Source organism: Pseudomonas sp. TAA207 (assembly GCF_001529285.1).
Taxonomy (GTDB): Bacteria; Pseudomonadota; Gammaproteobacteria; order Pseudomonadales; family Pseudomonadaceae; genus Aquipseudomonas; species Aquipseudomonas weihenstephanensis.
On record NZ_LLWJ01000062.1, the window covers coordinates 1 to 57,671 of the forward strand.

The 57,671-nt window shown below is 57.7% G+C and carries 46 protein-coding genes; 29 read left to right on the forward strand and 17 right to left on the reverse strand.

All coding sequences use genetic code 11. The features are described 5' to 3' along the window. On the forward strand, positions 1-89 hold an 89-nt coding region (locus AP059_RS22685), incomplete at its 5' end, for a hypothetical protein (protein ID WP_223817906.1). Between the two features lie 43 nt (positions 90-132). Next, a complete protein-coding gene (locus tag AP059_RS08335; protein WP_059762807.1) occupies positions 133-582 on the forward strand; it encodes a DUF1289 domain-containing protein in 450 nt (149 codons plus the stop codon). Between the two features lie 155 nt (positions 583-737). On the opposite strand, the gene AP059_RS08340 is transcribed toward AP059_RS08335, so the two are convergent. The 4 genes from AP059_RS08340 to hcnA all read right to left on the reverse strand — a co-directional run bounded on the left by AP059_RS08340 (position 738) and on the right by hcnA (position 6,993). After that, complete coding sequence (locus tag AP059_RS08340; RefSeq protein WP_256209760.1) at positions 738-3,662, reverse strand: hypothetical protein; 2,925 nt, start codon at positions 3,660-3,662, stop codon at positions 738-740. A gap of 361 nt (positions 3,663-4,023) precedes the next feature. Continuing rightward, positions 4,024-5,280 carry a cyanide-forming glycine dehydrogenase subunit HcnC gene (gene hcnC, locus AP059_RS08345; RefSeq protein ID WP_059762808.1) on the reverse strand — a complete coding sequence of 419 codons (1,257 nt, stop codon included), beginning with the start codon at positions 5,278-5,280 and terminating at the stop codon, positions 4,024-4,026. Between the two features lies 1 nt (position 5,281). Further along, entirely contained in the window at positions 5,282-6,679 is a 1,398-nt protein-coding gene (gene hcnB, locus AP059_RS08350; RefSeq protein ID WP_059762809.1) for a cyanide-forming glycine dehydrogenase subunit HcnB, read from the reverse strand. Continuing rightward, positions 6,676-6,993, reverse strand: a complete 318-nt coding sequence (gene hcnA / locus AP059_RS08355) for a cyanide-forming glycine dehydrogenase subunit HcnA (RefSeq protein ID WP_048365395.1) — start codon at positions 6,991-6,993, stop codon at positions 6,676-6,678. The genes hcnB and hcnA overlap by 4 nt, the downstream gene beginning before the upstream one ends. A gap of 239 nt (positions 6,994-7,232) precedes the next feature. Between hcnA and AP059_RS08360 the strand changes: the two genes are divergently transcribed. Next, on the forward strand, positions 7,233-8,096 hold the full coding sequence (locus AP059_RS08360; RefSeq protein ID WP_048365394.1) for a LysR family transcriptional regulator: 864 nt from the start codon (positions 7,233-7,235) through the stop codon (positions 8,094-8,096). A 127-nt stretch (positions 8,097-8,223) separates the two neighbouring features. Next, positions 8,224-9,492 carry a D-mannose isomerase gene (locus AP059_RS08365; RefSeq protein ID WP_059762810.1) on the forward strand — a complete coding sequence of 423 codons (1,269 nt, stop codon included), beginning with the start codon at positions 8,224-8,226 and terminating at the stop codon, positions 9,490-9,492. Here the strand turns inward: AP059_RS08365 and AP059_RS08370 are convergent. The 4 genes from AP059_RS08370 to AP059_RS08385 form a co-directional block, all read right to left on the reverse strand. Then, the gene (locus tag AP059_RS08370; RefSeq protein WP_059762811.1) at positions 9,445-9,771 is read right to left on the reverse strand and encodes a FecR/PupR family sigma factor regulator; all 327 of its coding nucleotides are present in this window, start codon (positions 9,769-9,771) and stop codon (positions 9,445-9,447) included. The two genes, AP059_RS08365 and AP059_RS08370, sit on opposite strands and share 48 nt — an antisense overlap. Before the next feature lie 346 nt (positions 9,772-10,117). Further along, the gene (locus AP059_RS08375) at positions 10,118-10,864 is read right to left on the reverse strand and encodes an SDR family oxidoreductase (protein ID WP_048399411.1); all 747 of its coding nucleotides are present in this window, start codon (positions 10,862-10,864) and stop codon (positions 10,118-10,120) included. Positions 10,865-10,927: 63 nt separating this feature from the next. Then, a complete protein-coding gene (locus AP059_RS08380; protein ID WP_059762812.1) occupies positions 10,928-13,024 on the reverse strand; it encodes a putative bifunctional diguanylate cyclase/phosphodiesterase in 2,097 nt (698 codons plus the stop codon). A gap of 139 nt (positions 13,025-13,163) precedes the next feature. Then, positions 13,164-14,060 (reverse strand): LysR family transcriptional regulator, encoded by an 897-nt coding sequence (locus AP059_RS08385; RefSeq protein WP_059762813.1) that lies wholly within the window; start codon positions 14,058-14,060, stop codon positions 13,164-13,166. A gap of 222 nt (positions 14,061-14,282) precedes the next feature. Between AP059_RS08385 and AP059_RS08390 the strand changes: the two genes are divergently transcribed. From AP059_RS08390 to AP059_RS08470, 17 genes are all read left to right on the forward strand, one after another. Further along, the gene (locus AP059_RS08390; RefSeq protein WP_059762814.1) at positions 14,283-15,818 is read left to right on the forward strand and encodes an MFS transporter; all 1,536 of its coding nucleotides are present in this window, start codon (positions 14,283-14,285) and stop codon (positions 15,816-15,818) included. Positions 15,819-15,949: 131 nt separating this feature from the next. Further along, a complete protein-coding gene (locus AP059_RS08395; RefSeq protein WP_048365387.1) occupies positions 15,950-16,633 on the forward strand; it encodes a response regulator transcription factor in 684 nt (227 codons plus the stop codon). Next, positions 16,611-17,999 (forward strand): sensor histidine kinase, encoded by a 1,389-nt coding sequence (locus tag AP059_RS08400; RefSeq protein WP_059762815.1) that lies wholly within the window; start codon positions 16,611-16,613, stop codon positions 17,997-17,999. The genes AP059_RS08395 and AP059_RS08400 overlap by 23 nt, the downstream gene beginning before the upstream one ends. A gap of 503 nt (positions 18,000-18,502) precedes the next feature. Continuing rightward, on the forward strand, positions 18,503-20,326 hold the full coding sequence (locus AP059_RS08405; RefSeq protein WP_059762816.1) for an ABC transporter ATP-binding protein: 1,824 nt from the start codon (positions 18,503-18,505) through the stop codon (positions 20,324-20,326). A 261-nt stretch (positions 20,327-20,587) separates the two neighbouring features. Continuing rightward, positions 20,588-22,021 carry a TldD/PmbA family protein gene (locus AP059_RS08410; protein ID WP_059762817.1) on the forward strand — a complete coding sequence of 478 codons (1,434 nt, stop codon included), beginning with the start codon at positions 20,588-20,590 and terminating at the stop codon, positions 22,019-22,021. Next, the gene (locus tag AP059_RS08415) at positions 22,021-23,355 is read left to right on the forward strand and encodes a TldD/PmbA family protein (RefSeq protein ID WP_059762818.1); all 1,335 of its coding nucleotides are present in this window, start codon (positions 22,021-22,023) and stop codon (positions 23,353-23,355) included. The genes AP059_RS08410 and AP059_RS08415 overlap by 1 nt, the downstream gene beginning before the upstream one ends. Positions 23,356-23,852: 497 nt before the next feature. Further along, positions 23,853-24,662, forward strand: coding sequence for an energy transducer TonB (locus AP059_RS08420; RefSeq protein WP_059762819.1), 810 nt, complete (start codon positions 23,853-23,855; stop codon positions 24,660-24,662). A gap of 51 nt (positions 24,663-24,713) precedes the next feature. Further along, on the forward strand, positions 24,714-25,418 hold the full coding sequence (locus AP059_RS08425; RefSeq protein ID WP_120752327.1) for a MotA/TolQ/ExbB proton channel family protein: 705 nt from the start codon (positions 24,714-24,716) through the stop codon (positions 25,416-25,418). Further along, positions 25,418-25,819 carry an ExbD/TolR family protein gene (locus tag AP059_RS08430; protein ID WP_059762820.1) on the forward strand — a complete coding sequence of 134 codons (402 nt, stop codon included), beginning with the start codon at positions 25,418-25,420 and terminating at the stop codon, positions 25,817-25,819. Before AP059_RS08425 ends, AP059_RS08430 begins: the two co-directional genes overlap by 1 nt. Before the next feature lie 214 nt (positions 25,820-26,033). Continuing rightward, the gene (locus AP059_RS08435; protein ID WP_059762821.1) at positions 26,034-28,760 is read left to right on the forward strand and encodes a TonB-dependent receptor; all 2,727 of its coding nucleotides are present in this window, start codon (positions 26,034-26,036) and stop codon (positions 28,758-28,760) included. Between the two features lie 140 nt (positions 28,761-28,900). Then, positions 28,901-30,775: an extracellular solute-binding protein gene (locus AP059_RS08440; protein WP_082706778.1), complete on the forward strand. Its 1,875-nt coding sequence runs from the start codon at positions 28,901-28,903 to the stop codon at positions 30,773-30,775. 1 nt (position 30,776) lies between these two features. Further along, positions 30,777-31,847: a microcin C ABC transporter permease YejB gene (locus AP059_RS08445; RefSeq protein ID WP_048399388.1), complete on the forward strand. Its 1,071-nt coding sequence runs from the start codon at positions 30,777-30,779 to the stop codon at positions 31,845-31,847. Continuing rightward, positions 31,847-32,869 carry an ABC transporter permease gene (locus AP059_RS08450; protein WP_059762822.1) on the forward strand — a complete coding sequence of 341 codons (1,023 nt, stop codon included), beginning with the start codon at positions 31,847-31,849 and terminating at the stop codon, positions 32,867-32,869. Before AP059_RS08445 ends, AP059_RS08450 begins: the two co-directional genes overlap by 1 nt. Before the next feature lies 1 nt (position 32,870). Then, positions 32,871-34,499: an ABC transporter ATP-binding protein gene (locus AP059_RS08455; RefSeq protein ID WP_059762823.1), complete on the forward strand. Its 1,629-nt coding sequence runs from the start codon at positions 32,871-32,873 to the stop codon at positions 34,497-34,499. A 186-nt stretch (positions 34,500-34,685) separates the two neighbouring features. Next, positions 34,686-35,492 (forward strand): ABC transporter substrate-binding protein, encoded by an 807-nt coding sequence (locus AP059_RS08460; RefSeq protein WP_059762824.1) that lies wholly within the window; start codon positions 34,686-34,688, stop codon positions 35,490-35,492. Positions 35,493-35,566: 74 nt separating this feature from the next. Further along, positions 35,567-36,295 carry an amino acid ABC transporter permease gene (locus tag AP059_RS08465; RefSeq protein ID WP_059762825.1) on the forward strand — a complete coding sequence of 243 codons (729 nt, stop codon included), beginning with the start codon at positions 35,567-35,569 and terminating at the stop codon, positions 36,293-36,295. A 3-nt stretch (positions 36,296-36,298) separates the two neighbouring features. Then, on the forward strand, positions 36,299-36,985 hold the full coding sequence (locus tag AP059_RS08470) for an amino acid ABC transporter permease (protein WP_059762826.1): 687 nt from the start codon (positions 36,299-36,301) through the stop codon (positions 36,983-36,985). 55 nt (positions 36,986-37,040) lie between these two features. Here AP059_RS08470 and AP059_RS08475 read toward each other — a convergent pair whose 3' ends face one another. The 6 genes from AP059_RS08475 to AP059_RS08500 form a co-directional block, all read right to left on the reverse strand. Continuing rightward, positions 37,041-41,828 carry an RHS repeat-associated core domain-containing protein gene (locus AP059_RS08475; RefSeq protein ID WP_082706779.1) on the reverse strand — a complete coding sequence of 1,596 codons (4,788 nt, stop codon included), beginning with the start codon at positions 41,826-41,828 and terminating at the stop codon, positions 37,041-37,043. Positions 41,829-41,872: 44 nt separating this feature from the next. Continuing rightward, a complete protein-coding gene (locus tag AP059_RS08480; RefSeq protein ID WP_059762828.1) occupies positions 41,873-42,889 on the reverse strand; it encodes a hypothetical protein in 1,017 nt (338 codons plus the stop codon). Positions 42,890-43,326: 437 nt separating this feature from the next. Continuing rightward, positions 43,327-43,662 carry a DUF3325 domain-containing protein gene (locus tag AP059_RS08485; RefSeq protein WP_059762829.1) on the reverse strand — a complete coding sequence of 112 codons (336 nt, stop codon included), beginning with the start codon at positions 43,660-43,662 and terminating at the stop codon, positions 43,327-43,329. Between the two features lies 1 nt (position 43,663). Beyond that, positions 43,664-45,202 carry a PepSY-associated TM helix domain-containing protein gene (locus tag AP059_RS08490; RefSeq protein WP_059762830.1) on the reverse strand — a complete coding sequence of 513 codons (1,539 nt, stop codon included), beginning with the start codon at positions 45,200-45,202 and terminating at the stop codon, positions 43,664-43,666. Then, positions 45,199-45,489: a hypothetical protein gene (locus AP059_RS08495; protein WP_059762831.1), complete on the reverse strand. Its 291-nt coding sequence runs from the start codon at positions 45,487-45,489 to the stop codon at positions 45,199-45,201. The genes AP059_RS08490 and AP059_RS08495 overlap by 4 nt, the downstream gene beginning before the upstream one ends. Positions 45,490-45,624: 135 nt before the next feature. Beyond that, entirely contained in the window at positions 45,625-47,883 is a 2,259-nt protein-coding gene (locus AP059_RS08500) for a FepA family TonB-dependent siderophore receptor (protein WP_059762832.1), read from the reverse strand. Positions 47,884-48,246: 363 nt separating this feature from the next. On the opposite strand from AP059_RS08500, the gene AP059_RS08505 reads away from it, so the two are divergent. Beyond that, the gene (locus AP059_RS08505) at positions 48,247-48,588 is read left to right on the forward strand and encodes an FKBP-type peptidyl-prolyl cis-trans isomerase (protein ID WP_048365369.1); all 342 of its coding nucleotides are present in this window, start codon (positions 48,247-48,249) and stop codon (positions 48,586-48,588) included. Between the two features lie 76 nt (positions 48,589-48,664). Beyond that, a complete protein-coding gene (locus AP059_RS08510; RefSeq protein WP_059762833.1) occupies positions 48,665-49,741 on the forward strand; it encodes a DUF1615 domain-containing protein in 1,077 nt (358 codons plus the stop codon). A gap of 6 nt (positions 49,742-49,747) precedes the next feature. Here the strand turns inward: AP059_RS08510 and AP059_RS08515 are convergent, their stop codons facing one another. After that, complete coding sequence (locus AP059_RS08515; protein ID WP_059762834.1) at positions 49,748-49,972, reverse strand: hypothetical protein; 225 nt, start codon at positions 49,970-49,972, stop codon at positions 49,748-49,750. Positions 49,973-50,127: 155 nt separating this feature from the next. Next, positions 50,128-51,474 carry an aminotransferase-like domain-containing protein gene (locus AP059_RS08520; RefSeq protein WP_059762835.1) on the reverse strand — a complete coding sequence of 449 codons (1,347 nt, stop codon included), beginning with the start codon at positions 51,472-51,474 and terminating at the stop codon, positions 50,128-50,130. Between the two features lie 86 nt (positions 51,475-51,560). Here AP059_RS08520 and AP059_RS08525 point away from each other — a divergent pair, with 86 nt between their 5' ends. From AP059_RS08525 to AP059_RS08550, 6 genes are all read left to right on the forward strand, one after another. After that, entirely contained in the window at positions 51,561-52,526 is a 966-nt protein-coding gene (locus tag AP059_RS08525; protein ID WP_059762836.1) for a threonine dehydratase, read from the forward strand. A 76-nt stretch (positions 52,527-52,602) separates the two neighbouring features. Continuing rightward, positions 52,603-53,004: a hypothetical protein gene (locus AP059_RS08530; RefSeq protein ID WP_059762907.1), complete on the forward strand. Its 402-nt coding sequence runs from the start codon at positions 52,603-52,605 to the stop codon at positions 53,002-53,004. 119 nt (positions 53,005-53,123) lie between these two features. Continuing rightward, entirely contained in the window at positions 53,124-53,456 is a 333-nt protein-coding gene (locus AP059_RS08535; protein WP_059762837.1) for a hypothetical protein, read from the forward strand. 97 nt (positions 53,457-53,553) lie between these two features. Then, complete coding sequence (locus AP059_RS08540) at positions 53,554-54,144, forward strand: UPF0149 family protein (RefSeq protein WP_059762838.1); 591 nt, start codon at positions 53,554-53,556, stop codon at positions 54,142-54,144. Beyond that, on the forward strand, positions 54,141-54,815 hold the full coding sequence (locus tag AP059_RS08545) for a hypothetical protein (protein WP_059762839.1): 675 nt from the start codon (positions 54,141-54,143) through the stop codon (positions 54,813-54,815). Before AP059_RS08540 ends, AP059_RS08545 begins: the two co-directional genes overlap by 4 nt. Before the next feature lie 138 nt (positions 54,816-54,953). Further along, the gene (locus tag AP059_RS08550; RefSeq protein WP_059762840.1) at positions 54,954-55,805 is read left to right on the forward strand and encodes a CAP domain-containing protein; all 852 of its coding nucleotides are present in this window, start codon (positions 54,954-54,956) and stop codon (positions 55,803-55,805) included. 89 nt (positions 55,806-55,894) lie between these two features. Here the strand turns inward: AP059_RS08550 and mqo are convergent, their stop codons facing one another. Further along, complete coding sequence (mqo, locus tag AP059_RS08555) at positions 55,895-57,544, reverse strand: malate dehydrogenase (quinone) (protein ID WP_059762841.1); 1,650 nt, start codon at positions 57,542-57,544, stop codon at positions 55,895-55,897. Between the last annotated feature and the right edge of the window lie 127 nt (positions 57,545-57,671).

The window sequence follows — 57,671 nt, forward strand, 5'->3', positions numbered from 1 at the left end:
GCGAAATCATGGACTTGAAGAAAGAGAAGAACTTCTTCGAGACACGGGTCATTGAGTACCAAACGGGCGGCGCACTGAGCTGGGATTGAGCCCGCTGCATCATTCACCCTTCCCCCTTACAAACTGATGCTTATGTGTAGCCAGAAAATTAAAACGCCCTGCGTGGGATTATGCTCAACGGTTTTTGGCGACCTTGTATGCCGTGGCTGCAAACGCTTTCATCACGAAATCGTAGGGTGGAACGGGTACAGCGAAACCGAGAAGCAGTCTGTGCTGCTGCGCCTGGAGCACGTATTGGAGCGTGTAACGCAAGGCTTGGTCGATGTGTTTGATGAGCCATTGCTCATCGACAAACTGGCGCAGCGAAACATTGGGCTGCGCCCTGGCCAGTCGGTGTATTACCTGGCGTACCACGTGATCTGGCGAGGAGCGCAGACGATCAAGAACATTGAGGATTATGGGATAAGGCTGGCCCCCGACTTACGGGGAATGCCTCTGGTTGATGTGCGTACGTTGCTGGACAAGGAGTTTTTTATCCTGTCCGAGATGCATTACAAGCGGATACCGCTAGGCGAGCGTTAATGAGTCAACAAAAAAAACCATCGTCAGAACGCGTTCAATCGCGTTCTGACGCGCCGCCGTTGTACTGCAATACGGCATCATTTAAACCCACCTGAAATATGGATACTCGCGCCTGGAACGTCATCCACGATGCTCGGCGTTGTCAGCGCCCCATTTTAAACATCCGTAGTCAGCGAAAAATCGATGGTGGAAGGCGCATGTTTATCGATGACGTAAGGATTACTGTCCTCGCCGATTTCATTGCTCTCCCTTATGGAAAAAGTGCGCTTTATCGTAACGTCTACACCCGGAATTTCCCGTATGTTTTCATCGACGTGAAAAACTTTAAGCTTGGAAACGACATTGACATTGGCTGTATTATTTACAGGGTCATAATCAATTGTAAAACTCAAGCCCCTGCCGCTGGCCAGCAGCCCGTCTTTCAGTCCACCATCTCCCCCTCCTATAGAACTAAGTCCGTGTGCCGTCACACCTTGATGCGCCACTTCAGAAATGCGCGCGCGCATTAACGGATCAGGAATGGCGGCCTCAAACTGACGAAGTTTTAGTAACTTAATGGCATCCCCCGTCTGAATCTGAGTGCCAGGCATCATATTGAGCTCAGGTTTTTCTCGGTTGATGACCGTATATTCATTGCGATCAATATCCGCTAAAAAATTAACCGAGTAGTCGCTGTCTGCCAAGGCGGTCGGCCCGGCTCTTTCCCCCTCCGTAATCATGTAATTATCGTCAGCAACCTCCCAAGAAAGTTGAAATTGCTTTTGCGTGACCACGCCGTTTTCTTGCCGCGTATTTTTAACTGCGTGCTCATAGTTGACGTTTTTATCGAACTTTAAATATTCATCAAGCTTTTCGGCGCCTGTGGTGTCCAGCCCTTGCACCTCAAACTTGCTGGCCAAGGGTGAAGCAGGTCGTTCGTCAGCAACAGGGGTAGTCGGTGGCGTGGTCCTGCGCCAAGGCCAACTTCCCCCTTGCCCCTCAGTGCGGACCCAATCACCGTTGTTGGTATGACTGACCGTTATTACGGGTTTACGAGTAACGGGGTCAATAATTTGTGCGCGGTTGTCACCGAGTTTGAAATCGGACCTGACCTCATACACCTTGGAAGCACCGCTGCTATCGGTATGACGAATGAACCACTGGTCAGCGCCACTCGAATTTTTGAGCTGATAAATACCTTTGTCATTCGGCACAACCGTCTTAATTAAACTTTCGCCGTCAGGCACTGCATAGCTGCTAATATTCCCCGCTTGGCCGGGACGCAGCCGGTTGATATCAGATTCAGTGGCAACCCTTTTATTGACGACCCCTGGGTGAGAGGTTGTTTTGGTGGGCGGTTCACCCTGAGCGGGGACATTCACTTCACCCGGCGTGTTTAACGTCTGTGGCGCACGCCGTAATTCAAGATCATGCGTCTGCTCGTTACGTTTCCAACTGTAGTCTTTGACGGTAGACGTATTAGGTGAAGGGGTATCCCCTAATCCCGTCTCAACGGCGCCGGGCAATAGTTCATGCGCCAATTGCAGACTCGAAATCACCGCAGCGGCATTACCTTGAATTCGATCATCCGCCGTTTTGCCATAAATACCGTCATGCACACCGAAGAGTATATTGCCGGCGTTGCCAACCACCGGCAAATAACCAAAGGTGTTACCCCACGCCTCTTTGACACTTTTCCAACTTTGCTGTGAGCTGCCAAACACCTGTGTTTGGTCGGACCATACTGAGTTCTTGGTGTTCACGGCTTGATAGTCTGACGCCAGGCCGTTGTTTAGACTGCCCTCCTTTAATGCATAATCACGGTTTCGCGAACGGGTGTAATTGAAGGTTTCCCGCACCGGTATGGCTTGATCCGAGACAAGATTGAAATACCCCTCGTAACGCACATCATTGCCAGCGATCAGGTTATCAAGCACCTCCCCAGCCTTTGGCCAATGCGTATCTTTACCCCCTTGTCTATCGCGGGCATTAAAACTTTTTAGCAGGTCATTGCGATGTGTTTTCGCCCACTTGGCAAAGCCGTCATCGCCCTGGATTTCATGAACACTGCCTTTACGTAAATCAATCATCAGCCCCTGATTTGGCCTGTGCTCAGAATGGCCGTCATAGGGGGTATTCGGAACAAATGCATACCCGGCCAGTGGGTAACCGTACACATTAGGAATGATGACCTGACCGTTGTGCGTCAATGTGCGTGTTACGGCGGCTTGCCCTGCCGGGCTTAACGATTCAAACCCCGTTTTGTCGTTAGCCAGGCTTTGCAAAGTGGCCTTTACAAGAAAGGCATCCGCTTTCCCGGAACGCTGCGCCAACTCCCCCGATGCATCGCGCATGGGCGTAGCGACCTCTTTCTCCCAATGATTTTGAAGCTGCTTGCCCAGCACTTCTAGCGCGTCGACTTTGCTCCGGTCTTTTGGCTGAATACCCATATATTGAAAATTGATCGGGCCACCCGGCTCAACTTTGTCGTGTGCCAACGCGCCGGCTGCAATTTCCCAGGCAAAGTACGTTCGCTTTTCAGTGCTTACATGATTTGTTTTATTCCCTATTATTTCTTTTCTGTAGGCGTCGAACGTCACCGTGATTTTTTTATGCGGATCATACCCCGCAGCCAATAAGCCAGCGCTGAAGAATCCAGAAGGCTCCATGAACTGGCGTGCGTTCTGGAACTTGACGTTTCTTTCACCCTCGCTCCCCTGCTCTATATTGCCAATCTGCGCTTTTACCCGATTAGCATAAGCATCGACACGCCGCTTTCGCTCATCAAGGCTATAGCTCCCCTCGGGCGGTGAAACCGTATTTGATCCATAAATCGTGTGCGTGTTGCCATCCAGTTGGGGCGGCGAATAAGACCGTGATAACGAGTTGCCATTTCCCCCCACTCTCTGCGCAGGCACCCCGGTTTCACTGGTTGAACGTTCTTGGGAGTTGGCGGGCGATGGCGCGGGGTTTTGCACAGGCAGGGTCTGATTGGTTACTGATGAGCGGCTGTGTTGCACACCACGGGCTTGCTCTTTGCTTGGCACCGCAGGAAGTTGAGGCGTAACGGGTGCGATCGACGGGATCGTGAAGGTAGACATTCGCTTGATACCCTTTCAGACGTGGCGGGAATTTATGCCTGTCAGTCAGAGTTTCCATGATCCTCCGGTCAGGCTCCCATAGGTGCGTTCATCACCTGTCGGGGTTCCACCTGGGAAGATCGCGATGTGTAAAAACTTAAATGGCGCGTGGCGTGAAATCGCCCCTGAGCAAGTGGTCTGTACAGCTAAACCAAGGGCCGGGATCACTACGGCATTAGCGTTGGTCATCGCCAAGGGCAAAGGTTGTTACAACAAACCCGAAACGAGCTTGCCTTGCAGCTACGATGTGGCATTCAACCTGCAGGCCGACCGACACTTAGCTTTCGCGAGGCAAGCTCAACTCCTACCGTAAAAGCAGTGCTTACGCGCCCATCACTTTTGGCAATCCTACGGGCTGCAAATCAAAGCGATCCGCCAGGAATGGCGTCACGTCCAACGGCAAAGGTTCATTGCGCACCAGTGCATCCAGCATGACGCCGGTGATCGCAGAGGTCAGGATGCCAGTACGGAAGTGACCGCACGCATTCAAGTAACCTTCCACCCCTTTCATGGGGCCCAGGATCGGCAGTTCATCCGGTGATCCCGGACGCAAACCGGCCCAGGTGCGCTTGAGGTTCACGTCTTTCAACTGCGGGATGCAACGCATGGCGCCTTGTACCAGGCCGCTGATTTCCGGGAAGGTGGTGGTGACGTCGAAGCCTTTGTCTTCCGTGGTGCTGCCAATCAGGATTTCACCGTTGTCTTTCTGCGCCAGATAACAATCACTGGTGGTCAGGCAGCCGTTGAGCAACTTGGGCATGCGCTCGGTAAGCACGATCTGGCCTTTGACTGGCGCCACAGGGATGCTCAAGTCGGTGGCCATCACGCTCAGCTCTGCGGCCCATGCGCCTGCCGCGTTAATCAGGGTTTTACTGTGGAAGACGCCTTCGTTGTCAGTGCGCACACCCAACACTTTGGCGCCTTGGCGCAGTACACCGGTGACGTTGGTGTTGAAGAACAGGTCAACGCCATTTTGCCGTGCACCTTCGGTGTAGGCGTCCGTCAGGCGGAACGGGCTGACCTGGTGATCGCACAGAAACTCCAGCGCACCCTTGGCATCGTGGCTGACACTGGGTTCGGATTCACGCAGGGCGGCCTGGTCGAGCCAGCGCACTTCATGTGCCAAATGCGGAATATTGGCCACGATGTGCTCTGCGTACAGGCGGTCTTCATCGTCGTAAATCACGTACTTGAGGCCCGTACGTTCGAACTTGAAATCCATACCGTGCTTTTCTTTGAGTTCTTGATGCAGGCCGGGGTACAGCGCATTGGACTGCAAGGCAAAGTCGAAGAAACAGTCGGGCAGAATGTGCGGCGTACTGGAGTCCACCACCACTGCGCTGCCCTGGGCTTCGCGTTTGCGCTCAGCCGACATCATGCGAAAGAAAATCACCCCGCAGCCAAGGCCCACAGATTCCCCGATGGCCCACAAACCGCCTGCCGAAGCACGGCTGGCGTTGCCAGGGCGTTTGCAGTCGATCATGGCAATTTTCAAATCTTTGCGGCGTGACAGGTGATAGGCGATTGAGGCACCGATCACCCCGCCGCCGGCAATTACAACGTCATAAGTCTTGATCATGTCAGGCATCCTTGCAGGCATTGGTGAAAGCAGAAAAAGGCACAGGCTCCAGCGGAAAGCGCGGGCGCAACCAGCCCACATCCTTGCGCCCGGTGGCATCACGCAAGCGATCGCTGCAATAGCCGACGCACATCCGGCCCTGGCAATCGCCCATGCTGACGCGGGTGCGCATTTTCAGCCCGGCCATGTCTTGCACGCCCTGGCTAAGCGCCACGTCGATATCAGCGCGCGTCACGTGCTCGCAACGGCAGACCACAGTGTCGGCCTGAGGCAGGTCAATCTGACGGGTGCCGCGTTGGGTGTAGCGGTCAATCCCGCCACGGAAACGCACGATGGTGTTGAGTTTACTCATGTAAGCGCGACGCTCTTCAAGGGCCTGTTTTTCACTCAGGACCCCGCGCTGCAGCAGTATCGACAGGGCCGCGATACGCCCTGTGAGCATCGCCGCTTCGCCACCACGCAACCCGGTGACATCACCGGCCAGATGGATACTCGGGTCACTGCTTTGCTGCCAGCTGTTCGCCGTTGCAGCCAGATAGCCATCAACGTTATAGGCGTGCTCAAGGCCCATTTGCTGGGTGAGCTGGGTGCGCGGAATAAACCCGTAGCCCACCGCCAGCGTGCGCGCGACAACCGGCTGCGCCTTGCTCATGTCGGCCTGCCAGGTGCTGGAATACGGCGCAACAATCACTTCTTGCAGCTCACCTTGACCACGGGCCTCGACCACGCCCCAACCGTAACGCACTGTGATGCCGTGGCGCTTGAGGTACACCAGCATGCTCAGGCCATCGAGGAACAACTGCGGCTGGTTAAGCAGCGCCAGGCTTTCTTTGGCGATACGGCCCAATTCACACGCTTCATAAACACCGGCTATTTCGACACCCGCCGCATGCAACTGGCAGGCAACCAGCATCAACAGAGGCCCAGTGCCCGCGATGAGTACCGGGCCTTTAGGCTTGACTACACCACTTTTGATCTGCAATTGCAGGCCGCCGAGCATGATGACTCCCGGCGTGGTCCAGCCCGGAAAAGGCACGCTGCGTTCATGGCAACCGGCCGACAACAACAGTTGCGGGAATTGAATCTCTTGCACCTGTTCATGGGCATCGAGCATTTGTAACCGCTGTTCGCCCTGACCACCAATCACGCGATGATTGAGCCGCACATCGACCAGATGGCCAAACTCGGCGAATTCAGCGTGCAATTTATGCAGCGCGTCTTTATAGCGCTCACCCAAATAGTCCAGCTCAACGCCTTCGCGCAACGGGCCGCGATACACCACACCGCCCAGGCGCGACGCCTCTTCGAGCAAGGTGCTGGCTACGCCATGCTGTGCCAGCTCGATCGCGGCTGACATACCCGCCGGGCCACCCCCAACGATGACAGGATTAAGGCTCATAGCACTTTCTCCTGTTCGGCGACCCGGTTGTGCCCGGTTTCGACTTTCATGCCGGGGTGTACCACGGTCTGACAGGCGCGACGTTTGTGGCGACCGTCAATATTGACCAAACAGCAATAGCACACGCCCATGCCGCAATACGCACCGCTGATCTGTCCATGATCGTTGGCTGACACCTGGCGCACACCCACTGAATTCAAGACGCTGAGTACGGTTTCCCCTTGCGCAGCATTCACCGCCTGACCATTGATGAGGATGGTCATGTCCGCCTGCATTAAAGGTTGAATGTCGTACTGCCGGTTCAAATCATCCATTTTTTTATGTTGTCCTTTTAATGTGTCTTGTGCGGCACACCCGCAGGTGCCGCACCGCTTCATGCGGGCCTCTGGATTTTTTGGGCAGCCAGAGGTCTTGGCGTTTAAATACCAAGACCCCGAACGTTAGACGATTCGCAAAAATAAGCATTGATATAAGCCAATAGATTCACCTGATTTTTCGAGTTTTCGATCTATTGCACTTACACTGAACGCCCTTTGCACTGCGGCGGCCCTCTATGGACCTGGATCTGGCTCGAACCTTTCTTGAAATTGTTCGCTACGGCAGCCTTGCCAGCGCAGCCCAGAACCTGCATGTCACCCAGACCGCCGTCACGGCACGGGTGCAGAAACTTGAAAGCCTGCTGGGCGTGACGTTGTTCATTCGCAACCGCGCCGGGGCCAGGTTAACCCCCGAAGGCGAAGCCTTTGTGGTGTATGCCAATCAACTGCTGCAAACCTGGGAAGCGGCACGGCGCGATCTGCCGCGCCCCGAAGGGCTCAATCAAGTGCTGCATATCGCGGGCGAGGTCAGCCTGTGCAACCCGCTGATCCTGAGCTGGACCAAAGCCCTGCGCCAACACCTCACCTCCCACGCCGTGCGCGTGCAAATTCGCGATGGCGAGCAGTTGTTGCGTCAAGTGGAAATGGGCTTGCTGGATGCCGCTCTGGTTTACCGGCCCGCGTATTGGCCTGGGGTGCAGGTGGAGCAATTGTTGGAAGAAAAGCTGATTCAAATCCGCCGCCCCGCCTTACCAGAGCCTTATGTGTACGTGGATTGGGGCGAAGACTTTCGGCGTCAGCATGATGCTGCACTGCCCGATAAAGCGCGCGCCGCGCTCAGCTTCAACCTGGGGCCTGTGGCGCTGCACTACATTCTTGAAAACGGCGGCAGTGGCTACTTTCGCACGCGGGTGGTGCAAAGCTACCTCAACAGCGGTGCGCTGGAGCGGGTGCCCAAAGCGCCAGAATTCAGCTACCCCACCTATCTGGTGTATTCGCGCGAACGTGATTGCGCGGCGCTGCAACAGGCGCTTGAGCTATTGCGCGACATCGTCAAACAAGACAGCGACTGGTCGCAACGCTGGGGACCGGAGGTCTGAGCTGTCCTCTGCGCTGAATCCTCAGCATGTGTGACACGGTGACCAGTGAAACCTTTCAGCTGTTCAACGGATGATCAATCCCTTAGGCTGCACGCGCTGGATCATGCCCAAAAAAAACAGGTGGCCCATGATTGATCTCACTCGCACGCACGCTGGTTCGATGGCTTCTGTTGCGCACCATCAATGGCTTGATGAGCAAGGCCGAACGCTGATTGAATTCGCCAAAGCTGCGCGAGTGCCACAGGGTTTTGCCTGTCTGGACCGTTTTGGACACCGCGCCGATGATGCTTGCGCAGACACCGTTACCACCGCACGCATGGTGCACAGTTTTGCGCTCGCCCATCTCAAGGGCCTGCCCGATTGTGTGCAACTGATTGATCACGGGTTGGCCGCGTTGGCCGGGCCTTTGCGTGATGCCAAACACGGCGGCTGGTTCGCCACCTCGACCGCACACGCGGGTACTGCCCGCAAACAAGCCTACCTGCATGCCTTTGTTGCGCTGGCATTCAGTTCGGCGGTCATGGCCGGTCGGCAAGGTTCGGCCGAACTGCTGGGCGATGCGGTCCAAATCCTTGAAGATACGTTTTGGTCTGAAGACGAGGGGGCATTGCTGGAGTCCTTTGCCAGCGATTGGAGTGACTGCGAGGCGTATCGCGGGGCGAACAGCAACATGCACGCCACCGAGGCTTTTCTGGCGTTGGCCGATGTGCTCGATGAAGACGTATGGCTCGACCGCGCCCTGCGCATTGCAGAACGGGTGATCCATCAACATGCCGCGCAATCGGACTACCTGCCGGTTGAGCACTTTGATGGCAACTGGCAGCCCTTGCCCGATTACAACCGCGATAACCCGGCCGATCAATTCCGGCCTTTTGGCAAGACCCCAGGCCATGCCTTTGAGTGGGCGCGGCTGTTGCTGCACCTGGAAGCTGCACGCACGCAGCGCAGCCTGTCGACGCCCGCATGGTTACTCGAAGATGCCCGCCAGCTGTTTCACAGCGCGTGCCGCTACGGCTGGAATGTCGATGGCAGCAGCGGCATTGTTTACACACTCGATGAGGACAACCGGCCGGTGGTGCGTGAGCGCTTGCACTGGACGCTGGCCGAGGCCTCAGCCGCGGCAGCTGCGTTGTGGCAGCGCACAGGCGAGGCGCAGTATCAAACGTGGTACACGCAGTTTTGGGGCTACATCGACCTGCACCTGATCGACCGCCAACACGGCAGCTGGCATCACGAACTGAACCCGGCCAATCAACCTTCGGCGCGCATTTGGCCTGGCAAACCTGACCTCTACCACGCCTACCAGGCCACGCTACTACCCCGCCTGCCGTTGGCGTTCAGCCTGGCATCAGCCCTGGAGCAGCAGGCCCGAGGCCAGGACCCCCAAACCGATTAAAAACGCGAGCCATGCGTGTTGCATGGCCTTGTGGCGCGAGAACGAAGTACCAGCGCTCAGCACCCGGCGCACTTCTTTGAGTTGATCAGGGTCTGCGGTTTGACGGGATTTAAAACTTAAAACATCGGCGACCCGCTGCCAGGCAGCCAGGTGTTCCGGGTTTTGCGCCAGCCAGGCTTTGAACACCTGACGTTGGGAGGGACATGCGTGGCCGGACTCAAGCAGCAACATCCAGTCAACAGCCGCACGGGTAATGGGGTCAACGCTGCTTTTGCTCATAGGGACTCCGCCACTCGAACAATTCATAAAAAACAACCAGACTCAAATAGTAATAAGTCGCATTATCGACTTATTGACTTCAATTGCAAGACCATCGCCCGGGTTGCTTTTAGCTTTTCAATATCTCCCTGTTGCCACCCACATAGATCGAACAACGCAAAGGCCCCTCACAGAAAGCTGAGCGCAGTTACTGTTGCGGGGATGCCAAGACAGCCGTGTTGGGCCAAGGAGGGCCCGTCGCGGCGTGCCCCCGCAACAGTGCCGCAGCGAAGGCTCCCCGCGCCTTGGCCTGGCGGCCGGATGGCAGGGCGAGCCTATCTAAAGCACAGCAACGCTTGGGCGCTGTTCAGCGTCCGCCGCCCATGTCGACGAATGTGCCAGTGGCATACGAGGCTTTGTCCGATAACAACCACACAATGGCCTCAGCAACTTCTTCAGGGCGACCACCCCGGCCCATCGGGATGATGGACTCCAGCTTGCTGACACGCCCCGGATCACCGCTCAAGGCATGAAAGTCAGTGAAGATGTAACCCGGCCGCACCGCGTTGACTCTGATCCCTTCACCCGCCAACTCTTTGGACAGGCCCACGGTGAAGGTGTCCAGCGCCCCTTTGGACGCGGCGTAATCAACGTACTCACCCGGCGAGCCCAAGCGCGCCGCCACCGACGAGACGTTTACGATGTTGCCGCCCTGCCCGCCGTAACGCGGGGACATGCGCAGTACAGCATGCTTGGCACACAGGATCGGGCCCAGCACATTGGTTTTAAGGGTGTGCAGAATGCGGAACTCGGACATGTCTTCAACCCGCGACTTGTGCCCCACGGTCCCGGCATTGTTGACCAGTGCAGTCACCGGCCCCAATTCCTGATCAACCCGAAGGAACAGGCTGATGACTTCGTCCTCATTGCTGACGTCGGCGCGCACGCTGATCGCCTGTGCGCCCAAGGCCCGGACGTGCTCCAGCACCTCGTGCGCCGCCGCGTCGTCAGCCAGGTAGTTGATGCAGATTTTATAGCCTTGCCGGGCCGCCAACAGTGCTGTTGCCGCGCCAATGCCACGGCTGCCACCGGTGATCACGATGACTTTATCCATAAATACGCGTTCCCCATTCACGGTGTAAACCTGCGGGCAGAATAACTGGCAGCAGGGTGTTTGTCAGTGCGCCGTGTTTTTCTGCACAAGCGCTTGTTGGCCTTGGTGGATATCGGCCATGAACTGTTGCGCAGGTTTGGGGTGGCCCAACAAGAATCCCTGCAACGCGTCGCAGCCAAGGGTGGTCAAAAAGCTTTGCTGGGTATCGGTCTCGACCCCCTCGGCCACAATGCGCAAACCCAGCGCCTGCCCCAGCGCCACGATGGCCGAGACGATGGCCGCGTCGTCACTGTCGTGCTCCAGGTCGCGCACAAAACCACGGTCGATTTTCAGCTCGTTGGCCGGCAAGCGCTTGAGGTACATCAAGCTCGAATAACCCGTACCGAAGTCATCAATGGACAGGTCGACCCCCATCTGTGACAGCTGTTGCAGCACGTTCATGCTGGCATCCGCATCGCTCATGGCGGTGGTTTCGGTAATTTCCAGGGTCAGGCTGTTGGCTGGCAATTGATGACGCGCCAACGCCGACGCCACGCTGTCCACCAGCCCCTTGTGACAAAACTGCAAGGCCGAGAGGTTCACCGCCATGCGCCAGTGGCTGTAACCCTGATCACTCCACAGGCGCATCTGTCGGCACGCTTCGTTGAGTACCCATTCGCCTATCGCGATGATCAACCCGGTTTTTTCCGCCAGGTCGATAAACGCCTCCGGCATCAGCAGCCCCTGCTGTGGATGCTCCCAGCGCAACAGCGCTTCGGCCCCCACCGGCTGGCCATTGCTGGCGTCGAATTTGGGCTGATAGTGCAGGCAAAACTGCTGATGCTCCAAGGCATGACGCAGGTCCTGGAGCAGTTGCAATTGCTTACGCGCATTGGTGTTCATGGACACATCAAAAAAGCTGTACCCGTTTTTGCCCGCGCCTTTGGCGTGGTACATCGCCGCGTCGGCGTTCATCAACAACTCCTCGGCGCTTTCACCATTGCCGGGGTAGAGCGCAATGCCAATGCTCGCGGAGATTTGCAACTGATGCTCGTCCACTTGAAACGTTCTGGACAACAGGCTGACCTGGCGCGCCGCCACCTGTGGCGCATCATCGGTTTCATTCAAGCGCACCAGCAGCACAAACTCATCGCCGCCAATGCGCGCCAGGGTGTCTTGCCCGCGCAACTGCTCACGCAGGCGCAGCGCAACTTCACGCAGCAAGCGATCACCTAAATGATGGCCGAACGCATCATTCACCGGCTTAAAGCCATCCAGGTCGATAAACATCAACGAGAAACAGCCACCCTGCTCCGCGACTTTGCGCTTGGCCTGACCAATACGGTCGGCCAGCAAAATACGGTTGGGCAGCCCGGTCAGGTTGTCGTGCAGCGCCAGTTGCGTCAGTTCTTGATTGGCCAGCGTCAGCGAGTCTGCCAGCGCCGCAGTCCGCGCATCGAGCCGGGCATCAAAAATCGACGTCAGCAGCGCGATAATCAACACCGCCAGGCTGGCGACCAACACCAGGTTGTCCAGGCCTTTGCCACTCAAACCATCGAGCGCCGCACCGCAAAAACTGCCCTCAGGAAAACTCGCAGCCGCCATGCCGGTGTAGTGCATGCCGACAATCGCCAGCCCCATGATGACCGAAGCGCCCGCCCTGGCCAGACGCACATAAGGCGTTTGTTGACGCAAGCGAAAGGCGATCGACAGTGCGGCGGCCGAAGCGCCCACCGCAATCACCAAAGACAAGCCAAACAGTGCCGGGTCGTAATCGATGCCTGGCTGCATGCGCAACGCGGCCATGCCGCTGTAGTGCATGGCGCTGATGCCCGCTCCCATGATCAAGGCGCCAAATAATAATTGCAGCGCCGGCAAACGCGGCTGGCTGACCATCCACAAGGCAAAACCTGAGGACAGGATGGCCACCAGCAACGACCACAGGGTCAGGCCCACGTCGTAACCCAGCTCAATGGGCAAGGACAGCGCCAACATGCCGATAAAGTGCATCGACCAGATGCCGAAACCCATCGCCAGCGAGCCGCCACCCATCCATAGGTAAACGGCACGACCACGGGCCGTGGCGATGCGGCCTGCCAGATCAAGGGCCGTGTACGACGCCAAAATGGCGACACACAGTGAAATCAAAACCAACGCGGGGGAGTAACTTGCAGAAACCATGGGCCTTCTCGTGAGCGTTTGCCGAACTGCTTCCATGCTCGGTGAAAAGTGCGCGATTGTACTGGTTCCCATAGCAAACGCACGCAAAGACATTGGCTATGTGCCAGTACCTAATCAGGTCTTTTTGATCGATCCGTCATCAGCGGCTTAACGCCGCCTCGTTTACCCGGAAGTCGTGCTTGGCGTGCTCAATGTAACGCGCCACGACCGCCGACTTTTCAAAGCGCCGATGAATCAAGGATAGCCATGAAGTCACTTCACAGCCGTCGATGGGACGATAAATCACACTCGGCAAACTGATATGCCCCACCACGGACGCTGGCACCACCGCCACGCCCTGGCGCAACGATACCAGTGCAATGACCGCGACCAACCCGCCGGGTTGCGGCCCCAACCTGGGTGCATAGCCACCTTGCGCGGCCACTTGCAAGGTGCCGCTGATTTGCTCGGGCAGCACGAACGTCTCGTTTTGCAGATGTTCGGGGCTGATGCTTTTAAGGCGCGCCAGCCACGAGTCCGCCGCCAGCGCCAGCACAAAGCCTTCTGCGTTCAAGCGCAGGGCTTGCAGACCTTCTGGCAGCGCCATCGGTGAACGTATGTAGCCAACATCGAAACGACCTTCGACCACCATCAGTGGCAAATCGGGCATCAGTGCTTCGCGCACGGTAAGGCTCACGTCGGCGCATTCACGACTGAAACCCTGAACCTGACGCTGCAAAACCCCCGAATACACCGCCGACGCCACATACCCCAACTCGATATGCCCCAACTCGCCTCGCCCTGCACGCTGGGCGTTGCGTTGCGCCAGCTCAAATTGGCGCACCGTGGCCTGGGCTTCGGGCAATAAAGCCTGCCCGGCTTGCGTGAGGCTGACCTGGCGCTGCTCGCGGACAAACAAGCGAACCCCCAGTTCGGTTTCAAGGTCTTGCACTTGGCGACTCAACGTCGGCGGCGCGATGCCGAGCACCTCGGCTGCGCGAGTGAAATTGCGTTGGTGCGCAACCGCCAGAAAGTAGCGGAAATGACGTATATCCATAGCCGTATTAGCTCAAAGGTAATGAAGTCCAGCACACTCGCTAACAAACACTCTGTTACACAGCGATACCCTGTGCCGACAGTCACACTAGAGAGTCCTTCATATGTCCGTCAAATCCCCTGTTTTATTGCCGTGCAGTGAGTCAGCCGGGGCGCATGCCCCAGCCCGTGTGCAGTGCATTGCCTGCAACGCAATGAGCCGCATCCACCGGGAGCAACAGCCATGAAAGCCGTCAGCCCACGTCTTACCCTGCTGGCCGCATCAGGGGTGTGTTCACTGATCGTGCTCGACACCAACATCGTCGCCGTCACCCTGCCCAGCATTGCTCAGGATTTAGGCGCCAATTTCGTCGATATCGAGTGGGTGGTCAGCGCCTACATGCTGGCCTTTGCTGCACTGCTACTGCCTGCGGGCAGCATTGCCGATCGTTTCGGGCGCAAAAAGACCCTGCTCTGGGGCTTAAGCATTTTCATCCTCGCCTCCATCGGCTGCGGGGCGGCGCCGACCACACTGCTGCTGGACATCGCCCGTGCGGTAAAAGGCGTGGGCGCGGCGCTGCTGCTAACCTCGGCACTGGCCTCAATTGGTCATGCGTTCCATGACGAGGTGGAGCGGGCTAAAGCCTGGGCATTCTGGGGCGCCTGCATGGGGGTGGCAATGACCGCCGCCCCGACATTGGGCGGCCTGATCACCCAGTACCTGGGTTGGCGCTGGATCTTCTACCTCAATCTGCCGGTGGGCCTGTTGCTCATGGCACTGGTTACCCATGCGATTGCCGAGTCCCGTGACCCGCAGTCTGCGCGCCTCGACCCGTGGGGCAGCCTGGCTTTCAGCGCCAGCCTGGTGTGCCTGATCTGGGGCCTGATTGAAGCCAACCGCATTGGCTGGAACAGCCCGCTGACTTACGCCCGGATGTTCGGCGGGCTGATGCTACTGGGCGTCTTTGTGGTGGTTGAGTCCCTGCAAAAGCGCCCGATGATTGACCTGCAACTGTTCCGTCATCCGCGCTTTATCGGCGCGTTACTTGGCATGTTCGCCTACGCCGGTTGTGCCCAAGTGATGATGACCCTGCTGCCGTTCTACCTGCAAAACGGCTTGGGATTCAGTGCCGTCCTGTCAGGTTTGGGCATGCTGCCCTTTGCCCTGACCATGTTGATTTGCCCGCGCATTGGCGCCCGCCTGGCCTCACGTTACAGCCCCGCCACGATGATGGCAGCGGGTTTGACGCTGGTGGGCTGCGGCAACCTGCTGAGCGCCTGGGCGGTGGAGCACGGCGGGTATTTGAGTTTCGCGCTGACCACTGCGGTGACTGGCGCCGGGGCAGGCTTACTCAATGGCGATACGCAAAAAAACATCATGGCCTGCGTACCGCGCGACCGGGTGGGCATGGCGTCAGGCATGAGCACCACCATGCGCTTCAGCGCCATCGTGTTGGCGATCGGCGTGTTGGGGGCGTTACTGGGCGGACACACCGAGCAAAACCTGCATGCCCGCTTGAAAGTGGACGCGGCGCAATGGGTGGGGCAAACCCACTTTATTGCCTCGCGAGTCGCTGCCGGGGACATGACCGGGGCCTTGAGCCAACTGCCCGATGCTGTGCAGCCACAGGTTCAGGCGCTGGCGACGCAGGCGTTTGTCAGCGGGTTCAGCGTGGTGTTGTGGGTCGCCGGTTGGCTGGGATTACTCGGCGCGCTGGTGGTAGGCACCCTGATGCGCAAGCCGATTCCACAGATGACGCTGATCACACGCCCGCTCTAAAGACGCTGTGCGGGTCACCCCTCGCGACGAGATACCTGCCGCGGAGCTGAACATGAAGAATTATTAAGAAACGTTTCAGCTTTTTGTGGGCAAAATGTGCTCACCGCTGTGAAGGCTTATCAGGTGACGGTATGACCCGCATTTTGACCATTGAAGACGATGCCGTAACGGCGAAAGAAATCGTGGCTGAACTGAGCAGCCACGGCCTGGAGGTCGATTGGGTCGACAACGGCCGAGAAGGCCTGGTGCGCGCTGTAAGTGGCGATTACGACCTGATCACCCTCGACCGTATGCTTCCCGAGCTGGACGGGTTGGCGATTGTCACCACCTTGCGCACCATTGGTGTCAGCACCCCGATCTTGATGATCAGCGCCTTGTCCGATGTCGACGAACGTGTGCGCGGGTTGCGGGCCGGTGGCGACGATTACCTGACCAAACCGTTCGCCAGCGACGAAATGGCCGCCAGGGTTGAAGTGTTGTTGCGACGCAAAAGCCCGGCCGACAAATACGAAACCTCCCTGCGCGTCGCCGATCTGGAACTCAACCTGATCACCCGTGAAGCCAGCCGCGCCGAGCAACAACTCAGCCTGCTGCCCACAGAATACAAACTGCTTGAGTTTTTGATGCGCAACACCGGGCAAATCCTCTCGCGCATGATGATTTTCGAAGAAGTGTGGGGTTATCACTTTGACCCCGGCACCAACCTGATCGACGTGCACATTGGCCGTCTGCGCAAAAAAATCGATCCGCCGGGCCAGGTGCCCCTGATTCGCACCGTTCGAGGCTCGGGTTATGTCATTGCCGAACCCCTCTAAGGGCTGGCGTTCTTCCAGTAGTCGCTTGCTGGCGCTGTACAGTTTTCTGTTCGTGGCCTGGAGCTGCATCCTGATGGGCGTGCTGTATTACGAGGTGTCGCACTACCTCGGCAATCTGGCCAAGCACTCCTTGATGCAGCGCCAGCACCTGTTCTCGCGCTTTGAAGGTGAGCAACTGGATGAAGCGCTGGCCACCAGCCTGACGTTCGACATGCGAACAGTTGATGCCTATGGACTGTTCGATGCGCAACACCGCCCCCTCAGCGGTCCGATTCAAGTCATCCCTGATGACCTGCCGCTCGATGGCCAGATCCACGAGCTGCGCACCTGCATCGACGCCGACGATCCCAACCTGCCGCAAGACAGCTGCGACGCCGTCGCCACCCAGACCAACGATGGCCGCTGGCTGGTGCTGGTGCGCGACAACGGCTCATTGTTCGCGGTGACGCGGATCATTTTGCATGCCTTGTTTTGGGGATTGTCACTGACCATCCTGCCCGGCATCGCGGGCTGGCATTTGCTCAGGCGTCGGCCCTTGCAACGCATCCGAGCCATCCAGGCCAGTGCCGAAGCCATCGTGGCGGGGGATCTGACTTATCGTTTGCCGCTGTCGAACCGGCGTGACGAGCTGGACATGCTGGCGGCCATCGTCAACGCCATGCTCGACCGCATTGAGCGGCTGATGCATGAAGTCAAAGGGGTGTGTGACAACATCGCGCATGATTTGCGCACCCCGCTGACCCGGCTGCGCGCGCAACTGTACCGCATTCAACAGCAGGCGCCCGAAGGCTCGCCCCAAGCGTTGCAAATGGATCAGGTGATCGCTGAAACCGACACTTTGATGGCGCGCTTTCGCGGGTTGTTACGCATTTCAGAACTGGAAGACCATCAGCGGCGCTCAGGCTTTGTGCAACTAGACCCACTGCCCTTGCTGCAAGAGCTGTATGACTTTTACTTGCCGCTGGCCGAAGAAGGCCAGGTGACGCTGCTGCTGGACGTACCTGCCAGCCTGCCCGGCCTGACCGGCGACCGCGCATTGTTATTTGAAGCGCTGGCCAACTTGCTCAGCAATTCGATCAAATTCACCCCGCCGGGTGGTGAAGTGATTCTGCGCGCGGTCAACGATGACGCCAGCCCGCGCATTGAAGTGCTCGATACCGGCCCCGGCATTCCAGAAGCAGAACGTGAGGCGGTGTTCCAGCGCTTTTACCGCAGCGACGACAAACATGGCGGCTTTGGCCTTGGCCTGTCGATTGTGGCTGCCATCGTCAACCTGCACGGTTTCAGCCTGGAGGTGGATAACCGCGAAAGCGGTGGTGCCCGGCTGACCCTGCATTGCCGCCAGAGCCTGATCAGCGTGGGGTAACACTGCAACAGCGGGTCGGCGCCAACCGTCCTACGCGGCAACGATCAGCCGCGTTGCATCTTTACATTTCCTTTGACACAAACTGGCACACTTTTTTCTTGTAAATCCGCGTTCGCAATTATTCGGCTGGAATGACCCCTCCCGCGTGCGCAACCCGCACCCATTGCGAACACGGACGGTAACGCCGTCCACATTCGGTGCAATGACGGGCCAAAAGTCACGTCAATAAGCGGCTGTTATAAAGGAATATGAACGATGTCGGATGTGTGCACAGTTTCAACCACCCCCCCTGCCCCCGCCCTGTTTGTCGCCTTGCGTCTGCCGGTCTGGCATTCGTGTCCGGGCACCGACACTTAGCCTGACGCTGCGCTGACGCCCGCGTTTATGCCGGGGCGCCAGCGATACGCACTCACTGTTTGCTGACCCTCAGCCCGTTTTTGGCTGCGCCTTTTATCGCGCCGCCAACGCGATTCCTTTTGCTCAAAAAAAGAAGGCAGCCCGTCATGTCTGAAGTTGACGCTATCACCCTTCCACCCAAACAGCCGTGGGCCTTTGTGTGGCATTACATTCGCCTGTATCCCGGCTGGTATTGGGGCATTGCTCTGTTACAAGTTGGGGCTGCCATGACCGCGACACTGATGCCCTACGCCATCGGCCAAATTACCGGTGCCGTCAGCGATGGCGCCTGGGATCAGGCTGACGTGTGGCACGCCAGCCTGCCCGCGCTGGGCTTACTGTTTGCCCTCGCAGTAGCGCAAATGCTGTTCGCACGCGGCGCCACGCTGTGCATGATCATGGTTCGCCCGCAGCAAAAAATACGCATTATCCGCGACCTTTTTGCCTACTTGCAGCGCCATTCGCCGCGTTATTTCAGCGAGCACTTTGCTGGCAGCCTGGCTCACCGTATCGGTGAAGGCAGCATCGGTTTGCTGGAAATCACCTGGTCGCTGGTGGTGGAAATGCTGCCGATTCTGGTGGTATTGATCACCAGCCTGGTATTGCTGACCCTGGCCTCACCGTGGCTGGGCCTGGGCTTGTTGCTGTGGGTGGGCGCTTATTCGTGGCTGGCGTTTGTGCTGTCGCGCAAAGCCCAGGTGCTCGCTGGCAATCACGCGCAAGCGCGCAGCGTGACCACCGGCAAAATCGTCGACGCCGTGGGTAACTTGAGCAGCATCCGCCTGTTCGCCCGTCAGGGGTTTGAGCTCGATTACCTGACCCGTTACCAGACAGAAGAGAAACAGGCAGCTCAGCGCTCCTTCTTCTATCAGGAGAAAATCCGCCTGCTGCAAGACAGCCTGTCCATCGTGTTGCGCGTGGGTTTGGTCGCCTTGGCCTTGTACCTGTGGCACTTGGGCAAAATCGATGTCGGGCAACTGGTGATGGTCGCCACACTGGGTTTGATGATCGTGGCGCAGTGCAGCTTTCTGAGCATGCAGTTCATGCATTTCTTCGAGTTCATCGGCAACATCGAAAACAGTCTCAATACGCTGCTGCAACCCCACGAAATGCCGGATCAGCACGGCGCGCAAGCTGCCCGCATCGAGAAAGGCTCGATTCACTTTCGTGATGTGAATTTCGGCTACAACCCCGACAAACCGATTTTCAAACACTTCAATCTGGACATTCGCGCCGGGCAACGCGTGGGCATTGTCGGGTTTTCGGGCTCGGGTAAATCGACGTTACTCAACCTGCTGCTGCGCTCATACGATCCACAGAGCGGCAAGATTGAAGTCGATGGTCTGGACATTCAACACATGACCCAACAATCGCTGCACACCCATATCGCGCTCATCCCCCAAGAGCCGGGCCTGTTTCACCGTTCACTGCGCGAAAACATTGGCTATGGCGACGTGCACGCCAGCGAGTCACAAATCATCCTCGCGGCCAAACGCGCCCACGCCCACGAATTCATCCTAGAAATGCCTGAGGGTTATGACGCGTTGATCGGCGAGCGCGGGGTCAAACTGTCAGGAGGACAACGCCAGCGCATCGCCATCGCCCGCGCACTCTTGAAAAACGCACCGATCATGGTGCTCGACGAAGCCACGGCAAGCCTCGATTCAGAAACCGAGAGCCTGATTCAAGGCAGCCTCGACGACATCATGTCGGACAAAACCGTGCTGGTTGTCGCCCATCGCCTGTCCACCATCGCGCACCTGGACCGTATTGTCGTACTGGACAAAGGTCAGATCATTGAAGACGGCACCCACGCGCAACTCCTTGAACGCCGTGGCTTGTATTTCCGATTATGGCAACGCCAGTCGGATGGACTTCTCAGTGAAACTGACGATCAAGTCCAGGACAACTTAGTGACTCAAGAGTCATGAACGTTAAACGTCGCCCCTCTTATATCTCGCTCTATCGACAGTCGATAGCGCGTAAAACCACAGCAACTTCATTCTTAATGATTCATGCCACATGAAACTTGCACTAAGGCATAACTTATTGGCGCACATCTTGCTCTTTTAGATTGCCAGACTTGCTCGATATTTTTATTGCCGGCCTTTAATCAATGACGCCCTGCGTGCTCGGTTTCGTTACGCGTTTCTCTGTAGCGCAGGGTGATTAACTACAAGGACATTAGATTCATGACTGACGCACAGTCGTCTTTACGACAGTTCATACAGCGCTATGCACACGCCTCCGATTTTTTGTCGTTACGCCTGGTGGAGCAGCACACCCACCACATGGCCGTGACCCGAAACATCATCGAGCCACCCCATATCAGCTACGAACGCGGGGTGATGATTTGTGTGCAAGAAGACGGTCAACAAGCCTTTGCCGCCACCAGTGATATCACCGACACAGGTCTGCTCCAGGCGCTGGCTCAGGCCCGCGCAACGGCCAAAGCCCTGCGCGGCCACGGTTTGCTGAACTACAGCGCTCCCCCTGCACCGGGTGTCCACGCCCATTACTGCTCGCCCGACCTTGAGCAGCCGCTGCCCGACACCGCGCAATGGCTGGCCTTGCTCATGGACGTGTCGCACCACGTGCCTGAGGACCCGCGCCTGGTTCATTGGGCAAGCCGGGTGCGGGTAGTGCGCGAACAGCAGGTGTACCTGGACAGCTGGGGCAATGATATTCAGCGCACCCAACAGCAAATGTTTCCTCATCTGGAAGTAACGGCATTTGACGGCCATGACAGCCAACGCCGAAGTTTTAATCTCGGCCAACAAGGCAGCGCCGCCATCGTGACCGACGCAGGGCTGGCTGATGAGGCGCGCCGGGTGGCGGACCAGGCCCTGCAACTGCTGCTGGCCCCCAACACCCCGACGGGCAAGCGTGATGTGTTGCTCATGCCGGATCAGATGATTCTGCAAATCCATGAATCCATTGGTCATCCGCTGGAGCTGGACCGCATTCTGGGCGATGAGCGTAACTACGCCGGTACCAGCTTCGTCACCGCCGACATGTTTGGTCATTACCGCTACGGCTCCGACCTGCTCAACGTCACCTTCGACCCTACCGTGCGCGGTGAACTGGTCAGCTACAGCCATGACGACGAAGGCCTGAAAGCTGAAAAACAACACCTGATCAGCGAAGGTATTTTGCAGCGGCCTATGGGTGGTGCGCTGTCGCAAGCGCGCAGCGAGTTGCCCGGTGTCGCCAACAGCCGGGCTTGCAGCTGGAACCGCGCGCCCATTGATCGCATGGCCAACCTCAATATCGAGCCTGGCGATCAATCGATGGCGCAGCTGATCGCGGGCATTGAGCACGGCATTTTGATGGCCACCAACCGGTCGTGGTCGATTGACGATGCCCGCAACAAGTTCCAGTTCGGCTGCGAATGGGGCCAATTGATTGAAAACGGCGAGCTGCAAGGGGTGGTTAAAAACCCGAACTATCGCGGTATTTCATCGCAGTTCTGGCGCAATTTGTGCGCCGTGGGCGATGCATCGACCCATCAAATCATGGGCACTCCCAATTGCGGCAAGGGTGAACCCAACCAAGCGGTCACCGTCGGGCACGCGTCTCCCGCGTGCGTGTTCAGCCATATAGATGTGTTCGGAGGCCAGGCCTGATGAACGATTGCCGATTTGCCCATGCATTCACGGCCCTGCAACAGTGGCTCAAGCACCAACTGCACGCAGACGAACACTTCACGCTGTGGTATTCGGCTGAGGACAGCCAGTTCGTGCGCTTCAATCACGCCAAGGTGCGTCAGGCTTATCCCGTGCTGCAAATAGAGCTGACCCTGCGACTGATTCGCGACGAGCGTCACAGCACTTATCACCTGAATCTGACCGGCGACGAGCAACTGGACTGCCAACAATTGGCGCAAGCCCTGGAGCAACTGCGCGCGACACTTGCTGTGTTGCCTGCCGATCCCTACCTGCTACTGGATACCGACACATGGACTGACGAACGCGTAGTCTCTGGTCGCACACCGCCCGTGAGCGAGGTTATCCGTCAGGTTTGCAGCCTCAGCGAAGGCTTGGATATGGTCGGTATTTATGCGGGCGGCACGCTGTATCGAGGGTTTGCCCACTCGTGGGGCGCACTGGGTTGGCATGCGTGCAGCAGCAACACCCTGGACTGGAGCCTGTTTGATGTGAGCGGCGAAGCCGTGAAAACCGCCTATGCCGCCCCCGATTGGAACGTGCAGGCTTTAAGCACTCTGTTTGCTCAGGCACGCGAAAAACTTGAACACTTGCGCACGCCGCGAATCAGCCTCACGCCCGGTCAATACCGGGCTTATCTGGCGCCGGCTGCGCTGGATGAAATCATCGGCATGCTGAGCTACGGCGGCTTCTCGGCCAAAGGCTTCGCCACCCACCAAAGTGCCCTTCAGCAGTTGAAGTCCGGTGTGCAACAGCTGTCACCGCTGGTCAATATTTGCAATCAACCGTCCACCGGACTTGAACCCCGCTTCGGCCGTGAAGGCAACCTGACCCAAGATGTCGCACTGATTGAGAACGGCAAGCTCACCGGGCAACTGATCAACTCGCGCTCGGCGGCTGAATACGGCCTCACCAGCAATGGCGCAAACACCCATGAAACCCCGTCCTCTCTGATCATGGAGCCGGGCGACTTACCCGATGACGAGGTGCTGAACGCACTCGGCACGGGGCTGTACATCAGTAATCTGTGGTACTTGAACTACTCGGATCAAAGCGCCGCACGCCTCACCGGGATGACACGCTTTGAGACCTTCTGGGTCGAGAACGGCAAGATCGTCGCCCCCATCGAAACCATGCGTTTTGATGACACGCTGTACAACATCCTGGGTTCCAACTTGCTGGCCCTGACCCGAGAACAGGCGTTGTTCACTACGACAAGCACCTATGAACGCCGCGAGGTCAGCCGTTATGTAATGCCCGGAGCACTCTTAAGTGCATTGACGCTCACGCTGTAACTTTCACGCGCATAAAAGTGCACTCATTTCATACAGCAACTGGTCACTTTGGTGCATTAAACAACTCCACTTAAGCCGCTCGTATGATTGTCCAACAATGCTAATTAAGTGTGTGTATGTCTTTTGCAGTTCACCGGGTTAAACCGAGGCGGGTTGTGCAGAGATCCTAACGTTTGCACCTGTACTTTTTATTAAAAGGCTGGCGCATTGTTCAATGAAGGGGGCGCCGGCCTTTTTAAACTTAACTGTTGGCATAGCCATTGCTAGTAATAAATTGAAATGGATTTAACGTTCTAAAAACAACGCGTCATGACTGGCGTTGGCGTGCACCAAGGAGTTTGTATGACGTCGTATCCCATTAGCCCTTAAGTCATGTCGATCCGTGAAGTATCACTGATCGACATGATTGGCAGATCACCGTTTCAAAGACAGTTGTCGTCCCTGCATGCAAGGGCGAACGGAGCCTTATTGCCCTTCTTTTAGTCGAGGGACTCTTAATGAGTGACGAGGTAAAGAACAAAGCGCGGCCCGCGCCGCCACTCGACGCTGAGCGTGTGCAGCTATGGACGCATATTCCCCATGTGCCCAACACCTCAACGCCCGGCGGGTTGAGTACGCCGCGCGTGTTGTTGCTGATCGGCGTGGCAGCGCTGTTGCATGCCGGTGCCTGGTGGGTGTTCCAGCAAGCCAAAGCAGAACCTGTGATCACCCCGCCCGAAATTCCGGAAATGACCGTCGAGCTTACCAGCCCGGCCCCTCCTGCACCGCCTGTGGAAGAGCCGCCACCGCCACCCCCGCCGCCCGAGCCTGACGTGCCTCAGGAGGATGAAGACGCGGTCAAGGAGCCGCCCAAACCGGTAGAAAAACCCAAGCCGATCGAAAAGCCCAAGCCGGTGGTCAAGCCTAAGCCTGTGCAAAAACCACAGCCGGTCAAACCTGCGCCACCTGCGCCACCAGCCCCTGCCGCTCCTACTGCGCCAACAGCGCCGGCGGCCCCTGCCGCAGCGCCTGGACCGGTCAAGGAAACCGCCGCGGTGTCTGGCCTGGCCAGCCTCGGCAACCCGCCACCCGAATACCCGTCGCTGGCCCTGCGCCGCAGTTGGGAAGGCACGGTGGTGTTGCGCATCAAGGTGCTGCCCAACGGCCGCGCCGGGACGGTCGAGGTGACCAAGTCCAGCGGCAAGCAAGCGCTGGATGAAGCCGCCGTCACCGCCGTGCGCAACTGGAAGTTTGTCCCGGCCAAACGTGGGGATACACCCATTGAAGGTTTTGCAACCCAGACCATCGCTTTCAAATTGCCGGCATAACCCTTCAGGGGCCGACATTTACTTTCATTTAGTCGCGTGTGAGGTGTAGCCATGAACGAATCTCTGTCTTCCATGATTGTCCCTGGAGTGTTGTGGGCATTGGTGCTGTTTTCAGTGGTGAGCTGGGCACTATTGCTCATCAAGTCTTCGCAGTACTTGCGTCAGAAAAAACAAAACAAGTTGTTTAGCAAAGCGTTTTGGGCCGCCCCGGACTTGCTCACCGCCGCCGAACACGCCAGCCAGTACCCCGGCGCACTGGCGCGCATCGCCAACAGTGGCTTTGAAGCCATGATTGTCGATGACACCCCGCGCACGACCCAACAGCTGGCCCACACCATCAACCGTTCAGACCGTCTGGAGCGCAACCTGCGCCAGCAAATCCAGAAAGAACGCCGCGCGCTGGAAAGCGGTCAGGCCATCCTCGCCAGTATCGGCAGCACCGCGCCCTTTATCGGTTTGTTCGGCACCGTTTGGGGAATCATGGAAGCCCTGCAAACCATCGGCGCTACAGGCTCGGCCAGCCTTGAAACCGTTGCTGGCCCCATCGGCCATGCCTTGATCGCCACCGGCGTCGGCATCGCGGTCGCCGTCCCGGCGGTGTTGATTTACAACTTCTTCCTGCGTCGCCTGAAACTGGCTTCGGCCAACATGGACGATTTTGCCCATGACTTCGACGCCCTCGCCCAACGCAGCGCCTTCGCCATTGATCGCCAGGCCATTTCCACCAAGCGCACCCCGGTGCGGGAGGCAAGCTGATGTCTTTCTCAACGCAGGACAGCGACGAAGTACTCAGTGAAATGAACGTCACCCCGCTGGTGGACGTGATGCTGGTACTGCTGGTGGTGTTCATCGTGACCACGCCGATGATGACCAACGCGATCAAGATCAACCTGCCCAAGACCGACGCGGTGGCCAGCCAGCAAAAGAAAGACCCGGTGGTGGTCAGCGTCGATCAGGACGGCAAGTTCTACCTGGCCAAAAACGAGGTGGCCCCCGAGCTGCTGGAAAAAAGCCTGCAAGACGTCAAAAACCAGGACCCCGACGTGCGCGTGCAGCTCCAGGCAGACGAGGGGGTCAATTACGGCCAGGTGGCCAAGGCGATGGCGTCTATCGAACGTTCGGGGATCACCAAAATCTCGGTGATGACAGCCAAATAACGCCCCTGTAGTCGCCGCCGTTGGCAGCGACTACAGAGATCACTGTGCAATCGCTGTAACCACGCAGTACCCACGCCGCGCAGGGGCTCTTTGGCCCTTGCAGGGGAGCGGCTTGCTTGAAAAACGTGTTTTGCCAGGGTCGACACAACCCAACTGGAGTCATGAGGGCTCACAAGGCCATTCCAATAAACGTCTGAAAAAGTCGGAAATAACCATGCAGATGAAGAGTTCAGGTTTTACCCTCAAACCGCTCGTTGCGAGCCTGCAACGCCATCGTTTTGTGCCGCTGTATCTGGTTGCTCTGGGGATGAGCGCTGGCCAGTTACACGCAGCCGAAGCGGCCCCTGCGGACGATTCTGGCAGTGCGGTGAGCACCGCAACAGTCAGCACAGATGCCGTGGCGGCACCCGCCACCACGCAACTGCAACGGGTGGAAGTGACCGGCTCGGCGATTCGCCGGGTCGATGCCGAAACCGCTGTGCCGATCACCATTCTGCGTGCCGAACAGCTGCGCAATGAAGGCGTGACCACCACCGCTGAAATCATGCAACGCGTGACCGGTAACCAGTCGATCCGCAACTCGGCCAGCTCCGTTGGCTCTGCCACCGGGGGGTCGACCTTCGCGGACATGCGCGGCATTGGTGCCAACAAAACCCTGGTGCTGCTCAACGGTCGCCGTCTGGGCAACAACGCCATCGACGGCTCGGCAGTTGACTTGAACACCATCCCGTTTGCAGCCATTGACCGGGTTGAAGTGTTGCGCGACGGCGCCTCGGCTTTGTACGGCACCGACGCGATTGGCGGCGTAATCAACTTCATCACCAAAAAATCCCTGACCGACGGCACGCTCTCGCTGGGCGGCGAAGGGGCCGATGCCAGCGGTGGCGGCAGCAGCCACGACATCAGCGGCAGTTGGGGATATGGCGACCTGGACAAAGACCGCTTCAACGTCATGGGCGTGGTGGGCTACAACAAACAACGCGCACTGCAAAGTAAAGACCGCACCTTTACCACCAACTACGCGCCGGGCCGTGGGCTGGACCAAACCTCCGGCACCTCTTACCCGGCCAACTGGAGCCAGGGCAACATCAATACCAGCCCGCTGGCCGGCAGCAATTGCAGCGGCGCCAACCTGGTACTGCGCCAGGGCGTCTGCCGCTTCGACACCCGTGACTACATCGACTTGCTGCCCGAAACCGAGAAAACCTCGTTCTTCGGCAAGGCCACCGGCAAGCTCACCGACGATGACAACGTCAACCTCGAATACTTCTGGGCCCGCAACAACAACGCCACCTCGGTGGCGCCCGCGCCGTTGACCGGGCTGACGATGGACCCCTCTTCGCCTTACTTCCCCGGCAACGGCATCACGCCGGGCACCAACGATCCGTCCTTCGACCCCAGCCAGCCGATTGGCCTGAACTGGCGTGAAACAGCCGCAGGCGGTCGTCAGTCCAAAGACCAGAACACCAGTCAGCGTCTGGTGCTGAGCTTCGATGGCATGGTCAAGGGCTGGGATTACAACGTCGGCGCCTCGTACAACCAAAATCAGGTCATCTCCAGCCTGACCGGGGGTTATGTCAGTGATGCGGCCATGATCAACGGCATCGCAGACGGCATCATCAACCCCTTCGGCCCGCAAACGTCGGCCGGCCAGGCCTACATCGACGCCAACAAATACCACGGCCAATACTCCTCCTCGGTGGGCCGTGTAAGCGGGATCGACGGGCGCATGAGCCGCGAGGTCGGTGACTGGTTCGGCGCAGGCCCTGCCGGTCTGGCCATCGGCGGTGAATACCGTCAGGAAAAATTCCACCAGAGCTACGAAGCTTATGCGGCTGACGTCAGCAGCCTGGGGGTTGACCCGGACGGCAGCGTCAAAGGTGACCGTAACGTGAAGGCGGTGTACACCGAACTGAACGTACCGGTGCTCGACAGCCTGGAACTCTCGGCCGCTGTACGTCATGACAAATACAGCGACTTTGGCAGCACCACCAACCCGAAATACTCGTTCCGTTACCAGCCCGTCAAAGAGCTGGTAGTACGTGGCGCTTACAGCGAAGGGTTCCGTGCACCGTCGCTGTATGAGCTGTACAACCCGCAATACACCACGTACACCCAGGGTTACTACAACGACCCGGTGCTGTGCTCCGGCGGCGTGGTGCAACCGGGCGGCAACAGCGGGCGCGATTGCGGCCAGCAGTTCCATAACCGCACCGGCGGCAACACCCAGCTCTCGCCCGAAAAAGCCCGCAACGTGACCTTGGGCTTCGTCTATCAACCGGTGCGCGACCTGTCGCTGGGCCTGGACTTCTGGTGGATTCACATCGCCAACCAGATCGCCGAGTTCCCGGAATCCACCGTATTTGACGACCCGGCGCTGTATGCCGACCGCTATGTGCGTAACCCCGACGGTTCACTCAACTACGTGCAAACCGGCCTCGCCAACCTGGGTGCAGTCAAAACCAGCGGCATTGACGTGAGCATGGACTACCGCTTCCCCAACACCCCATACGGCCAATTCGGCCTGGGCCTGCAAGGCACTTACGTCACCCGCTATGACTTCCAGAGCACGATCGGCGGTACGTACACCGATAACGTCGGTGACTTTGAAGGCACCGGGGTGGTGGCACGCTGGAAACATGTGCTCAACGGCACCTGGAACCTGGGGCCGTACCGTGCCTCGTTGGTTAACCGCTTCACCAGCGGCTACAACGACTACGACCCAAGCACCCATGCCAAAGTGGCTTCTTACACCCTGTGGGACTTGTCTGCGGGCTACACCTTCAACAAAACCGTCGACCTGGATGTGGGCATGAAAAACATGTTCGATCGCAATCCGCCGTTCTCCAATCAGGCCTATAACTTCCAGAGTGGTTTCGATCCACGGTATGCCGACCCAATGGGCCGTACTTTCTTCGCCCGTGCCACCTACCACTTCTGAGTGATCACCGACGCAAGCCTCCTCCAGCTTGCGTCGGCCTAACTGCGAAATCGCGACCCCACGGCCTGTTCACGCGCAAGGCTGTGGGGATTTTTCACGGTACTCAATGGTTCTACACGCGGTACAAGGAAACCCCACACATGTCTTCATATTTCCTGCCCCTGATCCGCTCGCTGTTGGTGCCCGTACTCGCGTGCGTAAGCATCGGCGTCAGTGCCGCGCCCAGCCAGGCCATGACGGTCTACGGCGAGGCACCCAAATACCCGGCCGGTTTCCAGCACTTCGACTTCGTCAACCCGAACGCCCCCAAAGGTGGCTCCTTGAGCCGCGCGTCGATGGAAATCGGCCAGTTCAATTACCTCACGCCCTATGTCGACCAAGGCACCGGCGTGGCGCAGGTGGATCAGTGGGTGTATGCCCCGCTGGCCTTTCGTTCACTGGACGAGCCCTACACGGTGTATGGCCTGGTGGCCAAAACCATGGAACGCGACCCCGATGGCCTGTGGGTGCGTTTCAACCTGGACCCCAAAGCCCGTTTCGCTGACGACACCCCTATCACGGCACAAGACGTGGCGTTCACTTACCACACGCTGATGACCCAAGGCAGCCTGAGCTATCGCATGCTCTATGGCGAGGTCAAAGACATCGTGATCGAAGGCCCGTTGCAAGTGCGTTTTGACTTCAAGAGCAACCAGAACCGCACGCTGGCACTGGATTTGGCCAGCATGCGCATCCTGCCGGAACACTGGTGGAAGACCCGCGACTTTACCAATGGCGGCGGCTTCGAACCGCCGCTGGGCAGTGGCCCGTATGCCGTCTCAAAGGTTGACCCTGGTCGCAGCATCACCTTTGAGCGCAATCAGCACTGGTGGGGCGCAAACCTGCCGGTCAGCAAAGGGATGTACAACTTCGACCGCCTGACGGTGAATTTTTACGGCGACACCGATGTGGCGCGCGAACTGCTCAAGGCCGGGGCTTTCGACTACAACCGCGAGTTCTCGGCCACCGGTTTCAGCATCGGCTATGACAGCCCTTCGCTCAACGATGGCCGCCTGCAAAAAGGCGTGTTCGCCAAAGACAAACCGGGGGCCGCCCAAGGCTTTGCGTTCAACCTGCAAAACCCGTTCTTTCAAGACCGCCGCGTGCGTCAGGCCCTGAGCCTGCTGTGGGACTTTGAGTGGACCAACAAACAGATGATGCGCAGCTTCTACGTGCGCCAGCAGAGCTACTTCCCGAAAAGTGAAATGGCCGCCACCGCCCTGCCCGATGCCCGCGAACGGGAGATCCTTGAACCGCTGCGCGGAAAAATCCCGGATGAGGTCTTTACGCAGGTCTATCAGGCCCCCAAAACCGATGGCAGCGGTTACATCCGCGACAAACAACTGCAAGCGCTGGCGCTGCTCAAAGAAGCGGGCTGGACGGCCAAAAACAACACGCTGGTGAACGCTGAGGGCGAACCGCTGCGCTTCACTTTCCTCGATGGCCAAGGCGGCTTTGACCGCATGATTTTGCCGTACAAGCGCACCCTGGCGCAGATCGGCATCACGATGGACATTCGCAAGATCGACTCGGCGCAGTACATCAACCGCCTCAACGCGCGTGACTACGACATGATCGTGGTGGGCTTTCCGCGCAGTGGCCAGCCCATCGTCTCGCCAGGCCGCGAGATGTACGACATGTATGGCTCGCGCAGCGCCACCCAGGTCGGCGCCTCAAACGCCTTTGTGCTACGCGACCCGGCCGTAGACACCCTGCTCGACGGCTTGGTGCAGGCCAACAGCCGCGCAGAGATGGTGCATTACGCCCGGGCGCTGGATCGGGTCTTGCAGTGGGGCTACTACATGATTCCCAACTACTACTCAGTCGGCACCCCCACCGTGTACCAAAACCGCTTCGCCCGTCCGGCACAGGAGCCGATGTATGACGAAGGGCTGGACACCTGGTGGCAAGTCAGCACAACCGCGCAAACCAACGCCGCCTTGAGCGCCGCCAGTACGTCGTCGGAGGGCCATTGAAATGTTGCATTACATGAGTCGACGTTTATTGCTGATCATCCCCACCTTGCTGTGCATTCTGGTGGTCAACTTTCTGATCGTCCAAGCCGCACCCGGTGGCCCGGTGGAACAAGCCATCGCACGCTTGCAAGGCTTTAGCGGGGCATCCGTGGGCGGCGGCGCGCGGGACATGGCGGCCAGCAGCGGTGGCGCGAGCCGCAGCAGCCGCGGCCTGGACCCGGCGCTGGTTGAAGAAATCACCAAGCACTACGGCTTCGACAAGCCCATGCACGAACGCCTGTGGTTGATGCTCAAGAACTACGCGCAACTGGATTTCGGCAACAGCTTTTTTCGCGGGGCCAAGGTCACGGACCTGATCCTGCAAAAGCTCCCGGTGTCGATTTCACTCGGATTGTGGGCGACGTTGATCACCTACCTGATCTCAATCCCCTTGGGCATTCGCAAAGCCATTCACAACGGCAGCGCATTCGATGTGTGGACCAGCACCGCGATCATCATTGGCTACGCCATGCCCGCTTTCCTGTTTGCGATTCTGTTGATCGTGGTGTTCGCGGGCGGCAGCTACATGAGCTGGTTTCCGGTGCAGGGCATGGTTTCGGACGGCTTCGATAACCTGAGCTTTTTCGCCAAGATCGGTGACTACCTGTGGCACATGGTGCTGCCGGTCTCTGCCTTGGTGATTGGCGGCTTTGCCACCCTGACCATCCTCACGAAAAACAGCTTTCTCAACGAAATCAGCCGTCAGTACGTGGTCACGGCGCGGGCCAAGGGCCTGACCGAGCGCCGAGTGCTTTACGGCCATGTGATGCGCAACGCCATGCTGCTGGTGGTCGCCGGTATCCCGCAGGCGCTGATCGAGGTGTTCTTCGCCGGTTCACTGCTGATAGAAACCATCTTCAACCTCGACGGCATCGGGCGCATGAGCTACGAAGCCGCCGTGTCGCGTGACTACCCCGTGGTGTTCGGCACCCTGTTTCTGTTCACCCTGTTCGGGTTGTTGATCAAGCTGATCGGCGACCTGTGCTACACCCTGCTCGACCCCCGTATCGACTTCTCGGCGAGGACTGCCTGATGTTTACCCTCTCTCCTATTGGCAGGCGCCGTCTCGCACACTTCAGGGCCAACCGCCGCGGCTGGTGGTCGTTATGGCTGTTTGTCGCGCTCTTCATCCTGTGCCTGGGTGGGGAGCTGGTGGCCAACGACAAACCTTTGGCGATTCACTACAAAGACAGCTGGTACTTCCCGATAGTGGCCAACTACGTCGAAACCGACTTTGGCGGCGAGCTGCCTTTCGAGCCGGATTACAGCAGTGACTATGTGCGCAAGCTGATCACTGATCAGGGCGGCTGGATGCTCTTTGCGCCCATCCCGTTCAGTTACGACACGGTCAATTACGACCTCAAGGAACCCGCCCCCAGCCCACCCAGCGCCACCAACTGGCTGGGCACCGACGATCAGGCCCGCGATGTGCTGGCGCGGGTGATTTTCGGGGCGCGGATTTCCATCCTCTTTGCTCTGATCCTGACCGCCATCAGTGCCGTGGTCGGGATCACCGCTGGCGCTTTGCAAGGTTTTTACGGCGGCTTGGTCGACCTTTTCGGGCAGCGCGTGCAAGAGGTGTGGGCCGGTTTGCCGGTGCTGTACTTGCTGATCATTTTGTCGGGGTTTGTGGCGCCGAGCTTCTGGTGGTTGCTGGGGATCATGGCGCTGTTCAGTTGGCTGGCACTGGTGGACGTGGTGCGCGCCGAGTTCTTGCGTGGACGCAACCTGGAATACGTTAAAGCAGCCCGCGCACTGGGTTTGACCGACGGTGCCCTGATGCGCCGACACATCCTGCCCAACGCCATGACCTCAACCCTCACCTACCTGCCGTTCATCCTCACGGGCGCCATCGCCACCCTCACCGCACTGGACTTCCTGGGCTTTGGCATGCCGCCCGGCACCGCCTCGCTGGGCGAAATGATTGGCCAGGCCAAACGCAACCTGCAAGCGCCCTGGCTGGCGCTCACGGCCTTCTTCACCCTGGCGCTGATTTTGTCGCTGCTGGTGTTTATCGGCGAAGCCTGCCGCGATGCATTTGACCCTAGGAGCTGAGATGACCAACACATTGATTGAAATACGTGATCTGCGCGTCGGCTTTGCCGGGCGCGAAGTGGTGCACGGGGTCAACCTCGACATCCGCCGTGGCGAATGCCTGGCGCTGGTGGGTGAGTCCGGCTCTGGCAAGTCCGTGACCGCACACTCGATCCTGCGCTTACTGCCGGGCAAAGACGTGCAGACCCAAGGCAGCATCCGCTATGACGGCATCGACCTGGTGAATGCCAGCGACGCCCAACTGCGCGGCCTGCGCGGCAACCGCATCGCCATGATCTTTCAGGAGCCGATGACCTCACTCAACCCGCTGCACACCATTGAAAAGCAAATCAGCGAGGTGTTGCTCACCCACAAGGGCCTGAAAAACCGCGCGGCACGGGCACGCACCCTGGAGTTACTGCAACTGGTGGGCATCCGCGACCCGCAAACACGCCTGAAAGCTTACCCGCACCAACTGTCGGGGGGCCAACGCCAGCGGGTGATGATTGCGATGGCGCTGGCCAATGAACCTGAACTGCTGATCGCTGACGAACCCACCACCGCACTGGACGTCACGGTGCAGCAAAAAATCCTCGAACTGTTGATCGACCTGCAACAGCGCCTGGGCATGTCCCTGCTCCTCATCAGCCACGACCTGAATCTGGTGCGCAAAATAGCCCAGCGCGTGTGCGTGATGCGCGGCGGTCAAATCGTTGAGCAAGCTCGGTGCGAAGACCTGTTCCGAGCACCGCAGCACCCTTACAGCCGCATGCTGATTGAAGCCGAACCCAGCGGCACGCCAGTGCCCAGCGACTATCGGCATAACCTGCTGGAAGTCGACAACCTGCGGGTATGGTTTGCGCTGCCCAAGCCGCTGTTCAGCCGCGAGCGTCAGTACGTCAAGGCCGTGGACGGGGTCAGTTTCGAGCTGAAAAAAGGCAGAACCCTGGGCATTGTCGGTGAGTCGGGCTCGGGCAAATCCACCCTGGGTCAGGCCATCCTGCGGCTGGTGGACTCCGAGGGCGACATCCGTTTTGGCAACAAGCAGCTCAACCTGCTGAACCAGAACCTGCTGCGCCCGTTGCGCCGGCAAATGCAGGTGGTGTTTCAAGACCCGTTTGGCAGCCTCAGCCCGCGTATGTCGGTGCAGCAAATCATCGCCGAAGGTTTACTGGCGCATGACATCGGCACACCCCAGGAACGCGAAGAGGCGGTGATTCGGGTATTGCACGAAGTGGGACTGGACCCGCAAAGCCGTCACCGTTACCCCCATGAGTTTTCGGGGGGCCAGCGCCAGCGCATCTCCATCGCCCGGGCACTGATAATGGAACCCGCCCTGATCCTGCTCGACGAACCGACCTCGGCGCTGGACCGCACGGTGCAAAAACAAGTCGTGGACTTGTTGCGCGACCTGCAACTGCGCCACGGCCTGACCTACTTGTTTATCAGCCACGACCTGGCGGTGGTGCATGCGCTGGCCCACGACATGATCGTCATCAAGGACGGCAAAGTCGTGGAACAAGGGGATGCGCGGACGATCTTCAACCACCCTCAACATCCGTATACCCAAGAGCTGTTACAGGCCAGCAGCTTGAAGCCAATGGCATTGGCAACCGGTGTGACTCCTACCCCACAGGTGCTCTGTAGCTGACGAGGCAGGAGGCTGCGACATGCGGTGTGTCTTAAGCACCGCATGATCGTTGTAGCTTGCCACTTGCTTTTCTCAGACTCCGCATATTCAAAAATGGAATATTCAAATCGTTTTATATTCTTTTTTAAAAGATAAATTTCCTGTAACACTCTCCTCATAACGATTCCAACTCATGATGAGAACGAAATGAAGAAAATCACTGCCCTCACCGCTCTGACCCTGGCTGTACTGTCTGGCCTGGCCCATGCTGATCGTCTGGATGACATCAAAAAGGCCGGTGTGCTGCGTGTGGCGTCGTTCGACAGCAACCCGCCGTTCGGTTTTGTGGATGCTAAAAGCAAGCAAATCGAAGGTCTGGACGTCGATTACGCCAAAGCCATCGCCGACAAACTGGGCGTGAAGTTGCAGTTGCAGCCGACCAACCCGGCCAACCGTGTACCGCTGTTGGTGGCTAATAAAGTGGACTTGGTGCTGGCCAACTTCACCATTACGCCGGAGCGTGCCGAACAGGTGAACTTCAGCATTCCGTATTTTTCGTCCGGCCAGCAGTTCATCGTTAAAAAGGGCACGCTCAAATCCCCCGAAGACTTGAACACTTGGCGCGTAGGTGTCGACAAAGGCACGGTCAACGAAGGCGTGCTGCGGGCCAAGTACCCCGGCGCAAAAGTGGTGGCTTACGATGACACCCCGTTCGCGTTCACTGCGCTGCGCAACGGCAACGTGCAAGCCATTACCCAGGACGGTCCCAAACTCATCGGCTTACTGGCCAACGTGCCGGACAAGGACAAATACGAAGTCCCGCCCTTCACCATTTCCAACGACCTGATTGGCGTGGGCATCCCCAAAGGCGAAACGGCGTTGACCAACGTGGTCAACGAAACCCTGGTTGAACTGGAAGGCAAAGGTCAGGCGCAAACCATTTATGACGCCTGGTTTGGCCCAACCACCAAAACCCCGCTGACCCGTCTGTACAAGATCGGCGACAAGAGCTAAAACCTGCGCGCTGTATCGTTAAGCCCGTCACGGTCAACCGGACGGGTTTGTTTGTTTCTGGATGGACGTTGTTTATGTTCGGTGAACTGCTTGCCCCGCATTACCTGCATTGGCTGCTTGATGGCTTCGTGCTGACGCTGATCCTTTCACTGCTCACCTGTATCGTCGCCACCGGCCTTGGGTTTTTGTTGTGCCTGGCGCGCCTTTCGCCTTCACGGCTGTGGTCATGGCCGGCCCGTGCTTATCTCTCGCTGTTTCGCAACACACCGCTGCTGGTGCAGTTGTTTTTCTGGTATTTCGGCGTCACGGCGATGCTGCCCGAAGGCCTGGTGATGTGGCTCAATCAGCCGCGCAGCCTGTCTGTGGGGCTGTTTGAGATTGAATGGCCGTCGTTTGAATTTCTGGCCGGGTTCTGGGGGTTGATGCTCTACACCGCGGCCTTTATCTGCGAGGAGTTTCGCGCGGGGGTCAGTTCAGTGCGCATCGAGCAGCGGGCTGCCGGGCTGGCCCTGGGTTTGACCGGCACGCAAGTGTGGCGTTACATCGTGTTCCCACAGGCTTTGCGCACCGCGCTGGGGCCTTTGTTGGGGCAATACATGAATGCACTGAAAAACTCATCACTGACCATGGCAATAGGCTTGGCCGAATTGTCTTATGCCTCGCGCCAGGTCGAGACTGAAACCTTCAAAACGTTTCAAGCGTTTGGTTTTGCCACCCTCTTGTATGTGGCGAGCATTGCGTTGATCGAAGTGATCGGCCAAATGGTCGCCCGCAGCAAGTGGTACAAGCAGGGAGTGGTGTAAGTCATGGACTTCTCGGTCATTAGCGACAATCTGTCGTACTTTTTGCTCGGGGCTTACCCCGATGGCCCGCTGGGCGGTGCCGCTCTCACGCTGGTGTTGAGTGCGCTGTCAGGCATTATTTCTGCGCTGTTAGGGCTGGTGCTGGGTGTAGCACTGGTGATGATGCGCGGCTGGGGGCGCTGGGTGTTGCTGGGCGTACTGGGGTTTCTGCGCGCGATCCCGGTAGTGATGCTGATTTTCTGGAGCTACTTTCTGCTGCCCATTGTGTTCAAGGTCGATGTGCCTGCGCTGGCCACGGTGGTGTGTGCGCTGTCGTTGATCGGCGGCGCGTACCTGGCGCACTCGGTCTATGCCGGTATCAGCGCGTTGCCGGCTGGCCAGTGGGCGGCGGGCAAAGCGCTGGGTTTGAGCAGTTGGCAGGTGTTGCGCCTGATTATCCTGCCGCAAGCCCTGCCCATGATGCTGCCCTCCTTCCTCAATCAATGGATCTCATTGATCAAGGACACCTCACTGGCATATGTGATCGGCGTCGGCGAGCTGTCGTTTGTAGCCACTCAAGTGAGTAATCGGGTGATGGTGCACCCGACCGAGATTTTCCTGTTTGTGGCGTTGGTGTATTTCGCGTTTTGCAGCAGCCTGGACATCATCGCCAACCGCTGGGTCAACACGCAAAAACCTTCTCACGTTTGACAGACGGTGCACGCCACCCCCGTAAAAGGGGATTGGCGTGCATCATCCACGGGCGTTAAACAGCGTTTCTGATGGTATGTGCCCGATCTTCAAGGTCTTCAAAAAATGCCGCCAGGGGCAGCGTTTTATCCGAGCCGGACAAGTTGCCTCCAGAAAAGTGGGTACTCGCATCCTTCAACCAAGTGCCCAACTGACCCAGGGTTCTTGGCGCCTCATGGCTCGTTACAAACTCACTCACATTGCCATAGTGCTTATGGGCAGCCTTGAGGGCGGTGAACGTATAGCGTGCGTAATCGACACCGCTCTTGGCGTGTGAAACTGCGCTCAATTGCTTATGCAGCTTATTCAAATGTTTAAGCCCCCCATTACCCCGCACAACCGTGTTGGTGTTTGCCAGTGGCCGCACGGCACTGGTCGCGACCGCCCCCGACCATGTTGTGTGGGTAGCGGCCTTTCCCACTCGATCAATTGTTTTAGCCAGCGCAACACTGAGGCCCTTGTTGACGGCTTTCCCTATCGCCCAATTCACACCCGATGCACCGCCAAAAGCCAGGCCGGTGTAGAAGAACGCGTTAGCCACGGCTGTATCAGGCGCCAACTCTTCAAGCACCGCCGAAGCAATCGAAATACTCGTGGACACCACCTCATAAACGACGCTGATGACCGACGTTAGCGAGAGTGCAACGGAGGACGACGCCGCACCAAACGTGAACAGGGTGAGTGCCAGGGAGGCCAGTAAAAGGCCGATGGTGACCCCGAGCTTCACCCCTTGCACCGTCGTCAGGTGGCCGGTCGGATCGCTGAAATTTATGGGGTCGCCCAGGCAATACGCATAAGCATTGAGCCCGCCACCATCAAATACGCTCAAGCTGTCGGGCGAATGAAATCTCATCAGTATCGGGTTGTAAGCCCGGTAACCATTGCCCAGCAGATAACAACCGGTGACCGGGTCGGGTAACTCGCCATTGAACCCCAGTAATGAACTCATCCCATCATCCAGCGGCCGGTTGCCATAAGGTGCGTAGGCCAAGTGCGCATCGCCGTGATTGGAAAGTGCGTGCAAGACACTGCCCTGGCTATCGGTGCCCAGCAACGTACAATCGTGTGCTGTCACCTGAGCCATCGCATGGCTCCCCTGCTGGAAATAACTGCACGTCTGCTCTCCCTGAACCTCATTGGCCAGTGAGTCTTCGTGGTAGAAACACGCCTTGGCCACGCCCTGTCCGGGCACAATGCTCTGAATTTTGTCCATTGGGCTGTAGCTGTATTCCACCAGATTGCCCGATGGCGACAATGAATCGCCGCCCACCGAACGCAAGCCACCCAATGCGTCATACGTCAGTACACGGCCCATTTCATCAGTGAGCTGATGACCGTCGGCATCGTATTCAAATCGACAGTCCAAAGAGCTGTAATCAGGGTGACTGTGGGTCAATTGGCTGAGTTGGGTTCGATCAATGTAGTCATAACCAAACGTTGTGACATCCTCACTGTCTTCGAATCGGGTGGTTAAGGAGCGAATGTTGTCGAGGTAGTCGTACACATAGTCCTGCGACACAAGGACGTTGCCCAGAGGATCGACCGGGGCTTGCGGACCGCTGCAGGTGTATCTCTTCAAGCGCCCTCGGGTGTCGTACTCATAGGTTTCATCGCGCAACACCGCGGGTCCGTCACTCAAGGTTCGCCGCTGGAGTTTGTCCTGCGCCGTAAACGCTTGCTCAAGGACTAGCCGACGATCGTGCTCCAAGATGAACGTGCGGCGAATTTCCCGGGCGAAATCATCATGTACAAGTTCGGTTACCAATCTTCGCCCTGCTTGAGTGTCGTTGACGCTCAGGGTCTTTAGCGCCCCACGTGCATCGTAGCCATAAGCGCTTTTAACGGGTCCTTGTTCAACTTCAGACAACCGCCCGTAAGCGTCATAACGTGAGTGACGGACGCCCCCCGTAATATCGGTGAAGTTGATCGGCTTACCCAATAGAGAGTAGGTGTACGAGGATTCAAATAGCGCCTCCCCGATCACATGCTCTTTGCTCTTGAGTTTGCCCGATGCAAAGTAGGACAAATTTTCCTGGCTATGGGGGTTGGACGCTTGAAGCAACTCGTCATGCGGCGACGCCCGATTGAACGTCGTGGTCAAGTCCGAATACCCCTCGACGGAACGCCGGGCCACTTCGCCTTTGCACACCGGATCAAGCGTGAAGTGGATGATTTTCCCGCTGGCGCAGGTCTTGCTCGACGGTTCTCCACGCCCGTGCTCATAAGTAAAACGTTCGGTTCGCCCGCCGACGGTCGTACTGCTGATGCGCATGAACGCATCGTAAGTACGCGTGCCCAGTACATAGTCATTGGCTTTTATCTGCGTGGGGTAATGGCCAATACTGCGTGCGCTGTAGAGCCGTGTAATAACGGTGCCGTCGGGTAATACCGATTTAGTCAGGCGCCCAAACACGTCGTAACTGAACTGGTTGAGCAGCCCTGGCGGACTGAGCGTTTCCAGGCACCGGCCCAGTCCGTCATAGGTGAACAGCGTTTTGCCCAGCGAATGGCCTTGCGTATCAATACGCTCAACACTCGCGGGCTTGGCGAAAACATTATTGACGGTGACGGTTTGGCCTGCCCCCTCGATCCATTGTGTGTGGGTGCGGGTTACAGGGTCATGAAGTTCGTGAGTCACGGTGCCATCCGGGCCTGTGACCTGTGAAACATTGCCCCAATCGTCATAACTGAACCCAGTGCGTACTGTGCGCGCCACGCCTTCAAACCAATCTGTCGTGAACTCCTCACTGAGTTGACCCGACGCTGTGTACACCGCGCGATACACCTCACGCATGGGTTTCTCTGTACCGGGGTGGTCAAGGTCTTGCATCGCTACATGCACCTTGCGACCCAGGCCATCAAAGGTGGTGGTGTGCTGCGCACCACGCGAATTTACAATCGTGTGACGTGCCTCCCCTTCTGCATCGCTCGGTAAGTGATAGGCGTATTGGCGGGAGGCAGGGTGTGTCGGCGATGCCACGGTTTCGCACTTGAGACGCCCTAAACCATCGTAGGTCGATTCAAGCAGGCTTTGGTCGTGGTCACAGACTTTGACCTCCTGACCGCTCAACTCGTCATACCAGGCCTGCTGCATAGATGAATGACCACCGGCCTCCACGCTCTGACTGACATGCAGACAGCCCTGGGCTTGGGTGTAAGTGTGTGTATAGGTGGTAGCTGCGCCGCCCACGGTGTCGGTCCTGCCACTGACTTTGCCGTATTGGATCTGCGTCGGATCACTCACATACCGGTACGTCGTGCGCACGAGCGGCTCAGCCGTGCCGACTTCATATAACTCATCGCTGAGCAGCACAAGGAAGCGTTTACTGCTGCCCTGAAGAGACGGCAGATCCGCGTAGGTGTGCTCTATTCGCGTGCTGGGAGCCGCGCTGAAGGCAGGAGAAGGTATGACTGATTTACTTTTGAGAAAGTGCACAAACCCGGATGGGCTGGCCGGACACCCGGTCTCCCCCGCAGCGGCGTAATACGTATTGATCTCCCTGCCACCTGTCGGGCTCTGCGTTTCCAATAAATTACCTGACGAATCGTAGGAGGTGCGGGTGATCTCTGTTCGGGCATTTTGCGGGCTGCGCATATCGTAGTAGGTGACCGACAGGCTTTTTTGCAGTTGGAAAATAGCCGGTTGTTCGTTAAAACTTTTCCCGTGCGCATCGTGGTAGTCAATGAGCGTGCGTTGAACCTTTGTGCCGATCGTTGTCTGCTGCGAGATCATCAGGTGAAACCGGTTATAAAGCCTCTCAATACGCGTGGACTGTGCCCCTGCAATCATGGTTTCAGTCGACGAATACACATAGTCGCTGGCGTTTTGGTAAAGGTAATCTTCGTTGTCGCTCCAGAGATAACCGGCGCCGTAACCAAAATAGTTATGCCTGGAAAACTCATATTCTCGAACAACCGCCGGTTGTCCGGCGCCAGGAGCAATACGCCAGGAGGTCACCACCGGCACCGCTTCTACGGGAGCACCGGGCGGCAATGCATGACCGTAAAGGTTATAACTCAGTGTTTCTACGGCCCCCGCCGGAGTCTGCACGTGCGTCATCAGCAGCGCAGCCGTTTCACTGGGTTGATAGTCAAATACCCAGTGGGCCGCCTCCCTGCCATGGCGCGTGGTCAGTGATATTTGACGCAGCCAGTTATCACGGATAACAAAGTTAAACTTTCGCGCCTGAAGCAGACTGTCGGGCCAAAGCGTGAGGCCCGGCTGGCTGTCCCAGTTGTTATCGCTTTCATATTCAAACCGCAACAAAGACTGATGTTGATCGCGAAGCTCTCGCAGCAACCGTTGCCCCTGAACAATGCTGTAGAAGAAAGAGATATAACGCCCTTCGGGAGAGAAGATTTTAGAAGGCAGCCACTCATCATCTTCTTCACTGGGGCGCGTCAGTTCTTCAACCGTGCCATTTTTATGCTCAATGACCCAAGTGTCTTCACGGATATGCACCTTGACGGTATCAAGCTTTTTGTCCAAAAGACTGACCGTATTGCCGTGGGTGTGTACGTGGTAGCACGTACCCGAAGACAAAGACAGTTTGTGGGTCGTCCGGTTGTACGAACTCAATGGTAAAGACCAGCCCGTTCCCAATCCCGAATTTCGACTATTAAACGCACTGAACACCAGTGCTAGCGGGACGCTCGGCCCACACAAACAATTGCCCAGCACTTCATTCAACGCCAGGTTGCAACTATAAGAACCGGTGCGAGGGTCGACACCGCTTTGAATAAAACTCGAAAAGTTGAAAGCGCCAGAATGCAGCGTTCCCGGCCCTTGATTTGATGTCTTCATTGATCACTTCCGTGTGTCTAAAATTCTGGTCTCTCTATCACCGCTCACGCTTGAACCATTAACCTGGGTGGCGAGTCATCAGAGGACGCAATTCGGATAGTTTGTAGGTTGCCGTACATGTCAATCACATTGAGGCGCCAGTAGTCATGCTCTTCCCTGAGCTGAGAACGCCCGCCCGTTTTTGCATAGCTCATCAATAACGTCAGTTCGCCGGGAACGTCATAATACTGAGCCACCGCATGTGGCATTTCGAAACTCATGTGCCGCCCATAATGATCAGGACTCGCATTCAAGTACGCTGTTGTGTAATAGCCCAGGTAATCCGGGTGGCGACTGAAGCGCAAAAAGGCAGAAGGGTACACTTCATATATTCTGGCGATGCCAATTCGTTGATTGTCGGCGACTATGCGAAGTGCATAAACATCCAGCTTTGCAATATTGGCCGAGTGATAGGGCCGTTGCGCCACGTATTTGAGGTGAAAGTGATGTCCTTGGTACACGGCAGGCGCTAGAGCATTCAGTGTAATTGTCCCGAATTCCGTTTTTAGCCCCGAGTAAAAGACTTTACCGTCCCGCCGTGTAATCGAGGCTGATAATGAAATAGAAGACGAGGCATTGGTGCTGACGTAAAACTCACGCACTGAAAATTTACTGCCCTCCAGCCCCCCCTTGATCGGCCCATGATAAGGGAACGACTTGAAGCGGGGATCAGGGTCATACACAAACTTCCAGACTTCAACATCATCCGACTTGACCACACTCCACGCCAAAGGTTTGTGGGTATGGGTGTCCACTAATGCAATAGAGGCCAAAGACTGCTCATCGAGATCAACTGGCATATTCAGCGCATTGGTCACGCGGACAAGCACCCGCAGCTTCATCTGCTGCCGGCCGTTACCATACAGTGTATTCCCACCGTCAGCGGCGATGATCTGGAAGTCCTTTACCGTCTCCCATTGTTCGTCGCCTGGCGAGGGGGCTACCTCATTCGAGGGGTGAAGACGCTCATCAAACGAAGCACTCAGTGCCTCTGCCTGTTCAGGCCCAGCATTAATATCCATATTCAATTCCGTCCGTATCGTTATGTTTAAGTCACGCAGCCTTATTAAGACTTGCCCTCAGTAAACCGCTGAGAGACACCTTCATAGCCACTGCGCGTCCTGCATAAACATCAGATTAGAACAGGTTAAATAATTACAAAAAAAGGGCCACCAATAGCAGCCCGACACCAACACTTGGTCAACTTCAGCTCAAGCAGACTTTCCCCTCAAACTGCACAGACAACAGACTTATCTGCGTAGTCCTTTTAGACCGCCGAATCAAAATAAAAACACGCACAACGAAACAATACCCAAATAGGGATTTTATTATAAAAGACACATTAAACAGCAGACACATACTACAGCGGTAGTCCGCACTGCTTGTGCAGCATGCCTGTTGCTTTAACCGTTATATAAGGTTGGCGCCCCACCTTATTAATACGGGGCGCCGTGGATAATCAAAGAACCGTCACAATCACTGCCCACACCGGCGCAAAGCCCAAAGGCAGCCAAACGGCCAAACGTGGTCGATAAGGCAGCACCATCAGCAAGCCAAAGCCACTGAGCGAAAGCATGCCAAACCACCCTATCGGTCCCATCGCCCACCCCCAGGCAAGCCCGCAGAAGTAAAAGCTCAGCGCCAGGCTGCACCAACCTGCTGCCCGCAACAGATGCCTCAACGCCTCAGGAGGGACTTTTTTCCACACTTGCTTGTAGTGCCGCTCCAGCCCCTGACACAAGGCAAGCATGCCCATATAGGCAAAGGCGAAAGCTGCAAAGTAATGCGCCAGCATCTCAATTCACCTCGGCCAATTGAGCCGCCTTTTTGCGCGGCACGCGCTCAACAACCGGTTGCGCGACTTTCCAGCAGGCCCACAACAACAATGCCCCCATCACGACAGCCACCAGCTCAACGCCCAGGCGGCTGGGCAATGTCCAGGGCTGATTGACGGTGAGCAGGCTCAGCAGCGGTAACGTCATGCACATCACACCGGCCAACCCCAATTGCTCACGCCACGCCTGCATGCGTGGCCTGAACAACGCGTGGCCCAGACTCAATGCCCACACGCCAAAAAACACATTCAGCTCAGCATCACTGCGCTCGGCCAGGCTGACCGGTAACAGACGATTCCCCCACAGCAGACTGATACAGGCCAGGCTCAAGCCAGCCATGACCGTGACGTTAATGGCCTCGACCAAGCGATAGAGCACCTGCGCGACCTGGTTTTCACTGGCGTATTTGCGCCGACGCTTGACGGTGAACAGCACCAGCCCGCTGGCGATCATCGCACTGCTGATCAAGCCGCAAATAAAGTACAGCCAACGCATCGGGTAGCCGCCGAATTGAGCGAAGTGCAGACCTGAAATAACCTTGTGCGTGAGCACGCTGGAACGCATGTCGGTCGGGCCGGACAACGGCTCACCGCTGACCCCGTCGAAACGCATGCCCTGCCCTTTGGCCAACGCAATGCGGTTACCCAGCAGGGGGCGTATCTGAATCTCTGCATTACTTTGCCCGGGGTTAGTAATGCTGACACTACTCAAAGGCCCCATCACCTCACGGGCCTTGCTCAATAACGGCCCCAGGGCCACCAAAGGTGCAGGCTCAATCGCCGCCGCGTGCTTGACCTCAAGCGCGGGTGGCGTGCGGTCCTGGGCTTTGAAAAACGCCTCCCGGTTGCCATCAAACAGCGCGTCCATCGCCGCGGGCATGTAGATCACCAGGAAAATCGCCAGCCCGCTGTACGTAATCATTAAGTGGAACGGTAGCAACAACACCGCGCTGGCATTGTGAGCGTCCAGCCACGAACGTTGACCCTTGGCCGGGCGAAAGGTGAAGAACTCCTTAAAGAATTTTTTGTGAATCACGATACCGCTGACCAGTGCCGCCAGCATGCCCATCGCCAACGCGCCCACCAGATAAATCCCGAGCATGCCCGGCATGTGCAGGGTGAAATGAAAGAAGAAAAAGAAAAAGCCGCCAGCAGTTTCACGCACCGGCAACACCTCGCCGGTATTGGGGTCCAGCGTCACCGACACCCCGTCGCGGCGCCCACCGGTCGAGGCTTGCAGGCTGGGCGTGCGTTCATTGGGCAAGCTGATGCCCCACTGCTTGGCGTCAGGCTTGTGCTCACGTAAATAGCCCAAGGCACGTTCGGCTGCTTGTTCGTCACTTAAGTGATGCGCAGGCAGTTCGGGTTGCATCCAGTTATCAATTTCCTGATCGAACACGGCCAGGCTGCCGGTCAGGAAAATCACGAACAACAACCAGCCCACGATCAGGCCACCCCACGTGTGCAGCCAGGCCATGGATTGAGTCAGGGTCTGTTTCATACAAGGCGCTCCAGCAGTTGCGGCCAAAACCCGATGACCGCCAATGGTAGTGCGAGTACCGCGCCCATCCACGCCGACCATTGCCGTTTAGCGGCGAACGCCCAGAGGATGGCAAAGGTGTAAATGAGGAATGACAGCAGGCTGGCGACGATCAACGCATCCACGTTGTCCAGCGGTAATAACCGGGCCAGCGCCGCCGTAAAGGCATAGGTGAACACATAACCGCCCACCAGTGCTGCCAGTGTGCGAGAAACAATGGGTACCCAGGCCGATGTTGCGAGTTTCATCGTTTAAATCCTTCATTGCGCGCCAGCCACGGTTTTGCCAGTGCCAGATGTGACAACGGCGCGGCACCCGTAAAAGGGTGTCGCGCCTGTAAATGCCGGCACTGTCGCAGCACAGTGCTAAGGCGATTGAGGTGATCAGAACGAGGTGGTCACCGATGCAAAGTAAGCGCGACCCGGCTCGTTGTAGGTTTGGGCGCCCGCTTCATCCGAGTTGCCTTTGCGGTACAGCTGTTTGTCGAACAGGTTATTGATGCCCAACCGCACGCTGAGATTCTTGTTGAACTCATAGCCCCCGCTCAACCCCACAAGACCGTAGGGGTCGATCGGTTGTTGAACTGATTTGTTGAGCTCTTCGTTGGCGCGGTTATTACGTTTAGGGGCTTCCTGTTTGCCGTAGTACGTCCCGCTGACCTGAAACGACAGCTTCTCGGTGGCGTACCAGTCCAGCGTCGTGTTGACCGTGTACTTGGGAATGATACTCAACGGATCGCCGGTTTCCTTGTCTTTGCTCTCGATCATGTAGGTCAGGTTGGTGTTCCAGTCCAGGTCGTCACGCAGATTCACGAACAGGTTGCCTTCGATCCCCTGAACGATGGCTTTGCCACTGTTATCCCATTGGTAGACACGGCGACCATTGGGCAAACGGTAAGCCGCTTCGTTGCTGGCGTTGATCTTGTTCTGATAGTCATTGCGGAAATAAGTACCGCTGGTGCGCCATGTGCCTTTATCGAAGGCCAGGCCAATTTCTTTATTGACACTGATTTCAGGTTTCAAGCCCGGGTTACCCACCAGGTAGCACCCGCCGATATTGACTTCGACCGAGCTGCAACCGGCGCCGCGGCTGTACAACAGGTAGTTGGGGTTTGACTGATACAAGTTCGGGGTTTTGTAGGCGCGTGCAATACCGCCCTTGATGCTCAGTTCGTCCGTAAGTTGATGCGACGCATTGAGGCTTGGACTCCAGTTACCACCAAATTCGCTGTGATGGTCGAAACGCACACCTGGCGTGATGATGGTTTTGGCACCGGCCTCAATGTTGTCTTCCACATAAAATGCATAACTGTTGGCGGTGGTTTTGGTTTGCGTACGGTCCTGCCCCGCAATACCTGGCGTACCATCGCTGCCCGGATCCCAGCTCTGTGGACGCAACGAACCCGGGTCATTCAATGACTCATACAAGTACTCGCCACCTACGGTCAGCACCTGCTCCGTCAGCACGCTCAACGGCACGTTGACCTCGCCCGTTGCGCGCGTGTTGCGCAAGCGTGACTCGAACGTGCCCGCACTCTCAGACGGCGCACCTTCACCATAGCCGGCCAAGCCTTCGTTCAGCCGGGCATTACGGGTCAAGTCATGGGTTAACGAGGCTTTGGTCGATCCCCAGTCAAACGAGCCGTTGTGAGTGGCCGAGAATGTGCTGCGTTGCAGGATGCTGGTTTCTTTACCGGTCAAACTGTTTACGTAATCACCGCCGCTGTTGAGCATGGTGTCGCCGGCAAAGATGTTGCCCTGACGGCTGTAACTGGCTTCAAGATCCAGCGATTGTTCGGGGGTGAACTGCCAGCTGAGCAAGCCATTGATGTCTTTGTTGCGCACGCCTTCACGGCCTGCAACCACACTGTCGCGCGAAGCCTGCTCGGCAGTGTTGATAGCCGCGTCATCCGCGTCGGTTTTGTTCATCCCGCCGTAGACGCGAAACACCAGATCGTCCGTGATCGGCCCGCTGAGGTTGAAATTGGTACGTTTGCTGATACCTTCAGCGTCGTCTTCCGGGGCCAGGTAGTAGGCGGTCAACGAGCCTTTAAGCTTATCGGTAGGGCGTTTGGTGATGATGTTGACCACCCCGCCCATCGCGCCCGAGCCGTAGCGTGCAGCGGCTGGACCACGCAAGATTTCGATGCGCTCGACTTCTTCGGCAGGCACCCAGTTGGTTTCGCCACGGGTGTCGCGGTCGCCGCTCCAGCCATAACGCACCGCGTTGCGCGACGACGACGGTTTGCCGTCAATCAGGATCAAGGTGTTTTCAGGGCCCATGCCCCGCAAGTCAATCTGGCGATTGTTGCCACGGCTGCCACTGGTGCTGTTGCCGGTCAGGTTGACGCCCGGCTCACGGCGCATGATCTCGGAGAGGTCATTGGCGGGCGGACGCTTCTTGATGTCTTCGGCGGTAATGATGGACACACCAGGGGCTTGCTTGAGCTCTTGGGCGGCGGTGCCCAGAACGCGAGTTTCTTCCAGCTCCAACGCCTGCTTTGTGCCATCGACCGGTAAATCAGTCGCCTGTACCGGGACCTCATCGCGATCACGTTCCAGCACATCGGCGAGTAACGTGGGTGATGCCAGGGCGGCCACAAAAGCGAGTGACATTTGACTGCGTTTGAATCGAGACGACATGTCCAGTTGATCCCTTAACAATGGAGTGTGCTCAGCAGGCGTAAGACTGGAATCGCATGCGCAAGGCTCTAAATGGGCCTGATGCAGATGAGCTTTTCCCGGCACTGCCAGGACGCCAATAATAACCAGTATCATTTGAGAGTAAAGCGCGAATGATAATGAAACTCATTGTTAAGTTCCCTGACCCTCACTCGATTCACACCTTTGCCCGATAAAAAAGGTTGCTGGGGCACGCCAAGTCTGAGAAAACGCCATCCTGCTCACGCTAAGGAAGGCGAACTGCCAAGTTGTTACATTTTGTGTATTGATTGCGTCTCCTCACGACATCGGCAATACACCCTTCCCACTTTTTGAGAAAACAGCATGACCCACGAACTACACATCACTGATCTCGCAGTGGGCGACGGTAAAACCGTGGTTAAAGGTGCACTGATCACCACCCATTACACCGGCTGGCTCGCAGACGGCACGGTGTTTGACTCCTCCCACTCGCGTGGCAAGCCTTTCCAATGCGTCATCGGTACGGGGCGCGTAATCAAGGGCTGGGACTTGGGACTGATGGGCATGCAGGTCGGCGGCAAGCGTGCGCTGAAGGTGCCTGCGCATTTGGCCTATGGTGAAAGAAGCATGGGCGCGCATATCACACCGAACTCTGATCTGACCTTTGAGATCGAACTGCTCGAAGTGCTGACGCGCGACGACTGACACGCAGCAGCAGGTTTTATGTTTTTTAGGGAGATAGCGCTTGGTGAATCGATTTAGCCTGCACTTTTTATCACTTATGTCGTTGGCTGTTATTGCAGGCTGTAGCAGCCAGAGCACGCAGACAGGCCCCCACCTGACGCCTGAACAAACGCGGGCGCGAGTCGTGCAACTCATGCCGTCTACGGTCGCGGACCGTCAGGGGTGGGCAGCCGATATCCAGGTCGCCTTTGTTGCACAAGCACTGGCCCCCTCCGACGAGAACTTGTGCTCGGTACTGTCGGTTACCGAACAGGAGTCGACGTTTCAGGCCGATCCGCCCGTACCGGGGCTGGCAAAAATCGCCCGCACTGAAATCAACCGCCGCGCCAGCAAACTGCACATTCCCGAATTTCTGGTGCGCAGCGCGCTGAACATCACCTCACCGACAGGCAAAACCTACAACCAGCGCCTGGATGCGGCCCGTACCGAAGGCCAGTTAAGCGCCATTTTCGATGATTTCATTGGCATGGTGCCGCTGGGCAGCACGCTGTTTGGCAGCCTCAACCCGGTGCACACAGGCGGACCGATGCAAGTGAGCATCGCCTTTGCCGAGCAACACGCGCAGGAATACCCGTACCCGGTGGCACAGTCGATTCGTCACGAAGTGTTCACCCGGCGCGGCGGTTTGTATTTCGGCATCGCCCATTTGCTGGGTTACCCCGTCGATTACACCCAGTCGCTGTATCGCTTTGCTGACTTTAATGCGGGCTGGTACGCCAGTCGCAATGCCGCCTTTCAGGCTGCAGTGAGCCAGGTTTCAGGCTTACCGCTGGCGCTGGATGGTGATCTGACCATTCCGGGGTCCTACGCCGTGGGATCGACTGAGCGGGCCGTACGGCTGCTGGGTAAACAGCTTGGGCTCAATGACAATGCGATTCGGCGTCAACTGGAGAAAGGCGACAGCCTGGCGTTCAATGACACCGCTCTGTACCGGCAGGTCTTTGCGCTGGCGGACCGCCAACAAGGCGCCCCGCTGCCCCGCGCCGTGCTGCCGGGCATTACGCTGCAAAGCCCGAAAATCACCCGCAACCTGACCACCGCCTGGTTTGCCAAACGGGTCGATGAACGGCGCCAGCGCTGTATGACACGTGCCGGGGCCGCGCCCCTCAAATAGCCTTGGTCACAGCGTGTACTGCTTGAACAACTCTTCCTTGATGATCAGCAGTGCATCTTCGTAGTAGCGCTCGCCTCTTGCCTCGCTGAGCAATACCGAGCGCACGCTGCCTTCGCCGATGCTGGGGGTGTGCTCGCAGGTCAGGTAAAACTGCGCGGTGTCGGGCTTGAATTCCAGGTAATAAAACAACTCGCGACCTTCACGGTGCCAGTAACCGATTTCTCTGCGCATAGGGGCCTTGTGACGGATGAATTGGGAAGGTGACAACGGCTTGCGTAGCCGTTGCCGAAGGCAAGGTTCGATTGCGAAGCGATCGTAAACCCGATGACCGCGCTGTGCCAGATGCGCCAGATCACAGGGTGTTCCACCGCTGCGTGCCCTGCTGTTCAGCGGTGACTCAAGCGTTCAGCCACGCGATGCAGCGCCACACTCAGGCTTTGGGCATTGGGGGCTGCCGTCAAGCTGATGCGCAGGGCATTGGCGGTGGTGGATTTAACCGCAAACACTTGCGCGGGCACCCCCTCTATTCCTGCCGCACGCCACGTGTGCACCAGCGGTGTGTCACCGTCTGCCAACTGGAGCCAGATGTGCGGCGATGGGCTATGGGTTTGCTCCATCATCGGGCCCAACAGTTTTTTGGCTAACCGCCAACGCCGCGTGACTTCGCCGGTTTGCCACGCGACGCGCTGTTGCGCGATGCCTTGGCTGATCCAGTGACAGCCAATCGCCAGATTGATGGACGAAAGCCCCCAGTGCGCCGATTGAGCGTGAGGATCAATGCGTGCAAGCACATCGGGGCTGGCCGCGATCCAGCCCAAGCGCAAACCCGCGCCCACTGTCTTGGACAAGCTGCTAATCAATACACCCTGTTGCGCCAGGTAGTGGCACAGCGGCGGGCTGAGGGTCAGCGCACCGTACACGTCATCTTCAATCACCCTGACCCCGTGATGCAGGGCAATCCGGGCAATCGCCTGTTTGCGCTCAACACTCATCACTGCTGAGGTGGGGTTTTGCAGCGTGGGCGTGAGTACGGCAATGCGCGCTCCGGTGGCGCGAATCATGCGGTCAAAGTCCTCCGGGACGATGCCTTGCTGATCAAGCAGTACGCCGTGCATCGGCAAGCGCAATTGCGCACAGGCCGCTTTTATTCCCGGCGCGGTAAAGGCTTCGACCAACACCGGCTCGCCCGTCTGACACAGCGACAGCAACACTGTAAACAGCCCCTGCTGCGCCCCCGTACACAACATGAGGTGTTCAACCGGCAGTTGCAGGCCGCGCGCGGTGAGCCACGCGGCCCCCTGCGCCCGCGCCAACACGAGATCGTCAGCGCTCAAATACCCTTGCAAACGCTTGGCCTGACCCGTTTCGAGCAGCCATGACAGCGCGTGGGCATCCTCTTCGCTGGCGTGATTGATCGCCGGCACGTTGGTGCGCAAGTCCAGACGCTCGGGCTGAGCGTCGGCATGCTGCAATTTGAACAACGTGGCTTCTTTGCTGCCGGCCAGTACATAAGTGCCGCGCCCCACTTCACCCGACACCAGATGACGCCGCGCCGCTTCGCGATAGGCTTGCAGGGTGGTGCTGGGGTTCCAGCCCAATGCCCAGGCCAAACGTCGTTGCGGCGGCAAACGCTCGCCGGGGGCTAACTCGCCAGTGGCTATGGCTTGGGTAATTGCATCGACCAACGCCAGATAACGCGGCTGCTGGGGGTCAATCAGGGTGGGCATCCACATTTATTGTCGGCCATGCAATATAAGGATCGGCCCATACAATGCTTCGTGCCTAGAATCGAGTCAAACCTTCGATAACGGTGCCCGCCATGTTTGATTTGAATGCTCTTCGCCTTGCTGCACACGCAGTTCACCAAAGCATGGCCCCCACCCCGCAACTGGCCTGGCCGTTATTGGCTGAGCAGTTGGGCTTAGCGGTGTGGGTCAAACATGAAAATCACACCCCGACCGGCGCCTTCAAAGTGCGTGGAGGCTTGCTGTATGTGCAGGGTTTACTGGCGCGCGAACCCGCCACGACCGGTCTGGTGACGGCTACACGCGGCAATCACGGGCAAAGCCTGGCACTGGCGGCGCGGCACATGGGCCTGGCAATCAGCATCGTGGTGCCCGACGGTAATTCGCGGGAAAAGAACGCCGCCATGCGGGCCTTGGGGGCCAACGTGATCGAATTCGGCAGCGACTTTGACGACGCCCGCGCCGAAGCCGCAGCACTGGCTGAGCGTCATCAACTTCATCTGGTACCGGCGTTTCACCCTGACCTGATTCGCGGTGTCGCCACCTATGCGCTGGAACTGTTTGAAGCAGTGGCCGATTTGCACACCGTGTATGTGCCCATCGGCATGGGATCGGGCATTTGCGGGCTGATCCAGACCCGCGATCTGCTGGGGCTAAACACCGAAATAGTGGGCGTGGTGTCCCAGCATGCCGATGCATTTGCGCAAAGTGTCGAGCAAGGTCATGTGGTGTGCACCGACACCGCTCACACGTTCGCCGACGGCCTGGCCTGTCGTCAGCCATTGCCTGAAGCGTTGGCGATTATTGCGCGCGGCGCAGCGCGAATCATCCGGGTGTCTGACCGCGAGATTGCGCACGCGATACGCGTCTGTCATCAAACCACCCACAACACGGCAGAAGGCGCCGGAGCAGCAGCGCTGGCGGGCTTGATCAAAGAACAGTCGCAGCAACAAGGTCGACGCGTGGCCGTCATTTTAAGCGGTGCCAACATCGACCGGCAGTTGTATGCAGGGATTTTGAGTGAAGGCTTCGATGCCTGAGCCATGACCCGCAGGCCACTGCTGCCGCGTAATCAGGCGCTCGGCAAAGCACCTCAATCTGGCTATGCTCAATGGCATGACTCCACCTTTAGCCATCCGCCAACCTTGCCCACCGGGTGTTTGCATCTGCGAGCGCGAACAGTTGCTGGGCGAAGTTGGCGCAGACCTGCGCATTCTCAAGCTCAACCGGCAGGCTGAAAAAGAGTTGTTGGAGCGTCTGGAAAATGTGCAAAGCCTGGATGAACTCGAACACTTACGCCGCCGTTTACAAGAACAGCTGGGGATTAAGCTGACCCTGGAGCCCGGCTTTAATGAGGTGAGGACCATGCGCGGCATCGCCATACGGCTGGCCGATCAACCCGGGCTGTGCCGAAAAACCCGTCAAACAATCCCCGCGGCCATCCGTCGTGCCCTGGAACGACGTCCTGAGATTGCTTATCGACTGCTCGATGACCACGACTTGCTGCGCGACACCTAAATCGCTATTCGATACTCATTCACAAAAAAGCCGTTATTTGCCCCGTGCGGGAAGATTTAACTTGCCTATGTGTCAACGCTGAAATATAAGCCCGTCTTTCACATTAATAGAGTCATCCCATGAGCACCGGATTCACCGAGGACGAAATGCGCAGAGCACTCGGCCTTGATACACCCACACCCCCTGCTGCCCCTGCATCCAAGCCTGAACCCCAATTGCCTGAAGCCGACGCTGAGCCCGCCAAGGTGGCTGCGCGCGCGCCTGTAAAGCGCAGAGGTCCGGTATTGCGCGTCACGATGAACGTGAGCAAAGAATACGATGGCGAAGTGACCCAGTTCATTCACGACTCAAAATCCCTGAGCCGTTTCGATGCTGAGCAGGAAGCCAAAAAAGCCTTGGCCAAAGCCAGGTTCAAATATTACGAATTGGCCTCGATCGTTAAAGTCGACTGAGCCATTCGGCACGCGCACTGGATTAACGCTGCCTCAAGCGCCATCCTGCGCGCCCTTTCAAAGCGCAACCCATCGCGCCCGGCACAGGAAACCGTCCATGCAAGCTCAACCCTTGAACGCTGCCGACTTCTCGCTTATCGAAGACACGCTGCTCAAACACGGCAACGACCATAGCGTCCTCAATCCCAGTGAGCTCGACGGCTATTTCACGGCTCTGGTTTCAGGGCCCAAACACGTAGAGATCGAGGCGTGGTTCCCGGCGATCTGGGGCGGACAGCATCCTGACTGGGAAAGCCCCGAAGAAGCCCGCCAGTTCTTCGACCTGTGCGTGCGCCACATCAACACGCTGGCACGCCAACTGGCTGAAGAACCGCACGCATTTGTGCCGCGTTGCGAGCAGACCGAACACCAGGGCCACACCGTAACCCTGGCCGAAGAATGGTGTTTCGGCTACTTGCGCGGGGTGCAGGTTGCCAGCTGGCCGCCTCTGCCTACCCCGCAGGCAGAATTACTGGGCGCCATTTCTGACTGCGCCGAACAAGACAACTTTGAACTGCCCGCCGATCTGGACGTCGCCTCTCACCAACAACAGGTCGCTGAACTGGCTCCGGCGGTGCGCGCTCTGCATGACTATTGGCTGAGCCAGCGTGCCCCAACACTTCACGCCCCGCAGATAAAGGCCCCATGACGCTTCTAACTCACTTTGATACGCCGGTCAGTGAACCGATCAGTAGCCAGATTTTGCAACGGGTCGTGGACCAGCTTACCGAGCTGAGCATGATGGAAATCACGCCGAGCAACCCGCTGTACAACCTTTACCAGTACGCCATCGGCTACGAAGTGCACTTGTACCTGCAAGCGCTGGACGGCACTAAAGGGATAAGCGTGGAGCTGATCGTCGCGACCGATGCTCAAGCCCCGGATACCGTGACCGGCTTCGCCCTGTACCTGCCGGTCAAGGATGATCCTCAGGCCTGCGGTATCGCTTACATGGCCGCCAGCACCCCCGCCGTCACGCAAGCCATGGTGCAGCAGGTCATTGCACGTTACCCGCACACCGAACTCACGTGCAGTGTGCGCAACGTGGAGCAATACGAAGCGATGGGCTTTCAAGTACTAGGCTCCCGTGGCCCACGTGTGCTGATGAACACCCGCGATCACTGCACGGACGGGCTGATGGGCGTGCTGGATGTGTCGGCGGTCTACAGCTCTACCGAGGTGCGACAGATTCACACGTACCTGCTCAATCGCAACGGTAAAAAAGCGATGGTGGAGGCCGAAAAAAAGCGTGATCGCCAGATCGATCTATTGACGCTCAAAGCCCGCACTTTCGTGGCCGAACGGCTGGGGCGCGCGTAACTGCTCCCTGCTCAGGCGCGTGTCATCGCGCCTGAGCGCTGGCTCATGCGTCAGTGACGCCATAAAAACCAATCTCCCCTTGCCTGTACCCACGCCACATACCGCATCATGTGCGCATTCCGTTCAGAGGCAATGCTCATGCGCGTTCACTTCACACTTACCCGTTTGGCAGCACTCACTCTGGGGCTGGTGCTGGCCGCCCCGGCTATGGCCAGTGAAACGTCGCAGCTGGCCGATTTGATCAATACGTATCGCAGTCAAAGTCAGAACTGCGCGGGCCAGGTGTCTCTGGAGTTACCACCGCTCGCCGTTGATCCACGCCTGATCCTGCCCTCCAACAGTTTTGGCGACCTGCAACAAGCCCTGAGCCGCGCGGCGTATCCGTTGGTCAACGTGCAGGCCATCAGCCTGTCTGGCCCCAGAGATGCCCAGGCCGCAATGAAAGCCGTGCAAGAAAGCTTCTGCAAGGTGGTGCTCGACCCGCAATTTGTCGACATCGGTATCAGCCGCGATCAGCGGGAATGGAGAATTGTGCTGGCGCGCCCATTGCTGACCGCTCGCCTGGGCGATTGGCAGGTCGAAGGGCAAAAGGTACTGGACCTGATCAACACCGCACGCACTCAGCCTCGTCAATGCGGCACCCAAGCATTCGCCGCCGCTGCGGCATTAACCTGGAATGCCACACTGGCAACCGCTGCCCAATCTCACTCACGAGACATGGCCAATAACAATTACCTTGATCACAAGGATCGTAATGGCGGCACACCCGGTGATCGCGCTGAGCTGGCGGGCTTTGTCGGTCAGCAGATCGGCGAAAACATTGCCGCCGGGCAAGACACCCCGAACAAGGTCGTAGAGGGTTGGCTGGCCAGCCCCGGCCACTGTGCGAACCTGATGAACGCGCAATTTCGTGAGCTGGGTGCGGCCTATGCCGTCGACCCTAAAAGTGATGCCGCCATTTACTGGACGGCCGTGTTCGGTACGCAGTGAGTGTGCGCACGGTCAAAAGAAGGGAAGGTGTAGCGAGGGCGTAACGAAAACAGTAGCCCCGCCCAACATCGTTGGGCGGGGCTGCTTTTTTACAGGGCCATGTCAGCCGCTGGGTTGCTTGGCGCAGGTGTAGCCGGCGCTTGAGCAGGTGCTTGTGGTGCTGCGGTTGCCGCCGGAATAGCCGGTGGCGGCGTCAGTTGCAGGGTTTCGGCCGTGTAGGCCCATTCCTGTGCAACGCGCTCTGGCGAGCCGTTCAGCTTGGTGCCGTAGCTCGGCACGATCTGGTGCAGCTTGGCTTGCCATTCAGGTGTGGCAACCTTGTCCTTGAACACGGTTTCCAGCACGGTCAGCATGATCGGTGCCGCGGTGGATGCACCAGGCGAAGCGCCCAACAGGCCGGCAATGCTGCCATCTTTGGCGCTGACGATCTCGGTGCCCAGTTTCAGCACGCCGCCCTTCTCTTCGTCACGCTTGATGATCTGTACGCGCTGGCCGGCTTGCCACAGGCGCCAGTCTTCAGACTTGGCATTCGGGAAGTATTCTTTCAGGGCGTTGAAACGGTCTTCGTCCGACAGCATCAGCTGACCGGCCAGGTACTCAACCAGCGGGTATTGTTCGATACCGACTTTGGTCATTGGCCAGAAGTTGTGCGTGGTGGTGCTGGTCAGCAGGTCGAAGTAGGAGCCTTCTTTCAAGAACTTGGTCGAGAAAGTCGCGAATGGGCCAAACAGGATCACGCGCTTGCCATCCAGCACACGGGTGTCCAGGTGTGGCACCGACATCGGTGGCGCGCCAACCGAAGCCTTACCGTACGCTTTGGCCAAGTGTTGCTCGGCCACCGTCGGGTTATCGGTCACCAGGAACGAACCACCCACCGGGAAGCCTGCATATTCCTGAGCTTCAGGAATGCCGGACTTTTGCAGCAAGTGCAGTGCACCGCCGCCCGCGCCGATGAACACGAACTTGGCGTCGGTCTGGGACTCAGTACCGTCTTTGAGGTTTTTGTACACCACGCGCCAGCTGCCATCTTCGTTGCGCTTGATGTCTTTGACTTCGCTCGACAGCTTCAACGAAAAGTTAGGCTGTGCCTGCAAATGAGCGGCGAACTGGCGTGTGATTTCGCCGAAGTTCACGTCAGTGCCGATCGGCGACCAGGTGGCTGCGATTTTCTGGTTCGGGTCACGCCCTTCCATCATCAGCGGTACCCACTTCTTGATCTGAACCGGGTCTTCGGAGTACTGCATACCGGCGAACAATGGGCTGGCCTGCAGTGCTTCGTAGCGCTTCTTCAGGAACTTGATGTTGTCATCGCCCCACACAAAGCTCATGTGCGGTGTGGAGTTGATGAACGAACGCGGGTTCTTCAGAACACCGTTCTTGACCTGCCAGGACCAGAACTGACGGGAAATCTGAAAGGCTTCATTGATTTCAATGGCTTTCGGGATTTCAACGTTGCCGTTCTTGTCTTCCGGGGTGTAGTTCAGTTCAGCCAGCGCCGAGTGACCTGTACCCGCGTTGTTCCAGCCATTGGAGCTTTCCAGCGCCACACCGTCGAGACGTTCAATCATCTCCATCGAGGTGCCGGGTTCCAGTTCATTGAGCCATACGCCCAATGTGGCACTCATGATGCCGCCGCCGATCAGCAAGACATCGACTTGCTTGGTCTCGGCTGCGTGCACGGAGGTTAGCCCCATGGTCAGCGCAAGGCCCAATAGCCCCTTGTTCATTTTTTTTAACATGTTGGAGTACCTAAGATAAAACATCATCTACCCGGCACGCGGTTCATGAGCGATTTCGACTCATCACAGGCGGGTCTGCCTGCAATCGAGCCCTCAGGCCTTGAACGGGTAGATCGATAAAGGCCTA

Excerpts from the sequence above, each read along its gene's own strand:
- AP059_RS08395 (WP_048365387.1), top strand. The coding sequence starts at position 15,950 with ATGACCCGCATTTTGACCATTGAAGACGATGCCGTAACGGCGAAAGAA.
- AP059_RS08460 (WP_059762824.1), top strand. The coding sequence starts at position 34,686 with ATGAAGAAAATCACTGCCCTCACCGCTCTGACCCTGGCTGTACTGTCT.
- AP059_RS08455 (WP_059762823.1), top strand. The coding sequence starts at position 32,871 with ATGACCAACACATTGATTGAAATACGTGATCTGCGCGTCGGCTTTGCC.
- AP059_RS08520 (WP_059762835.1), bottom strand. The coding sequence starts at position 51,474 with ATGTGGATGCCCACCCTGATTGACCCCCAGCAGCCGCGTTATCTGGCG.
- AP059_RS08390 (WP_059762814.1), top strand. The coding sequence starts at position 14,283 with ATGAAAGCCGTCAGCCCACGTCTTACCCTGCTGGCCGCATCAGGGGTG.
- AP059_RS08465 (WP_059762825.1), top strand. The coding sequence starts at position 35,567 with ATGTTCGGTGAACTGCTTGCCCCGCATTACCTGCATTGGCTGCTTGAT.
- AP059_RS08405 (WP_059762816.1), top strand. The coding sequence starts at position 18,503 with ATGTCTGAAGTTGACGCTATCACCCTTCCACCCAAACAGCCGTGGGCC.
- AP059_RS08490 (WP_059762830.1), bottom strand. The coding sequence starts at position 45,202 with ATGAAACAGACCCTGACTCAATCCATGGCCTGGCTGCACACGTGGGGT.
- AP059_RS08380 (WP_059762812.1), bottom strand. The coding sequence starts at position 13,024 with ATGGTTTCTGCAAGTTACTCCCCCGCGTTGGTTTTGATTTCACTGTGT.
- AP059_RS08515 (WP_059762834.1), bottom strand. The coding sequence starts at position 49,972 with ATGCGCAGAGAAATCGGTTACTGGCACCGTGAAGGTCGCGAGTTGTTT.
- hcnB (WP_059762809.1), bottom strand. The coding sequence starts at position 6,679 with ATGAGCCTTAATCCTGTCATCGTTGGGGGTGGCCCGGCGGGTATGTCA.
- AP059_RS08445 (WP_048399388.1), top strand. The coding sequence starts at position 30,777 with ATGTTGCATTACATGAGTCGACGTTTATTGCTGATCATCCCCACCTTG.
- AP059_RS08360 (WP_048365394.1), top strand. The coding sequence starts at position 7,233 with ATGGACCTGGATCTGGCTCGAACCTTTCTTGAAATTGTTCGCTACGGC.
- AP059_RS08435 (WP_059762821.1), top strand. The coding sequence starts at position 26,034 with ATGCAGATGAAGAGTTCAGGTTTTACCCTCAAACCGCTCGTTGCGAGC.
- hcnC (WP_059762808.1), bottom strand. The coding sequence starts at position 5,280 with ATGATCAAGACTTATGACGTTGTAATTGCCGGCGGCGGGGTGATCGGT.
- AP059_RS08430 (WP_059762820.1), top strand. The coding sequence starts at position 25,418 with ATGTCTTTCTCAACGCAGGACAGCGACGAAGTACTCAGTGAAATGAAC.
- AP059_RS08450 (WP_059762822.1), top strand. The coding sequence starts at position 31,847 with ATGTTTACCCTCTCTCCTATTGGCAGGCGCCGTCTCGCACACTTCAGG.
- AP059_RS08535 (WP_059762837.1), top strand. The coding sequence starts at position 53,124 with ATGAGCACCGGATTCACCGAGGACGAAATGCGCAGAGCACTCGGCCTT.
- AP059_RS08340 (WP_256209760.1), bottom strand. The coding sequence starts at position 3,662 with ATGTCTACCTTCACGATCCCGTCGATCGCACCCGTTACGCCTCAACTT.
- AP059_RS08545 (WP_059762839.1), top strand. The coding sequence starts at position 54,141 with ATGACGCTTCTAACTCACTTTGATACGCCGGTCAGTGAACCGATCAGT.
- hcnA (WP_048365395.1), bottom strand. The coding sequence starts at position 6,993 with ATGGATGATTTGAACCGGCAGTACGACATTCAACCTTTAATGCAGGCG.
- AP059_RS08505 (WP_048365369.1), top strand. The coding sequence starts at position 48,247 with ATGACCCACGAACTACACATCACTGATCTCGCAGTGGGCGACGGTAAA.
- AP059_RS08500 (WP_059762832.1), bottom strand. The coding sequence starts at position 47,883 with ATGTCGTCTCGATTCAAACGCAGTCAAATGTCACTCGCTTTTGTGGCC.
- AP059_RS08425 (WP_120752327.1), top strand. The coding sequence starts at position 24,714 with ATGAACGAATCTCTGTCTTCCATGATTGTCCCTGGAGTGTTGTGGGCA.
- AP059_RS08475 (WP_082706779.1), bottom strand. The coding sequence starts at position 41,828 with ATGAAGACATCAAATCAAGGGCCGGGAACGCTGCATTCTGGCGCTTTC.
- AP059_RS08540 (WP_059762838.1), top strand. The coding sequence starts at position 53,554 with ATGCAAGCTCAACCCTTGAACGCTGCCGACTTCTCGCTTATCGAAGAC.
- AP059_RS08335 (WP_059762807.1), top strand. The coding sequence starts at position 133 with ATGTGTAGCCAGAAAATTAAAACGCCCTGCGTGGGATTATGCTCAACG.
- AP059_RS08550 (WP_059762840.1), top strand. The coding sequence starts at position 54,954 with ATGCGCGTTCACTTCACACTTACCCGTTTGGCAGCACTCACTCTGGGG.
- AP059_RS08410 (WP_059762817.1), top strand. The coding sequence starts at position 20,588 with ATGACTGACGCACAGTCGTCTTTACGACAGTTCATACAGCGCTATGCA.
- AP059_RS08420 (WP_059762819.1), top strand. The coding sequence starts at position 23,853 with ATGAGTGACGAGGTAAAGAACAAAGCGCGGCCCGCGCCGCCACTCGAC.
- AP059_RS08485 (WP_059762829.1), bottom strand. The coding sequence starts at position 43,662 with ATGCTGGCGCATTACTTTGCAGCTTTCGCCTTTGCCTATATGGGCATG.
- AP059_RS08480 (WP_059762828.1), bottom strand. The coding sequence starts at position 42,889 with ATGGATATTAATGCTGGGCCTGAACAGGCAGAGGCACTGAGTGCTTCG.
- AP059_RS08415 (WP_059762818.1), top strand. The coding sequence starts at position 22,021 with ATGAACGATTGCCGATTTGCCCATGCATTCACGGCCCTGCAACAGTGG.
- AP059_RS08440 (WP_082706778.1), top strand. The coding sequence starts at position 28,901 with ATGTCTTCATATTTCCTGCCCCTGATCCGCTCGCTGTTGGTGCCCGTA.
- AP059_RS08470 (WP_059762826.1), top strand. The coding sequence starts at position 36,299 with ATGGACTTCTCGGTCATTAGCGACAATCTGTCGTACTTTTTGCTCGGG.
- mqo (WP_059762841.1), bottom strand. The coding sequence starts at position 57,544 with ATGTTAAAAAAAATGAACAAGGGGCTATTGGGCCTTGCGCTGACCATG.
- AP059_RS08510 (WP_059762833.1), top strand. The coding sequence starts at position 48,665 with ATGTCGTTGGCTGTTATTGCAGGCTGTAGCAGCCAGAGCACGCAGACA.
- AP059_RS08495 (WP_059762831.1), bottom strand. The coding sequence starts at position 45,489 with ATGAAACTCGCAACATCGGCCTGGGTACCCATTGTTTCTCGCACACTG.
- AP059_RS08370 (WP_059762811.1), bottom strand. The coding sequence starts at position 9,771 with ATGAGCAAAAGCAGCGTTGACCCCATTACCCGTGCGGCTGTTGACTGG.
- AP059_RS08385 (WP_059762813.1), bottom strand. The coding sequence starts at position 14,060 with ATGGATATACGTCATTTCCGCTACTTTCTGGCGGTTGCGCACCAACGC.
- AP059_RS08400 (WP_059762815.1), top strand. The coding sequence starts at position 16,611 with ATGTCATTGCCGAACCCCTCTAAGGGCTGGCGTTCTTCCAGTAGTCGC.
- AP059_RS08365 (WP_059762810.1), top strand. The coding sequence starts at position 8,224 with ATGATTGATCTCACTCGCACGCACGCTGGTTCGATGGCTTCTGTTGCG.
- AP059_RS08525 (WP_059762836.1), top strand. The coding sequence starts at position 51,561 with ATGTTTGATTTGAATGCTCTTCGCCTTGCTGCACACGCAGTTCACCAA.
- AP059_RS08375 (WP_048399411.1), bottom strand. The coding sequence starts at position 10,864 with ATGGATAAAGTCATCGTGATCACCGGTGGCAGCCGTGGCATTGGCGCG.
- AP059_RS08530 (WP_059762907.1), top strand. The coding sequence starts at position 52,603 with ATGACTCCACCTTTAGCCATCCGCCAACCTTGCCCACCGGGTGTTTGC.